At 60.0% G+C, this 56,567-nt stretch carries 49 protein-coding genes and 1 tRNA gene (1 of these 50 cut by a window edge); 27 read left to right on the top strand and 23 right to left on the bottom strand.

What is annotated here, in order from left to right; all coding sequences use genetic code 11:
- The first annotated feature begins 141 nt into the window (after positions 1–141).
- Complete coding sequence (locus AC07S6_RS05750) at positions 142–564, top strand: PaaI family thioesterase (protein WP_014717969.1); 423 nt, start codon at positions 142–144, stop codon at positions 562–564.
- Positions 565–808: 244 nt separating this feature from the next.
- Here AC07S6_RS05750 and AC07S6_RS05745 read toward each other — a convergent pair whose 3' ends face one another.
- The 3 genes from AC07S6_RS05745 to AC07S6_RS05735 are packed head-to-tail and all read right to left on the bottom strand — an operon-like array spanning position 809 to position 3,391.
- Positions 809–1,990 carry an acetyl-CoA C-acetyltransferase gene (locus AC07S6_RS05745; protein ID WP_019821410.1) on the bottom strand — a complete coding sequence of 394 codons (1,182 nt, stop codon included), beginning with the start codon at positions 1,988–1,990 and terminating at the stop codon, positions 809–811.
- Between the two features lie 11 nt (positions 1,991–2,001).
- Positions 2,002–2,661, bottom strand: a complete 660-nt coding sequence (locus tag AC07S6_RS05740) for a CoA transferase subunit B (RefSeq protein ID WP_060764284.1) — start codon at positions 2,659–2,661, stop codon at positions 2,002–2,004.
- Positions 2,662–2,692: 31 nt separating this feature from the next.
- On the bottom strand, positions 2,693–3,391 hold the full coding sequence (locus tag AC07S6_RS05735) for a CoA transferase subunit A (protein WP_003190329.1): 699 nt from the start codon (positions 3,389–3,391) through the stop codon (positions 2,693–2,695).
- A gap of 133 nt (positions 3,392–3,524) precedes the next feature.
- Here AC07S6_RS05735 and AC07S6_RS05730 point away from each other — a divergent pair, with 133 nt between their 5' ends.
- Positions 3,525–4,427 (top strand): LysR family transcriptional regulator, encoded by a 903-nt coding sequence (locus tag AC07S6_RS05730; RefSeq protein WP_014717971.1) that lies wholly within the window; start codon positions 3,525–3,527, stop codon positions 4,425–4,427.
- A gap of 58 nt (positions 4,428–4,485) precedes the next feature.
- Here the strand turns inward: AC07S6_RS05730 and AC07S6_RS05725 are convergent, their stop codons facing one another.
- The 6 genes from AC07S6_RS05725 to AC07S6_RS05700 all read right to left on the bottom strand — a co-directional run bounded on the left by AC07S6_RS05725 (position 4,486) and on the right by AC07S6_RS05700 (position 12,391).
- Positions 4,486–4,815, bottom strand: a complete 330-nt coding sequence (locus AC07S6_RS05725; RefSeq protein ID WP_003190335.1) for a hypothetical protein — start codon at positions 4,813–4,815, stop codon at positions 4,486–4,488.
- Between the two features lie 598 nt (positions 4,816–5,413).
- The gene (locus AC07S6_RS05720; RefSeq protein ID WP_495111901.1) at positions 5,414–6,259 is read right to left on the bottom strand and encodes an NAD-dependent protein deacetylase; all 846 of its coding nucleotides are present in this window, start codon (positions 6,257–6,259) and stop codon (positions 5,414–5,416) included.
- 9 nt (positions 6,260–6,268) lie between these two features.
- Positions 6,269–6,709, bottom strand: a complete 441-nt coding sequence (locus AC07S6_RS05715; protein ID WP_034127063.1) for a CBS domain-containing protein — start codon at positions 6,707–6,709, stop codon at positions 6,269–6,271.
- A gap of 129 nt (positions 6,710–6,838) precedes the next feature.
- The gene (locus tag AC07S6_RS05710) at positions 6,839–8,788 is read right to left on the bottom strand and encodes a DNA topoisomerase III (RefSeq protein WP_495111907.1); all 1,950 of its coding nucleotides are present in this window, start codon (positions 8,786–8,788) and stop codon (positions 6,839–6,841) included.
- Positions 8,789–9,009: 221 nt separating this feature from the next.
- Positions 9,010–10,632, bottom strand: coding sequence for an MFS transporter (locus AC07S6_RS05705; RefSeq protein WP_197884019.1), 1,623 nt, complete (start codon positions 10,630–10,632; stop codon positions 9,010–9,012).
- Between the two features lie 91 nt (positions 10,633–10,723).
- Entirely contained in the window at positions 10,724–12,391 is a 1,668-nt protein-coding gene (locus tag AC07S6_RS05700) for a GMC family oxidoreductase (protein WP_495111900.1), read from the bottom strand.
- A 128-nt stretch (positions 12,392–12,519) separates the two neighbouring features.
- On the opposite strand from AC07S6_RS05700, the gene AC07S6_RS05695 reads away from it, so the two are divergent.
- A complete protein-coding gene (locus AC07S6_RS05695) occupies positions 12,520–13,413 on the top strand; it encodes a LysR family transcriptional regulator (protein ID WP_197884015.1) in 894 nt (297 codons plus the stop codon).
- A gap of 134 nt (positions 13,414–13,547) precedes the next feature.
- On the opposite strand, the gene AC07S6_RS05690 is transcribed toward AC07S6_RS05695, so the two are convergent.
- From AC07S6_RS05690 to AC07S6_RS05680, 3 genes are all read right to left on the bottom strand, one after another.
- Complete coding sequence (locus tag AC07S6_RS05690; RefSeq protein ID WP_495111899.1) at positions 13,548–15,407, bottom strand: DUF3857 domain-containing transglutaminase family protein; 1,860 nt, start codon at positions 15,405–15,407, stop codon at positions 13,548–13,550.
- A gap of 179 nt (positions 15,408–15,586) precedes the next feature.
- A complete protein-coding gene (locus AC07S6_RS05685; protein ID WP_495111898.1) occupies positions 15,587–16,933 on the bottom strand; it encodes a glutamine synthetase family protein in 1,347 nt (448 codons plus the stop codon).
- 11 nt (positions 16,934–16,944) lie between these two features.
- Complete coding sequence (locus AC07S6_RS05680) at positions 16,945–17,502, bottom strand: helix-turn-helix domain-containing protein (RefSeq protein ID WP_495111897.1); 558 nt, start codon at positions 17,500–17,502, stop codon at positions 16,945–16,947.
- A 269-nt stretch (positions 17,503–17,771) separates the two neighbouring features.
- On the opposite strand from AC07S6_RS05680, the gene AC07S6_RS05675 reads away from it, so the two are divergent.
- The 3 genes from AC07S6_RS05675 (at position 17,772) to AC07S6_RS05665 (ending at position 20,069) form a co-directional block, all read left to right on the top strand.
- A complete protein-coding gene (locus AC07S6_RS05675; RefSeq protein ID WP_495111896.1) occupies positions 17,772–18,263 on the top strand; it encodes an REP-associated tyrosine transposase in 492 nt (163 codons plus the stop codon).
- A 216-nt stretch (positions 18,264–18,479) separates the two neighbouring features.
- A complete protein-coding gene (locus AC07S6_RS05670) occupies positions 18,480–18,788 on the top strand; it encodes an RcnB family protein (protein WP_197882354.1) in 309 nt (102 codons plus the stop codon).
- 87 nt (positions 18,789–18,875) lie between these two features.
- The gene (locus AC07S6_RS05665) at positions 18,876–20,069 is read left to right on the top strand and encodes an MFS transporter (protein ID WP_495111895.1); all 1,194 of its coding nucleotides are present in this window, start codon (positions 18,876–18,878) and stop codon (positions 20,067–20,069) included.
- Here the strand turns inward: AC07S6_RS05665 and AC07S6_RS05660 are convergent.
- Together AC07S6_RS05660 and AC07S6_RS05655 are read right to left on the bottom strand one after the other, a co-directional pair.
- Complete coding sequence (locus AC07S6_RS05660; protein WP_003190355.1) at positions 20,032–20,304, bottom strand: DUF1652 domain-containing protein; 273 nt, start codon at positions 20,302–20,304, stop codon at positions 20,032–20,034. The genes AC07S6_RS05665 and AC07S6_RS05660 overlap by 38 nt on opposite strands.
- Positions 20,305–20,406: 102 nt before the next feature.
- Positions 20,407–21,903, bottom strand: coding sequence for a PAS domain S-box protein (locus AC07S6_RS05655; protein ID WP_014717983.1), 1,497 nt, complete (start codon positions 21,901–21,903; stop codon positions 20,407–20,409).
- A 203-nt stretch (positions 21,904–22,106) separates the two neighbouring features.
- Between AC07S6_RS05655 and AC07S6_RS05650 the strand changes: the two genes are divergently transcribed.
- From AC07S6_RS05650 to AC07S6_RS05610, 9 genes are all read left to right on the top strand, one after another.
- Positions 22,107–23,075, top strand: coding sequence for a hypothetical protein (locus tag AC07S6_RS05650; protein ID WP_019821429.1), 969 nt, complete (start codon positions 22,107–22,109; stop codon positions 23,073–23,075).
- Between the two features lie 78 nt (positions 23,076–23,153).
- Positions 23,154–23,774 carry a transglycosylase SLT domain-containing protein gene (locus AC07S6_RS05645; protein WP_003190361.1) on the top strand — a complete coding sequence of 207 codons (621 nt, stop codon included), beginning with the start codon at positions 23,154–23,156 and terminating at the stop codon, positions 23,772–23,774.
- A gap of 221 nt (positions 23,775–23,995) precedes the next feature.
- On the top strand, positions 23,996–24,340 hold the full coding sequence (locus AC07S6_RS05640) for an FKBP-type peptidyl-prolyl cis-trans isomerase (RefSeq protein WP_034127076.1): 345 nt from the start codon (positions 23,996–23,998) through the stop codon (positions 24,338–24,340).
- An 11-nt stretch (positions 24,341–24,351) separates the two neighbouring features.
- A complete protein-coding gene (locus AC07S6_RS05635; protein WP_495111894.1) occupies positions 24,352–24,951 on the top strand; it encodes a GNAT family N-acetyltransferase in 600 nt (199 codons plus the stop codon).
- A gap of 810 nt (positions 24,952–25,761) precedes the next feature.
- The gene (gene mgtA / locus AC07S6_RS05630; RefSeq protein WP_495111893.1) at positions 25,762–28,467 is read left to right on the top strand and encodes a magnesium-translocating P-type ATPase; all 2,706 of its coding nucleotides are present in this window, start codon (positions 25,762–25,764) and stop codon (positions 28,465–28,467) included.
- A gap of 163 nt (positions 28,468–28,630) precedes the next feature.
- Entirely contained in the window at positions 28,631–29,347 is a 717-nt protein-coding gene (locus tag AC07S6_RS05625) for an MgtC/SapB family protein (RefSeq protein ID WP_003190369.1), read from the top strand.
- 288 nt (positions 29,348–29,635) lie between these two features.
- A complete protein-coding gene (locus tag AC07S6_RS05620) occupies positions 29,636–30,262 on the top strand; it encodes a response regulator transcription factor (protein WP_034127079.1) in 627 nt (208 codons plus the stop codon).
- 6 nt (positions 30,263–30,268) lie between these two features.
- Complete coding sequence (locus AC07S6_RS05615) at positions 30,269–33,883, top strand: transporter substrate-binding domain-containing protein (RefSeq protein ID WP_495111892.1); 3,615 nt, start codon at positions 30,269–30,271, stop codon at positions 33,881–33,883.
- A gap of 134 nt (positions 33,884–34,017) precedes the next feature.
- Positions 34,018–34,440, top strand: a complete 423-nt coding sequence (locus AC07S6_RS05610; protein WP_490614402.1) for a chemotaxis protein CheY — start codon at positions 34,018–34,020, stop codon at positions 34,438–34,440.
- A gap of 124 nt (positions 34,441–34,564) precedes the next feature.
- Here AC07S6_RS05610 and AC07S6_RS05605 read toward each other — a convergent pair whose 3' ends face one another.
- Complete coding sequence (locus AC07S6_RS05605) at positions 34,565–35,644, bottom strand: 3-deoxy-7-phosphoheptulonate synthase (protein ID WP_495111891.1); 1,080 nt, start codon at positions 35,642–35,644, stop codon at positions 34,565–34,567.
- Positions 35,645–36,472: 828 nt separating this feature from the next.
- Here AC07S6_RS05605 and AC07S6_RS05600 point away from each other — a divergent pair.
- Positions 36,473–37,222, top strand: a complete 750-nt coding sequence (locus AC07S6_RS05600) for a carbon-nitrogen hydrolase family protein (protein WP_495111890.1) — start codon at positions 36,473–36,475, stop codon at positions 37,220–37,222.
- Positions 37,223–37,669 carry a GNAT family N-acetyltransferase gene (locus tag AC07S6_RS05595; RefSeq protein ID WP_495111889.1) on the top strand — a complete coding sequence of 149 codons (447 nt, stop codon included), beginning with the start codon at positions 37,223–37,225 and terminating at the stop codon, positions 37,667–37,669. It begins immediately after the preceding gene.
- Positions 37,670–37,704: 35 nt separating this feature from the next.
- On the opposite strand, the gene AC07S6_RS05590 is transcribed toward AC07S6_RS05595, so the two are convergent.
- A complete protein-coding gene (locus AC07S6_RS05590) occupies positions 37,705–37,944 on the bottom strand; it encodes a DNA-binding protein (protein WP_072435648.1) in 240 nt (79 codons plus the stop codon).
- Positions 37,945–38,026: 82 nt separating this feature from the next.
- On the opposite strand from AC07S6_RS05590, the gene AC07S6_RS05585 reads away from it, so the two are divergent.
- The 5 genes from AC07S6_RS05585 (at position 38,027) to AC07S6_RS05565 (ending at position 41,739) form a co-directional block, all read left to right on the top strand.
- On the top strand, positions 38,027–38,392 hold the full coding sequence (locus AC07S6_RS05585; RefSeq protein WP_003190384.1) for a helix-turn-helix domain-containing protein: 366 nt from the start codon (positions 38,027–38,029) through the stop codon (positions 38,390–38,392).
- A gap of 151 nt (positions 38,393–38,543) precedes the next feature.
- A complete protein-coding gene (gene gacA / locus AC07S6_RS05580) occupies positions 38,544–39,185 on the top strand; it encodes a response regulator transcription factor GacA (RefSeq protein WP_003190387.1) in 642 nt (213 codons plus the stop codon).
- A 1-nt stretch (position 39,186) separates the two neighbouring features.
- Positions 39,187–41,010 (top strand): excinuclease ABC subunit UvrC, encoded by a 1,824-nt coding sequence (gene uvrC, locus AC07S6_RS05575; RefSeq protein ID WP_019821446.1) that lies wholly within the window; start codon positions 39,187–39,189, stop codon positions 41,008–41,010.
- Positions 41,011–41,042: 32 nt separating this feature from the next.
- Positions 41,043–41,603 (top strand): CDP-diacylglycerol--glycerol-3-phosphate 3-phosphatidyltransferase, encoded by a 561-nt coding sequence (gene pgsA / locus AC07S6_RS05570; RefSeq protein WP_044273195.1) that lies wholly within the window; start codon positions 41,043–41,045, stop codon positions 41,601–41,603.
- A gap of 60 nt (positions 41,604–41,663) precedes the next feature.
- Positions 41,664–41,739, top strand: a tRNA-Gly gene (locus AC07S6_RS05565).
- A 210-nt stretch (positions 41,740–41,949) separates the two neighbouring features.
- On the opposite strand, the gene yecR is transcribed toward AC07S6_RS05565, so the two are convergent.
- From yecR to AC07S6_RS05540, 5 genes are all read right to left on the bottom strand, one after another.
- A complete protein-coding gene (gene yecR, locus AC07S6_RS05560; protein ID WP_495111888.1) occupies positions 41,950–42,252 on the bottom strand; it encodes a YecR family lipoprotein in 303 nt (100 codons plus the stop codon).
- Positions 42,253–42,324: 72 nt separating this feature from the next.
- Positions 42,325–42,741, bottom strand: coding sequence for a hypothetical protein (locus tag AC07S6_RS05555; protein ID WP_020303194.1), 417 nt, complete (start codon positions 42,739–42,741; stop codon positions 42,325–42,327).
- 42 nt (positions 42,742–42,783) lie between these two features.
- Positions 42,784–43,392, bottom strand: a complete 609-nt coding sequence (locus AC07S6_RS05550; protein ID WP_495111887.1) for a hypothetical protein — start codon at positions 43,390–43,392, stop codon at positions 42,784–42,786.
- Between the two features lie 432 nt (positions 43,393–43,824).
- Positions 43,825–44,124 carry a hypothetical protein gene (locus AC07S6_RS05545; RefSeq protein ID WP_495111886.1) on the bottom strand — a complete coding sequence of 100 codons (300 nt, stop codon included), beginning with the start codon at positions 44,122–44,124 and terminating at the stop codon, positions 43,825–43,827.
- A gap of 909 nt (positions 44,125–45,033) precedes the next feature.
- On the bottom strand, positions 45,034–46,002 hold the full coding sequence (locus tag AC07S6_RS05540; RefSeq protein WP_495111885.1) for an AraC family transcriptional regulator: 969 nt from the start codon (positions 46,000–46,002) through the stop codon (positions 45,034–45,036).
- A gap of 102 nt (positions 46,003–46,104) precedes the next feature.
- Between AC07S6_RS05540 and AC07S6_RS05535 the strand changes: the two genes are divergently transcribed.
- Together AC07S6_RS05535 and AC07S6_RS05530 are read left to right on the top strand one after the other, a co-directional pair.
- Positions 46,105–47,352: an MFS transporter gene (locus AC07S6_RS05535; protein ID WP_495111884.1), complete on the top strand. Its 1,248-nt coding sequence runs from the start codon at positions 46,105–46,107 to the stop codon at positions 47,350–47,352.
- Positions 47,353–47,470: 118 nt separating this feature from the next.
- Positions 47,471–49,180, top strand: a complete 1,710-nt coding sequence (locus AC07S6_RS05530) for a polyurethane esterase (protein WP_495111883.1) — start codon at positions 47,471–47,473, stop codon at positions 49,178–49,180.
- Positions 49,181–49,387: 207 nt separating this feature from the next.
- Here AC07S6_RS05530 and AC07S6_RS05525 read toward each other — a convergent pair whose 3' ends face one another.
- Positions 49,388–50,662, bottom strand: coding sequence for a glycoside hydrolase family 68 protein (locus AC07S6_RS05525; protein ID WP_057978089.1), 1,275 nt, complete (start codon positions 50,660–50,662; stop codon positions 49,388–49,390).
- Positions 50,663–50,950: 288 nt separating this feature from the next.
- Here AC07S6_RS05525 and AC07S6_RS05520 point away from each other — a divergent pair, with 288 nt between their 5' ends.
- Both AC07S6_RS05520 and AC07S6_RS05515 read left to right on the top strand, forming a co-directional pair.
- Entirely contained in the window at positions 50,951–51,172 is a 222-nt protein-coding gene (locus AC07S6_RS05520) for a PLDc N-terminal domain-containing protein (protein ID WP_003190416.1), read from the top strand.
- A 14-nt stretch (positions 51,173–51,186) separates the two neighbouring features.
- Positions 51,187–51,702 carry a hypothetical protein gene (locus AC07S6_RS05515; RefSeq protein WP_495111882.1) on the top strand — a complete coding sequence of 172 codons (516 nt, stop codon included), beginning with the start codon at positions 51,187–51,189 and terminating at the stop codon, positions 51,700–51,702.
- A gap of 15 nt (positions 51,703–51,717) precedes the next feature.
- Here the strand turns inward: AC07S6_RS05515 and AC07S6_RS05510 are convergent, their stop codons facing one another.
- Entirely contained in the window at positions 51,718–55,863 is a 4,146-nt protein-coding gene (locus tag AC07S6_RS05510; protein WP_495111881.1) for a CheR family methyltransferase, read from the bottom strand.
- A gap of 308 nt (positions 55,864–56,171) precedes the next feature.
- Between AC07S6_RS05510 and AC07S6_RS05505 the strand changes: the two genes are divergently transcribed.
- Positions 56,172–56,567: the 5' portion of an SDR family oxidoreductase gene (locus AC07S6_RS05505; RefSeq protein WP_495111880.1), read on the top strand. Its footprint extends 462 nt past the window's final position; only the first 396 of its 858 coding nucleotides appear in the window; its start codon is at positions 56,172–56,174; its stop codon lies beyond the right edge, outside the window.

The following is a 56,567-nucleotide window of genomic DNA, read 5'->3' as shown; positions in this document are numbered from 1 at the left end:
GTGCAGGAGAAATTGGCCGAGATTAAAGCGGGTCTGGCCCATTAGCGCAAAGCATTGCGCGGGATTTGCCCGGCTGATGGTGGTGGCTGCCGGGGCGAGGCTGGCGTACACCTCAAGCCTCACACCAGGGAAGCATCCGCCATGAACGCTCAGACTGTCCCCCAAGGCTTTGTCCCGTTGCCGCGCAGCAGCCCGTTGCTGGAACTGCTCGGCCCGGCGTATTGCCGTGGCGAAGGTTTGCAATTGGAAGTCGGCCTGCGCGCCGATCATCGCCACGCCAATGGGCGCGGTACGGTACACGGCGGGGTGCTGGCGACGCTGGCCGATATCGGCATGGGGTACGCCATGGCGTTTTCCAGTGAACCGCCGTTGCCGTTGATTACCGCCAGCATGACCGTGGATTACCTGGGCGCCGTGCAGGTAGGGGAGTGGATGGTGGTGCGTCTGGAAAGCCATAAGCGCGGACGGCAGATGGCGTTCGCCACGCTGAGTTTGCAAGTGGAGGAGCGCGTGGTGCTGCGGGCGAGCGCGGTGTTTGCGGTGCCGCAAGCTGACAGGCAGTGAGATCAAATGTGGGAGCTGGCTTGCCTGCGATAGGGGTGTGTCAGTTAGCAATGATCTGACTGATAGACCGCTATCGCAGGCAAGCCAGCTCCCACATTTTTATCGAGTTCATTCAGGGGACATCGATAAAAGAAAAGGCCTGGCTTTTCGTGGAGCCGGGCCTTTTCTGTGTTGCTCTTATTGGCATGGGGGCCGCTACGCAGCCCAACGGAAGCAAGCTCCCTCGCCACAACCTCGATCCGGTTCAGTTGCGTTCGAGCGCCAGGGCCACGCCTTGGCCGCCGCCGATGCACAGCGTTGCCAAACCTTTCTTTGCATCGCGCTTGATCATTTCGTGCAGCAGGGTCACCAGTACGCGGCAGCCTGAAGCACCGATCGGGTGGCCGATGGCGATGGCGCCGCCGTTGACGTTGACCTTCTGCGCGTCCCATTCCAGCTCTTTGCCCACCGCCAGGGATTGCGCGGCGAAGGCTTCGTTGGCTTCGATCAGGTCTAGATCAGCCAACTGCCAGCCGGCCTTGTCCAGGCAGCGGCGGGTGGCCGAGACCGGGCCGATGCCCATGATCGCCGGGTCGACGCCCGCGTTGGCGTAGCTGGCGATACGCGCCAGTACGGGCAGGCCGAGAGCCTTGGCTTTGTCGGCGCTCATCAGCAGCACGGCCGCAGCGCCGTCGTTCAGGCTGGAGGCGTTGCCGGCGGTGACGCTGCCGTCTTTCTTGAACGCAGGCTTGAGCTTGGCCAGGGATTCGGCGGTGGTGCCGGCGCGGGGTTGTTCGTCCACCGCGAAGGCCACCGGGTCGCCTTTGCGCTGGGGAATCAGGATTGGCGTGATCTCATCGGCAAAGCGCCCGGCTTCGATAGCAGCGGCGGCTTTTTGCTGGGAGGCGGCGGCAAAGGCGTCCTGGGCTTCGCGGCTGATGCCGTACTTGTCCACCAGGTTCTCGGCGGTGATGCCCATGTGGTAATCGTTGAACGCATCCCACAGGCCGTCGGTGATCATGCTGTCGATCATCTTCGCGTGGCCCATGCGCAACCCAGTGCGTGCGGCAGGTAATACGTACGGGGCCAGGCTCATGTTCTCCATGCCACCGGCAATGATCACCTCGGCGTCGCCGCAACGAATGGCCTGTGCGCCCAGGTGCAAAGCCTTGAGGCCCGAACCGCAGACCTTGTTCAGGGTCAGGCTCGGCACGGCGTGGGGCAGGCCGGCGAGGATTGAAGCCTGGCGCGCCGGGTTCTGGCCGCTGCCTGCGGTGAGCACCTGGCCGAGGATCACTTCATCCACTTGCGCCGGGTCCAGGCCGGTCTGCTGCAGCAGGCGACGGATTACGGCGGCACCCAGTTCCGGGGCCGGAATGTTCGCCAGCGAACCTTGGAAGCTGCCCACGGCGGTGCGGGTGGCAGCAACAATCACGACGTCTTGCATGGAATCTGTCCTCACTGGAAGTGCATTTCTGGAACGTGGTCCGGGACGATCAGTTTACCGGCGGTCTTGCTCACAATCTCTTCAACGCTGACGCCAGGTGCGCGTTCCTTGAGGACAAAAGCGCCATTTTCGATTTCCAGGTACGCCAGATCCGTGAGCACACGCTTGATGCAGTTGGCACCGGTCAGCGGCAGGCTGCATTCGCTGAGCAACTTGGACTCACCGTCTTTGGATGCGTGAGTCATGATCACAATGATGTTTTCTGCGCCGGCCACCAGGTCCATGGCACCGCCCATGCCCTTGACCAGTTTGCCGGGGATCATCCACGAAGCGATGTTGCCCTGTACGTCCACTTCGAATGCGCCCAGTACGGTGAGGTCGACATGCCCACCGCGAATCATCGCGAACGACTCGGCGGAGGAGAAGATCGAAGCGCCGATGCGCGCGGTGACGGTTTGCTTGCCGGCGTTGATCATGTCGGCGTCGATGGTTTCTTCGGTCGGGAACGGGCCCATGCCAAGCAGGCCGTTTTCCGATTGCAGCATCACTTCCATGCCGTCGGGGATGTAGTTGGCCACCAGGGTCGGAATGCCGATACCGAGGTTCACGTAGTAACCGTCCTGCATCTCGCGGGCAACGCGTTGAGCCATTTGTTCGCGGGTAAGCGCCATGATTGTTTCCTCTTATTGTTCTGGACGGGGATTATTTGCGGACGGTGCGCTGTTCAATGCGCTTTTCGAAGGTGCCGCAGATGATCCGGTCGACGTAGATGCCAGGGGTGTGGATCTGCGCCGGGTCCAGCTCGCCCGGTTCGACGATTTCCTCGACTTCGACCACGGTGATCTTGCCGGCGGTGGCGGCCAGCGGGTTGAAGTTCTGGGCGGTATGACGGTAGATAACGTTACCGAAGTGGTCGGCTTTCCAGCCTTTGACGATGGCAAAGTCGCCGGTGATGGACTCTTCCATCAGATACGGGCGGCCCTTGAATTCGCGGGTTTCCTTGCCCTCGGCAACGGGGGTGCCGACGCCAGTGGCGGTAAAGAAGGCCGGAATGCCGGCACCGCCTGCGCGCATTTTTTCTGCCAGGGTGCCTTGAGGGGTAAGCACCACCTCAATCTCGCCGCTGAGCAGTTGTTTCTCGAAGAGGGCGTTTTCACCCACGTAGGAAGCGATCACTTTGCTGATCTGCTTCTGTTCCAGCAGCACACCCAGGCCGAAGCCATCGACGCCACAGTTGTTGGAGACCACCGTCAGGTCGCGGGTACCTTTGCGCTTGATTTCGGCAATGAGGTTTTCCGGAATGCCACACAGGCCAAAACCACCGGAGAGCACGGTCATGCCGTCTTCCAGGCCTGCCAGCGCTTCTTCATAGGACGCCACGCGTTTATCGAAACCTGCCATATGCACCTCTTTTATTTTTTGTGGTCCAGCCAGTGAGTTGAGTGTTGCGCCAGCGGATTGATTTGTTAAGTTGTTTTTTAAGGTTGATTGATTTAGAAAACAGCATAGTCCAATCGTCGTCCGGAGCTGCGTCATGACCGTTAAACAGATGCGTGCCTTTCTCGCTGTTGCTCAGAGTCTGAGTTTTGCCGCGGCCTGCGAGCGTTTGCACCTCTCCCAGTCGGCGTTGAGCTTGACCATCAAGGGCCTGGAAGAAGGCTTGGGCGGGCGCCTGTTCAGCCGTAATACGCGTAACGTCGCGTTGACCCCTGAAGGCGAGTCCCTGCTGCCCCTGGCCCGCCGGCTGATTGCCGATTGGGACAACGCCGAAGACGAGCTGCGCCAGCGTTTTACCTTGCAACGCGGGCGCGTCACGGTGGCCGCTATGCCGTCGTTCGCCGGCAACCTGTTGCCGCCGATCCTGAAGATATTCCGCGCCCGTTACCCTCAGGTGAACGTGACGGTGCATGACCTGATCAATGAGCAGGTGCTGGAGATGGTGCGCGACCGTCAGGTGGAGCTGGGGGTGGCGTTCGAGCCGTCCGATGGTTCGTCATTGGCGTTCACGCCGTTGTACCTGGATCGCTTTGTCGCCGTGGTCCCAGGCGATTCAGCCTTGGCACAGCGTGCTGAAATCGACTGGAAAGCCTTGTTGGAGCAGCCGTTCATCACCCTGCAGCGGCCTTCCACTGTGCGGGTGATGCTGGAAGAACACCTTGGCGCCTTGCAGATGAAATTGCCCGTTGCCTTGGAAAGCCATCAACTGGCGACGGTGGGCAAGATGGTTGCCAGCGGTTTGGGGGTTAGTGCAGTGCCAGCGTTATGCGCCAGGCAGATGGAGGAGGCGGGAGCCCATTGCATTACCTTGACTGGCCCGGTGATCGAGCGGCCGATTGGGGTGCTGACCAAGCCGGGGCATGAACTGTCGGCGGCGGCGCAGGTGTTGTTTGATATCTTTCGGGATGAGGCGGGGAAGGGCAGGTTTCCAACTTTTTAAATCAGTAAATACACATGTGGGAGCTGGCAAGCCAACTCCCACATTGATTGAGCACTACTTAGTAGTAACGGTCGATCACTTTAACTTGCGAGCTGTCTTTGAAAGACGCCCAGGCATTGTTAAGTGTGTCGAACACTTGCTCGATAAAGTTGCGATCAGCGGCGGCCTTCTTGCCGACATAACCCTGGCCACGGCGGTACATCTTCAGGCGTGCCGCCAGCTCACGGTTGTTACGGTCAAACTCGGCTTCTTCGGTATGGGGCGCCAGGCAGTCAATTTGCACTTCGCCCGATTTGCCAATCCACAGGATATGGTCGTCGAGTGTGTCTTTCTGCGCTGCGAACATCTCAGCCAATTCATCGATAGTTGGTTGGTTGTTCAGATTCATGTGTAAGCCCCTTGACCAGTTGGCGATCTATCAGTTGATTCGTTAATACCAGTAAGTTGTCTCCGGTCACTAAAACCGGGCGTCAGCGACGGGCTGCCGAATACGGGCAGGGTCTTGAAGCTGATGCATGTAGTCTTGCTGATGGGCTGCTACGCAATGCTCTGATTGCGAAGACAAGCCGCGTTTGAGCGCCTTGTACCTGCCCCTTCCGGGGCCGGTCAGCTTCATCGATCTGCCTTGTGGGCAGTGCACATCCGGAAAAACAGCTCGGCGGTCAGACGAGCCTGTTCGAAACGCTTGTTACCAACGCTCCCGATCCGAGAGACGTCTAGATCATGCAAGGACAAAAAGGTTACGTCAACGGTTATGTAGTGATTATTTTTGCTCACTACATAAATTGCCGTGGGGACGGGGGAATGCGCGAAAACGTGACTTGGGCGTCATTTTTTTGTGCGGTGGGTCGCAGGGTTTTGGTGGCGAGTTTACGCAGATCCCCTGTGGGAGCTGGCTTGCCTGCGATGGCGATGTGTCAGTGAGTACATGTTCGCCTGACACACTGCTATCGCAGGCAAGCCAGCTCCCAGATGTTGATGCGTCGCTATCTCAATCTCTCGGACAGTAAGGGTAATAGCCGCTCGCACGAGGCCTGGATCTTCACCTGCAACAGCTCATCCCCCCGAGTTTTGCCCAAGTTGATGGCAATCACCGGCTTACCCTGTTCAACCATCGCCTTGCACAGGCGAAACGCCGAATAGGCCATCAGCGACGACCCCACCACCAACAGCCCTTCGGCATGCTCTACCGCCGTCATTGCCTTGAGCGCCGTCGCTGGTGCGACGTTCTCGCCAAAGAACACCACATCCGGTTTCAGCCGTTCGCCATTGCAGTGCGGGCAGCGGGGTACCTGGAAGCGCTGTTCAAACGCCGGATCGAGCAAGGTGTCGCCATCCGGCGCTTGCACCGCATGAACCTGTGCCATGTGCGGGTTATCGACCTCCATCTGCCGCTGGATCACGTCGCGCTCGCTACGCAATTGGCAATCCAGGCACAGCACCCGATGCAAGCTGCCATGCAGCTCGATCACACCCTGGCTGCCGGCCTGGTCATGCAGGGTGTCGACGTTCTGCGTAATCAGCCCGCTGATGTGGCCACGGTGCTGCAGCGTCGCGAGCGCCAGGTGGGCCTTGTTCGGCTGGGCAATGCGCACCCGTGGCCACCCCAGCATCGCCCGCGCCCAGTAGCGGCGCCGCGCCTCAGGAGTGGCGAGGAACTCCTGGTACATCATCGGTGGCTTGCCCCGGCGTACACCTTCCCCGTCCCGGTAATCCGGGATACCCGAAGATGTACTTATCCCTGCGCCGGTCAGCACCAGGAAACGCCGGCCGGACATGGCCCGGTGCAGAGTATCGAGGTGGTCTTCCTGATGGTCCAGCGTGTCGAGCATGGGTTCCCCCTATTCGCCGCGGATGTACTGTTCCAGTTGCTGGATCAAGGCCGCTTGTTCGGCAATTGCTTCCTTGACCAGGTCACCGATAGACAGCAGGCCCAGCAGTTTGCCGTCTTCGACCACCGGCAGGTGGCGCAGGTGACTGTCGGTCATGATGTTCATGCATTCCTCGACACTCTTGTGAGTATCCACAGTGATCACCGGCGAGCTCATCACCTCATGGACCTTGGTGGTAACTGACGAGAGGCCCTTGAGCATGATTTTACGTGCGTAATCCCGTTCACTGATGATGCCGACCACCACGTCATCCCTGACCACTGGCAAGGCACCGACGTTTTTCTCGGACATCCGCACCAGCGCTTCAAACACGGTGTGGTCCCATTTGATCGTGTGGACGTCCTGGTTTTTCTGGTCCTTGGCTTTCAGCAGTTGTGCAACGGTCTTCATGGCGGCCACTCCGGTGTTGTTGTTGGTAGTCCAGATCCCCTACAGAATCCTAGACCGAACCCGCCGGAGCAAGGGCCAATGCGGCGTTAAACCTGTCGAAAAACGTCATGTGCCAGTCTTTTTTGGTATTTATCCCGCATTTGCCGGCTTTTTTCCGCGCTTGGGGTTGGTGCCAGCTTTACGTGGGGCGGCCTTGCGCTTCTTTTTCCACGGCGTCGCACCTCGGCCAACCGCGCTGGCGGGGCCAGTGATAGTCATGCGCATGCCGTTACAGCGTGCCACCTGCTTGCTCATCCACGCCGCTTGCTTGGCGACGAATTCCTCCAGGCTCATTTCGCCGCTTTGCACCATGTCCAGTGCCTGTTCCCAGATGGCGGTGGTGCCGGGGTCGGCGATGGCGCGGGGCACCGCGTCGATCAGGCTGAACGCGGCCGGGGTTGCCGACAGGGCCTTGCCGTTTTTCACCAGATAACCGCGATCCAGCAAGCCCTGGATGATCCCGGCGCGGGTGGCCTCGGTGCCGATGCCAGTGGTGTCCTTGAGTTTTTGCTTGAGCAACGGGTCCTCCACCAGCTTGGCGACGTTTTTCATGGCCTTGATCAGGTCGCCTTCGGTAAAGGGCTTGGGCGGCTGGGTCCACAGGTCCTTGAGGTTGACCTTGGCCACGGCGTAGTCGTGGCCCTGCACCAGCGTCGGCAAAGCTTGGGGCGCAGGCGCTTCGCGACCTTTGGCGGGTGCCAGCGCTTCGGGCAAGGCGCGTTTCCAGCCCGGTTCAATAATGACTTTGCCCACCGCGCGCAACGCCTGGCCGGCACAGTCGAAATCGGCCTGGGTGCGGTCGTATTCATGGTTGGGCAGGAACTGCGCCAGGTAGCGCGCACGAATCAGCGTATAGACCGCACGGTGCTTGCCGGTCAGTTGGCTGACCTCCTTGCCGGCTCCGGTGGGGATGATGCCGTGGTGGGCGCTGACTTTCGCGTCGTTCCAGGCACGCGAACGGCGCTGGGGGTCGATGTGCGACATCAGTTCGTTCACCGCCGTGTCCGCACGGCCCAGGGCCGCCAGAATCTTCGGCGCTTCAGTGTGCTGGCTCAGCGGCAGGTAACCGCAATCGCTACGCGGGTAGGTGATGGCCTTGTGGGTTTCGTACAGGGATTGGGCGATGTCCAAGGTTTCCTGGGCGCCCAGGCCGAGCTTCTTCGAACAGATCTCCTGCAAGGTGCCGAGATCGAAGGGCAGGGGCGCCACCTCGCGCATGCGCTCGGTACGCAGCTTCACCAGCCGCGCCGTAGCGGCGTTGAGCATGGCGTCGGCGGTGTCCCGCGCCAGTTGCGGGTTGAGGCAACGGCCCTGGTCGTCACAGGCATCCTCAGGGGCGCGCCATTGGGCGGTGAAGGTCATGTACTCGTGGCGCAGGTCGACATCAATGGCCCAGTAGGCCACCGGCACGAAGTCGGCAATGCTGCGATCACGGTCCACCACCAGGCGCAGGGTCGGGGTTTGCACCCGGCCTACCGGCAGCACGCCCTGGTAACCGGATTGGCGCCCCAGCAGGGTAAACAGGCGACTCATGTTCATGCCGATCAGCCAGTCGGCGCGCGAGCGCCCCAGGGCCGAGTGATACAGGCTGAAGGTTTCTGCACCGGGTTTGAGCGCCGCCAGGGCCTTGCGAATGGAGGCGTCGTCGAGTGCCGACAGCCACAGCCGCTGGATCGGCCCGCGGTAGCGGCAGTGTTCTACCAGTTCACGGGCGATCATCTCGCCTTCACGGTCGGCGTCGGTGGCGATCACCAGTTCCTGGGCTTCGCCCAGCAAGCGCTTGACGGCCTTGTATTGGCTGGCGGTCTTGGGCTTGACCAGCATCTTCCATTTTTCCGGGACGATCGGCAGGTCGGCCAGCACCCAGCGTTTGTATTTGGCGTCGTAGGCGTCGGGCGGGGCGGTTTCCAGCAGGTGGCCGATGCACCAGGTGACCGTGACTCCATTACCCAGCCAGCACCCATCGCCACGGCGGCTGGCGCCAAGCACAGCCGCGATATCCTTGGCCTGGGAGGGTTTTTCACAGAGGTACAGCCGCATGGTCATCACATCAGATCGGGTTGATGCCTTGCAGGATGCTTATTTGAAGGGGTTTGAGCAACCATTATCTGTATGGATGTACAGCAATTTGTGTGGGTGCCATACGTCGCTGTAGGAGCGAGCTTGCTCGCGAAGGTCGTTAACGATGACGCGGGGCGCCTGGTGCCCCGCATTGCTCTCAGGTTCTTAGCGAGCGAGCTCGCTCCTACAGGGCAGAGGTATCAGTTGTTTTCGATATCCACATGCCGGGTTTCCTTGAGGCAGAACAACCCGACGATCAGGCTCACGCCCGTCACCACCACCGGGTACCACAACCCATAGAAGATATCGCCGGTATACACCACCAAGGCAAACGAGACCGTCGGCAGGAACCCGCCAAACCAGCCGTTACCGATGTGGTAGGGCAGGGACATCGAGGTGTAGCGGATGCGCGTTGGAAACAGCTCCACCATCAGCGCCGCCAAGGGCCCGTAGCACATGGCGGCGATGAAGATCAGCACCACGATCAGCACCACCACCATCAGCTTGTTGACCTGGGCCACATCCGCCGATGACGGGTAACCGGCCAGGGCCACGGCGCCACGCAGGGCCGCTTCATCAAAACCGTCGATACGCACATCGCCGACGCTCACTTGCACCGGGCTGCCCGCAGGGGCGGCGGCGCTGCTGTAGGGCAGTCCCTGTTTGACCAGGAAGGTCTTGACCTTGTCGCAGGGGCTGTCAAAACGTGCCTTGCCCACCGGGTCGAACTGGAAGGTGCAGGTGGCTGGGTCGGCCAGTACGGTGATCGGCGCCTGTTGGCTGGCCTGGTCCATTGCGGGGTTGGTGTAGTGCGCCAGGCCCTTGAAGATCGGGAAGTACAGCGCGGTCGCCAACAGCAGGCCGAGCATCAGCACAGGCTTGCGCCCGATCTTGTCCGATAGCCAGCCAAACAGGATAAAGAACGGTGCGCCGATCACCACGCTGATGATCAACAGCATATTGGCCAGGGCCGGGTCCATGCGCAGGAACTGGGTGAGGAAGAACAGCACATAAAACTGCGCTGCGTAGAAGGTCACCGCCTGCCCGCCGTTGATGCTGAACAGCGCGATCAGCACCACCTTGAGGTTTTCCCACTTGCCGAAGGACTCGCGAATCGGCGCCTTGCAGGCCTTGCCTTCCTCTTTCATCTTCAAGAAGGCGGGCGATTCGTGCAGGCTCATGCGGATCCAGGTCGAGATGCCCAGCAGCACGATGGAAAACAGGAACGGAATGCGCCAGCCCCACACTTCGAACTGATCGCCGGTGAAGTAACGGCAGGCCAGCACCACCAGCAGCGACAGTAGCAGGCCGAGGGTGGCGGTGGATTGAATCCAGCTGGTGTGCAGGCCGCGCTTGCCCGGTGGCGCATGCTCGGCCACGTAGGTAGCGGCGCCGCCGTACTCACCGCCCAGCGCCAGGCCCTGCAGCATGCGCAGCACAATGAGGATGATCGGCGCGGCAATGCCGATGCTGGCGTAGGTCGGCAGCAACCCGACGCAGAAGGTTGCCACGCCCATCAGGATGATGGTCACGAGGAAGGTGTACTTGCGCCCGATCATATCGCCCAGCCGGCCGAACACCAGCGCACCGAATGGCCGCACTACAAAGCCTGCGGCGAAAGCCATCAAGGCAAAGATAAACGCCGTGGTGTCGTTGACCCCGGCAAAGAACTGCTTGCTGATCACCGCCGCCAGGGCGCCGTAGAGGAAAAAGTCATACCACTCGAACACCGTCCCCAAAGAGGAGGCGAAGATGACCTTTCTTGATTCGTTGGCGGTACTTGCACTGGCCGCCGAGCCCAGGGGTTGAGCATGTTCTGACATCGGGTGTCCCTCACAGTGATTATTTATTGTTGTTCCACTGTCGGCGCTGACCTCGGCGCCGGTGTTTTTCAACTTCATATAGCGTTAATGGTTACGCGGGGTGCCCTGTAGTGCGCGGTGCTGGTGGGTTTTTCGCGAGCAAGCTCGCTCCTGCAGTGTTGGGTGACAGGATCAGCTGCGCGGCCTTCTCCGCGATCATCAGCGTGGGTGAGCAGGTATTGCCGGAGGTGATGCGCGGCATGATCGACGCATCGGCAATGCGCAGGCCGGGAATGCCGTGTACGCGCAGTTGGCTGTCGACCACGGCGTCTCTGTCATCGCCCATGCGGCAGGTGCCCACCGGATGGAAAATCGTGGTACCGATCCGTGCAGCGGCCTCGTGGAGTTGTTCTTCAGTTTGCAGGGCTTCGCCGGGCAGGTATTCCACCGGTTTGAACTGGCTCAGGGCCGGAGCGGCGACGATGCGCCGGGTCAGGCGAATAGCGTCGGCGGCCACGCGCAAGTCTTCGGGGTGGCTGAGGTAATTAGGTTGTATCAGCGGCGCATCCGCCGGGTTGGTCGAACGGATATCCACCCGGCCGCGACTTTGCGGGCGCAGGTCGCAGACCGACGCGGTAAATGCCGGGAAGCCGTGCAACGGTTCGCCAAAGCGTTCCAGGGACAGTGGCTGCACATGGTATTGCAGGTTGGCCGAGGTCTGCTCCGGGCCGGAGCGGGCAAACGCGCCAAGCTGGCTGGGCGCCATCGACAGCGGGCCGCTGCGGTCGTACAGGTAGCGCAGGCCCATGCCCATCTTGCCCCACAAGGTACCGGCGATCTGGTTCAGGGTGCGGGCATTTTCCAGCTTGTAGATCAGGCGCAGTTGCAGGTGATCTTGCAGGTTGCCGCCAACGCCTGGCAGCTCGTGCACCACGTTGATACCCAGCGGCTTGAGCACATGGGAGGGGCCGATCCCTGAGCGTTGCAGAATGCCCGGCGAACCCACCGAGCCGGCGCACAGTACGATCTCTTTGCGCGCCTTCCAGCTCAGTGCCTGGCCGTGTTGGCGTCCCAGTACCTGCGAGGCACGACCGTTTTCCAGTAGCACACGCTCAACCTCTACATCAGTCAGCACGGCGAGGTTAGGGCGCTGGCGGATCGGCTTGAGAAACGCCTTGGCCGCATTCCAGCGCACACCGGCTTTCTGGTTGACCTGGAAATAGCCACAGCCCTCGTTGTCGCCCTGGTTGAAGTCATTGATATTGGCGATGCCGCTTTGAGCCGCCGCCTCACGAAACGCATCGAGGATCGGCCACGACAGGCGCTGTTGCTCGACGCGCCACTCGCCGCCCTCGCTGTGGAATTCAGAGCCGCCGGCAAAATGGTTTTCGCTCTGTTTGAACAGCGGCAGTACGTCTTTCCAAGCCCAGCCCGCGTTGCCCGCCGCCGCCCAGCCATCGTAGTCCTGGGCCTGGCCGCGCATGTAGATCATGCCGTTGATGGACGAGCAGCCGCCCAGCACTTTGCCCCGAGGGTAACTCAAGGCGCGTCCCTGCAGGCCGGCTTGGGGTTGGGTCTTGAAGCACCAATCGGTGCGTGGGTTGCCGATGCAGAACAGGTAGCCGACGGGGATATGGATCCAGGGGTAGTTGTCGCGGCCACCGGCTTCCAGCAGCAGGACACGGTGAGCCGGGTTGGCGGACAGACGATTGGCCAGCAGGCATCCGGCAGGGCCGGCGCCGACGACGATGTAATCGTATTCAGCAGTTGCATTGGGCATCTGGGGTCTCGCTTGTTTTTCTTATTGGGCCCATCCTAGTTGTTAGTTTTCGTCTTAAAAATGTTAGTTTTTACCCACCCGCTGTGCGTTTTTAAACAGCGCCGGCTGGCCCAGGCTCTGGAGGCGATATGTTCGACTGGAATGACCTGCGGTTTTTTCTCGAGTTGCAGCGCAGTGGCCGCCTGCTCACCGCCGCCCAACGCCTGAAAACCACGCATGCCACCGTGGCGCGGCACATCGACGCCATCGAGAAAAGCCTCGGCACGGCGCTGTTCGTACAGCACGCCCAGGGCTATGAACTGACGCCTGCCGGCGAAGCATTGCTCAAACATGCCGAGGCTATGGAAAACGTGGCACTGCTGGCCGAAGACGAGCTCACCCACTCTGCGGCGCCCCTGGGCAAGATTCGCCTTGGTGTAGCCGAAGGGCTGGGCGTGATGTTTCTGGCCGCACGCATGGGCGGGTTGTTTGAACGCTATCCAGGATTGGAGGTGGAGCTGGTCGCGGTGCCGCGTTTCGTCAGCATCCTCAATCGCGAAGCGGAGATCAGCATTCACCTGGAACGCCCCAGCGCCGATCAACTGGTGACGCGCAAACTCACCGATTATCGTCTGGCGCTGTACGCCAGCCGTGCCTACCTGGCGCGCAACACGCCCATCGAAAAACGTGAAGACCTCGCTGGCCATGCCTGGATCGATTATGTCGATGACCTGCTGTTCAGCCAGGAATTGAAGTTCCTCAACAGCTTCTGCCGTAGCCCCCGGGTGGTGTTCCACAGCACCAGCGTGATCGCCCAGCACCAGGCGGCGCGTTCGGGGTTGGGCATTGCGGTGTTGCCATGTTTCATGGCGGCTGGGGATGGAGAGTTGGTGCCGTTGCTGCCGGCGGAGGGTATCCAGCGCAGCTATTGGATCAGTTCGCGCCGGGAGCTGCACAAGTCGGTGCGGTTGCGGGTGTTGTGGGATTATGTGGTGGAGCTGTGTGCACGGGAGCAGGGCTTGTTGCTCGGCGAATCCCGCTGACACACACACGAATTAAAATGTGGGGGCTGGCTTGCCTGCGATGGCGGTGTGTCAGTCACTGATGTGCAAGCTGACCGGCCGTCATCGCAGGCAAGCCAGCTCCCACATTTGGATCGTGGTGTGTCAGGGACAGTCTAGAGCTTTACTACCTGATGCACCTGCTCGGCACAGGCCCGGGCCTCTTCAATCATCTTTCCGAACGCATCGCTGGTGACTTCGGCATGGGTCAGCCAGCGCTTTTTCTGGCTCAGGCGATAGTGGTAGCGCAGCGAGCCGTCCTCCAGTTTGCCGTCCAGGTCGAGGTCGTACCAGGGCGAGCGCACCTTGCAGCCGGGGATGGCTTTTTCCATCTTCCCGCCAGCCAGGGTGTAGGTGTAGTCGTAGGTCTCTGGGTTGCCCAGGTAGAGGTCAGCCTGTTGCCCCTGGCGGCGATAGTTGATGTAGCCCTCCCAGCGGCCTTTCAAAGATGGGTCGGTGTAGACATAGTCATTGGCCAGTTTTTCCAGGGCACGCTGATCGTTCATGCGGGCAGTGACGCTGTAGCCGTCATGTACCACAAAGCGGGTGGGTTCGCGGGTGATCTGGCAGTCGCTGATGTCGTTGCCGAAGTTGGCGCAGATATTTTGGTCGGTGGCGGTGGTACCTTGCTGGCGGTCAGCGACGCTCAGTTGCATCAACGGCAAGCGGCTGAAAGTAATAGTCGCCTTGACCGCGCCATCTCCCTCTTTGCCGTACTGTACCTGTTTGTCCAGGCGTATCGAGACTTCGGGGCGCTCCAGTGGGATGTGTTCTTCGCGCACCTGGCCCTGCGCATCGTTGACCAATACCCAGCGGTCCTGAATGTCGGGCATGGTTTGGCCAGGGGCGAAGACCGGGTTGGTCGGGTCAAGCCACCACACCTGTCCATTCACTTCGGCACGCACGATGGCATGGTTCGGCGCCTGGGTGCCGGGGATCAGCAAGGCATCGACCACGTCGCCACGGCTGACCCACGCGGTCTCAGCCTTGATGCCGCTGGCCTTGAGCATGGCTGTCAGCAGGGTCGCCAGGTCCTTGCAATCGCCGTAGCCGTGCTGCTCGATTTCCGCCAGGCTGAACGGCACATAACCACGCTCGCTGGCGCGCCAGTCGCCCAGGTAGCGGTAGTGATCATTGATGTGCTGCATCATTGCCGCGACTTGCTCAGCTGGCGCCAGGCTGCGTGCGGCGGCCACGGCGACGGCGGCTTGCGTCGGCAGGGTGGCGCCAAGGATCTGGTTGTAACGCTGGGCGAAATCACCGAAGTACGCCTGGCGGTCCACGGCGCTGCCCACTTCAAGGCGTGGAACGCGCAGCAGTGCGGCGGCGGAGGATTCATTGATGTAGTTGAGGTAGGTCGGGGCTTTTTGCACCACGTCCAGAGTCTTGCCGTTGCTCGAAGGCGTTACCTTGAAACCGTCGAACAATTCACTTCGCCACTGGATCGGCCGTTCGGCGGTAAAGCGCGCCTTGAAGCGATCGCGGCGGGCTGAGCTGGGCCCGAATTTGAGCACATAGTGGAACTGAGTCATCAGCGGTTTGGCCGGATAATGCTGGCGTACCGTGTAGCGGATCTGCGTGCCCACGCGCAGGTTGGGGAAGGCCAGGGAGGTTTGCTTGTCGCGGCTGAAGCCTTGGTCCGGGTTGGGTGCGCTGCGGGTATCGATTTGCGTGGCAGCCAGGGCGACCGGCTTGGCGCCAGGCTGAGTGGACTGTGCACTGACCACTTCAAAGGTGTCGGCTTCGGAGTAGTCGAAGTCGATGCGCGAGAGCATTTCGCGGCCGTTGGCCTTGAGAATTGTGTAGCGGTAGGTGGTGGTGCAGTCAGTGCTGGCGTCGTGGTTGAAGTGGCAGTGCAGCTCGGTGTCACTGGCCAGCGGGGCTTCGGCTATGGGTTGCAGGGCCGCGCTGACGGAATGGGAAACCAGCCCCAGACTGATGGCAATCAAAGGGCGGTGAAACGGAAAACGGTACATGGGCGCCTCGGGTGACACATTGAAACAGCTACCCGGCGGGTAGCGAGAAGGCGCCGGATGATAATGGATCTCAACGGCAAAGGCCAGGATTGTTCGACAATTTATCGGGCTGAAAGGCCCGTGCTAGAGCCTTTCTTTGATTTGGGTCAAGGTTTTTATACCGCGAGCGCGTCACGCGCTTAGAGGAACCAGCGATATTCCCGCGCCTGGATCTCCTGCTGGAAAGCCAGGTGGTCCTGGCGTTTGTTCTCGCAATACACCTCGACAAATTCCGCGCCCAGCTTGTCGCGCAGTACTGGTTGCTGCTGCATGGCACGCACGGCGTCGAGCATCTCCACCGGGAAATCGGCGCCGCTGTTGCGGTCCTCGTTCAGTGGCGCGATGGGTTCGTGCTTGGCCTCAAGCCCGTGCTCCAGGCCCACCAGGATCGCCGCCAGCACCAGGTAAGGGTTGGCATCGGCGCTGGCCAGGCGGTGCTCGATCCGCAGGTTGCGCGGGTCGGACTCGGGGATGCGCACACAGGCATCGCGGTCTTCAAAGCCCCAGCTCGCCCGCGTCGCAGCGTTAACCGTGCCGCCCAGGCGGCGGAAGGCATTGTGGTTGGGCGAGAAAATCGGCATGCAGTGGGGCAGTAATTCCAGGCAACCGGCTACGGCGTGGCGCAATGGCTGCTGCTGATGGGCCGCTAGCAAGTTATTGCCCGCTGCGTCGTAAAGGCTGACATGCACGTGCATGCCGCTGCCGGGAAATTGCAGGTAGGGTTTGGCCATGAAGCTGGCGCGGTAACCATGCTTGAGCGCGACGCCACGGGTGCTACGGCAGAACAGGGCGGCCCAGTCGGCGGCGCGCAGGCCGTCATCGCAGTGGCCGAAGTTGATCTCGAACTGGCCGGGGCCGATCTCGGCGGTGATCACCGTGATGTCGATGCCTTGGTCCTTGGCGGTTTGCGCCATGTCGTCGAGCACGTCGCTGAAACGCGACAGCCGTTCGATATGCAGGTTGGGCTGGTCGTCGGCATCCCCACTGAGCGGGTCGCGGGCAAATTGCGGCAGGCCGTTTTCCAGCTGTTTATCAAACAGGTAGAACTCCAGCTCAAACGCCACCACGGGATGAATGCCCTGATGCTGCAAGCGTTCCAGCACCTTGGCCAGGACTTCGCGGGGTTCGAACTCGATGGGCGCTTCGGTGCCGTCCGAGGTGATGAGCATTTGCCCCAATGGCTGCGACTCCCAGTTCACCGGTTTGAGCGTGCCGGGCACCAATCGGCGATTGGCGTCCGGGTCGCCATCGTTGAAGCAGTAGTCGCCAATCTTGAACAGCCCACCCTGGGCCCCCAGCAGCACCGCATTCTGCGGCAGCTTCAGCGGGCTGCCGGCGGCGTCTTTCTCAAGCATCTCCACTGGGTAGCGCTTGCCGTAGAAATGCCCGGGAATGTCCAGGGCGATCAGGTCGACATAACGCACGTCGGGGTGGTTCTGGCGAAAGGTCCGTACTTCGGCCAGCAACGTTGCAGATGGGCTTTTCACGGGTGCAGCTCCTAGTTGTAAACCCACAAGACGCGGGCGGGCAGGTCGGTCAGGTTGGCGTAGCGGCAGTGGGCGAAACTGGCGAGGTGGAAACTGTCGCCGGGGCCGAGGGTGACTGGCGCGGCTTCGTCATCCACCCACAGGGTCAACTCGCCTTCGAGCACAAATCCGGCCTGTTCGGCGCGGTCGCTCATAGTCTGTTCGCCGCTGTTGGCACCGGGGGCCAACAGGCTGTCGAGCATCGAGAACGCGCCGTTCATGCTCGGCGACACCAGGATGTCGGTGATGCCATTGGCGTAATACACCGTGCGCCGCTCGTTGGGGCGTGTGACCCAATCCACCGCCTTGGGTTTGGGCAGGCTGTAGAAATAGGTGGTGGGCACATCGAGGGCGTGACTGATGGCGGTTAAATCGGCCACGGTCGGGCGCGACAGGCCACGTTCGACCTGCGACAGAAACCCCACCGACCGTTCGATTTTTTGCGCAAGTTGGGCCAGGGTGAGCTTCTTGTGCTTGCGCAAGTCGTGGATCAGCGCCGCGAGGGTGGCGAGTTCTTCTTGAGGGGTCATGAAATTTAATTCGAATAATTTCATGAAAAATTACACGATTATTTTCACGCTCGCAAACCCTATGCACAAACCCTTGTGGCGAGGGAGCTTGCTCCCGCTGGGCAGCGAAGCGGCCCCAACCCATTCACCGCATGCGTTCAGTGGATGCGCGGTGTGGCTTTTTGGGGCTGCTGCGCAGCCCAGCGGGAGCAAGCTCCCTCGCCACAAAGGATTGGGAAATATGGGGAAACTGTATTGGGCAGGGACATCTCAGGTGCCTGCTAGGTTGAATGGACCATTCAACCATTCAGGGGAGCAAAGGATTGCTTCACAAGCCCAACTCTCATTTGTTGCGACGTGGCCGTTATTCAGAACCTGGTCGAGCTTATTTGGTGACCGCCGTGGTTTATCAACGTCGCCCGGTATTTGCCGATCTTTATCTGGGGCGGCTATTGGTTGCCGAGCTCAAACGAGCCCATGACCTTGGACTGGTCAACTCGCTGGCTTGGGTCATTATGCCGGACCACCTTCACTGGTTATTTGAATTGCGAGGCGCGACGCTGCCTGAAGTGATGAAACGGGTGAAGTCGCGCAGCACACTGACCATCAACCGAGCCCGTCGCACGCCCGGTGCTTTTTGGCAGTACGGCTATCATGATCGTGCGGTGCGGGCCGATGAAGACCTTATCAAGGCTGCTCGCTACATCATCGCCAACCCACTGCGAGCCGGACTGGTCGAGCATGTTGGCGACTACTCGCTCTGGGACGCCGCCTGGCTATAACGGAGTACCCCCCTGTGGCGAGGGAGCTTGCTCCCGCTGAGCCGCGAAGCGGCCCCAAAAAGCCCGACCGCGTGCCCACTGAAAACATGCGGTGAATGGGTTGGGGCCGCTGCGCAGCCCAGCGGGAGCAATCTCCGGCCACAGGAAATACGGCTGAATGATTACGCGCCGCCGCGGTCGGAACCTGGGTACGCACCATTAATTGAAGGAGCACCCATGAAGTCGAAAACCTTAGCCGCTTGCCTGCTGGTCGCTGCCAGCTTTTCCACCGTCAGTGCTGTAGTGCAGGCCGGCGATACCCCTCAGGAAACCGTGCAACCTTCAAACATCAACGCCCGTGACTTGAAAGAGGGTGATCGCGCCCCGGACATCTTGATGCGCGAGGAATCAGCGATTAAAGACTGGAAAAAACGTGGGCTCAAACAGCCCGAAGAAGAAAGCCAATGGGCGCGTGTAGGTGACAAGTACGTCCTGCTCAAGACCACCAACGGCACCATCCTGGAGATTACGCCAGTCAAGAAATAATCCCGCCGGGCACCTGCTCGTTTCATGTTTCTTGCGTTAAGGTAACCGACCGCAATGGTCGCGTTACCTTTGAAGAACGAGAGCAGGATGCTTGCCACCATCAGAAACTACCCCCGCACCGTGAACCTGTTGCTGTGCGCCACGTTGCTGCTGACGCTGGCCAAGGCCATCACCTTTCCTTATCTCGTGATCTACCTCACCAGCCATTTCGCCTTGGACATTACCCAGGTCGGCCTGGTAATCGGCAGTTCGCTGATCGTCGGTTCGCTACTCAGTGTGTACGGTGGTTTCCTGGTCGACCGTATCAACAGCTATCGGCTGTTGCTCGCGTTGAGCCTGGCGTTCGTGCTGGGGTTTATCGGCACGGTGCTGGCGCTGAATATCTGGGCGTTCTATGGCTGCCTGATCCTGATCAACCTGGCCTACGCCGTCATTGATATTGCGGTAAAAGCCGGCTTCGCCAGCCTGCTGCCCGAAGACGCGCGCAGCGAAGTGTTTTCCATCAAGTACACGCTTACCAATATCGGCTATGCCGTAGGGCCGTTCTTTGGCGCGATGGTGGCCAAGCTGGATATCAGCCTGCCGTTTATTCTGTCGGCGCTGTTGGGGTTGGGTTTTTTTCTGCTGTACGGGCGCTGGGGTGACCGTAACTTGGCCACGGTGGACGCCACGCAAAAGCCGCTGCCGTTCCTTGCCGTCGCCCGCGTTTTGCTGCAGGACCGTCGCCTGGTGTGCTTCACCCTCGGCGGTTTACTCAGCGCGGTGGTGTTCGGCCAGTTCACGGCCTACCTGTCGCAATACCTGGTGACCACCACGACCGCCGAATACACCTACACCGTGATCAGCGCGGTACTGACCACCAACGCCGTGCTAGTGATCGCCTTGCAGTACTTGATCGGCCGGCGCATCTCGCACCGTTACCTGAGCCAGTGGCTGATCGCTGGCTTGAGCATGTTCATGCTGGGGTTGATTGGCTTCGGGCTGTCCACCAGCGTGGTGGGCTGGGTGCTGGCGATGGCGATGTTCACCGTCGGGGAGATCATCGTGTTTCCGGCCGAATACATGTTTATCGACCGAATTGCCCCGGACCACCTGCGGGGCATGTATTACGGGGCGCAAAACCTGTCCAACTTCGGTGCCGCGCTGGGGCCGGTGCTGTGTGGGCTGGTGTTGGCCAGCCTGCCGGCCCATTACATGTTCTACATGCTGGGGGCGTTTATCGTTGCCGGCGGGGTGTTTTATTTCATGGGAGCGGCGATAAAGGCAAATCATCCAGCGTGAGCTTGCCGACGTTGTTGCTTTGCAGCTCGTAGCGCAACTCATCCACCATTTTTGCCACTTCCTGCGGGGTCTGCAGGCGGTTGGTGCTGATGCCGGTAACTACCAGGTCGACACGGCCGGTCTCGGCGTCGTAGACCTTGAGGGTCAAGGACGCGTCCCGGCACAGGGTGAATTCGCACGTCAGCGGTGACAGGCCTTCTTCGATGCAGTTGCGCAGCTGAGAGAGGGTAAACATGCGGGTTCCTTCTAGGCATAAATACGATCCCTTGAAGGTTATTGCTTGCACCGCCGCTCAATAAGGCGAATTCGCACTAGTCGCACTAGTGCATTTGCAGGGTCAGGGCTTGTTTTTTAGGCGCAAATCGCCGGCAAACAGCCCGCGTTCACGGGCCCAGACGATCGCTGCACTACGGCTGTGCACCCCCAGCTTGGAATACACCGTGGCCACATGGTTACGCACGGTGTTGGGCGCCAGTTTCAGGCGCGAGGCGATTTCTTTGTCCGCCAGGCCCTCACAGATCAGGCCCAATACATCGCGCTCGCGGGCGGTTAGGTCGGTGAAGGAAACATTCGGCAGGTTGGGGCTGTTGACGCTCTTGGCGTTGGCCAGCTTCTCGATCAGGGTCTGGCTGAACCAGGACGCGTCCTGCATGACTTCCTCAATGGCCGCCACCAGTTCCAGCTCCGAGCGTTTGCGCTCGGTGATGTTCATCAGCACCATCAGGTAGCAGGGCACGTCCTGGATAATCACGGTGTCGGCGGATACCACGCAGTCGATCACCTCGTTGCCTTTCTTGCGCACCTTGAGGTCCTGGCCTTCAAGGTTGCCGGCTTTTTCCAGGGTGGCGAACAACTGCGCGCCGGCCTGGGGGCTGTCGATGAAGTTGATGTCTTCGATGGATTTGCCGATCAATTCCTCGCTGATGTAGCCGGTGATGCTCATGAAGGCTTCGTTGATGTCTACCACCTGGCGATTGTCGGCACTGCATACCAGGGTCGGCACGGGCGTCAGCCGGAAGGATTTGGCGAAGCGTTCTTCGCTCTGGCGCAGGGCGATCTCGGCTTTGCGCCGAGGCTCCAGGTCGGTGAAGGAAAACAGCATGCAGTCTTCCTCGTTCATGTCCAGCGGTTGGCCGGCGACAATCACCAGTTTGCTGCCACCTTCGGGCAGTCTCAGTTCGGCCTGCATCTGCGGGATGGTCGCGCCTTCGCCCAGGCGCTGGATCGCCAGGTCCTTGCGCTCGGCCTGTTCCAGCACATCCAGTTCATACACGGATTTGCCGATGACCTGGTCGCGGTTGTAGCCGGTCATCTCCAAAAAACCCTGGTTGACCTTGATGTAGCGCAGGTCGCTTAGACGACAGATCACCGCGGGCGCCGGGTTGGCGTTGAAGGTTTTCTCAAAGCGTTGCTCGGCGCTGGCCCATTCGGTGGCGTCGCTGAGGATCAGTACCAGCAACTCAGGTTCACCCTGGGCATCGGTCAGCACCAGGCTGCGCAGGCGATGCACCCAACTGCGGTGTTCGTCGTCGGCGGGTGTGACTTCCACCACCACATCGCTGAACTCTTCGCCGGCAGCCACGCGGCTGAGGGGGTAGCTGTCCAGTGGCAAGGGATGGTTGTTGCGATAGCGCAGGGCAAAGCGTTTGGCGTACGCCTCGGTATTGGCGCCCAGTTCCTTGACCTCGCTGACCCCATGCATGGTCAACGCCGCTTCATTGGCCCACAGAATGGTCTGGTCGACCTCGGCCAGAATCACACCGTCGGACAGTCCCGAGATGATGGTCTGCAGTTGGCGGCGGTTGGTTTCTTTGGCGAGAACATCCTGGGTCATAACGTCTCCGATTAGGGCAGGGCAAGGCACATTGGGTTACGACATCATGGCTTCAGGATAGTGCAGAGTAATTGCCCACGGGGCAGTGCGAATGCACCAGACCATCTGGTGCATATGGGCCAGGACTGAACGTATGTCGTTTCGCCACACTCACACCCATCAAGGCACATTGCCTTGCTCCTCAATTTGAAAAGGACCTTTGTATGACCACTGTCTATGAAACCAATCGATCGCTGTTTCGAGTGTCGTGGAGCTCGGTATTGGCCGGTAGTGCAATCGCACTGGTCACCTACCTGGTCTTGAGTGTGTTGGGCACCGCCATTGGCGCCAGTGCCGTTGACCCGATGGAAGCAGGCAACCCGTTGAGCGGTTTTGGCACGGGTGCGGGTATCTGGCTGTTTGTATCGACACTGGTCGCCATCGCGTTGGGCGCGTTCGTGGCCGGCCGCACCGCGCCGGATCGTGGCGGCCTGCATGGGGTGCTGACCTGGACCTTGACCACCTTGCTCACCACTTGGCTGTTGGCGGGCCTGGCTTCCAGCGTAGTCGGTACGGCCGGCAACGTGGTGGGTAAAGGTCTGTCTGCTGCGGGCAGTGGCATTGCTGCCGCCGCGCCGGGGATTGGCAATAGCATCAAGCAACAGTTGAATGAGCAGGGCATCGAGCTGGACTGGAACAGCCTGCAAGGCCAACTGGATACCTTGCTCAAGCAGAGCGGCAAGGCTGAACTGGACCCTGCCAATGTCGAGCAGAAAGCCGATCAGGCAGCTGCCGATGGCAAGCAGTCGGCTACCGATGCAGCGACCAATCCTGCCCAGGCCGGTGATGAGCTCAAGCAATGGTTCGAACGTGTGAAAGCGTCCGGCGAGCCAGCATTGAATGCAGCGGATAAAGAGGCGCTGGTCAACATCGTCGCGGCCCGCACTGGCAAGAGCAAAGAAGAAGCCACGCAGATCGTCGACAACTATGCCCAGGCTTATCAGCAAGCCATGCAAAAGGTCGATGAGCTGAAAAAGCAGGCTGAACAGAAAGCCCGTGAAGCCGGTGAAGTCGCTGCCAAGCAACTGTCCCGCGCGGCCTGGAGCACCTTGGCCATGCTGCTGTTGGGTGCGGCGTTGAGCTTCTTTATTGGTCGTATCGCGCTGACTACCCGTCGCGTGCCTTTGGCTTAAAGATGTCTGCGGCAAGGACGCCGCCTGTGTGAAGGGGTAAAATGCTGGCATTTTACCCTTATCCCACAAAGGTGACCCTTGAGCGCAGGCAAAGCCGTCGGACTGTTATTACTCACTTCCCTGTTGGCGGCGTGCGGCACCTCGCCGCCACGCACGCCCAACGACCTCTGCGGTATCTTGCGCGAAAAAGACGACTGGTACGACGCCGCCAAGGTCACGCAAAAGCGCTGGGGCGTACCGATCCAGGTGCCGTTCGCCATCATGTATCAGGAGTCGGGCTTTCGCCACGACGCCAAGACCCCGCGTAAATACCTGCTGTGGATCATCCCTTGGGGCCGCGTCTCCACCGCTTCCGGCTATGCCCAGGCCAAGGATGAAGTATGGAACGACTACCGCAAAGCCACCGGCCGCAGCGGCGCTGATCGCGAAGACTTCGACGACGCGATCGACTTTATCGGCTGGTACATGGACAAGACCTACACCATCAATGGCGTCTACAAGTACGATGCCTACGGCCAGTACCTGAACTACCACGAAGGCTGGGGCGGCTACCGCCAGCGCACCTATGCCAGCAAAGCCTGGCTGCCGCCGGTAGCGAGCAAGGTACAGGCGCGTTCGCAGATGTATGCGCGCCAATATGCCGGGTGCAAGGATGAGTTGGGGCGTGGGTTCTGGAGCCGGTTCTGGCATTGGTTGTAAAGGGTCGACACGGCGACCTCTGAATGCATGCAGATTTAATGTGGGAGCTGGCTTGCCTGCGAAAGCGGTCGTGCAGTCACAGGGGCATTGACTGACACACCGCCTTCGCAGGCAAGCCAGCTCCCACATTGGATTGCGTTCACGCTGGCCATTCCCCTGCACTTGCCAAACCCCTCCGATTCTGGGAAAACCCCAGCCTTTGACCCTTCAATGAGAACCCCATGAGCAACGACGAACTACAGGTCACCGACATCCGCCTGGGCGACGGCAAAGCCGTGGTCAAGGGCGCGCTGATCACCACCCAATACACCGGCACCCTGGAAGATGGCACGGTGTTCGATTCCTCCTGGGAGCGGGGCAAACCGTTCCAGTGCGTGATCGGCACCGGCCGCGTGATCAAGGGGTGGGACCAGGGCTTGATGGGCATGCAGGTTGGCGGTGTACGCTCGTTGTATGTGCCGGCGCACCTGGCCTATGGCGAGCGCTCGATGGGTGCGCATATCAAACCCAACAGTAATCTGCGCTTCGAAATTGAATTGCTGGAAGTGCTGACACGGGATGATTGAAGAGGTTGAACATGGACGTTGATCCACAGGTGTTGCCTGGCAGTTTCCTCGAAGGCATTCGGGTGGTTGAGCTGCTTGGCTGCGATGAAGCTGAGCTGCAGCAGTTTTTTGAACAGGCGCCGGCTTACTTCATCGCGGTGAATGGCGAACCGGCTACCCCGACCGAAGCACGGGAAGAATTACGCGGCCAATTACCCGCCGGCTGGCATTGCAGCCGCCTGTACTGGCTGGGTTACCGAGATGCGCAGGGCCACCTGGTCGCCGTGGTGAATATCGCTGCGGATTTGCTCGCCACCGGGGTGTGGCACATCGGGTTGCTGCTGGTGCATGCGCGCTGGCACGGCAGCGGGCTGGCGCAGCGCTTGCACGCGGACCTTGAGGCCTGGGCGGTGGCGAAGGGCGCCCAGTGGCTGCGGCTGACGGTAGCGGTGGGCAATACCAGGGCCGAGCGTTTTTGGCCCAGACTTGGCTATGTACAGGTGCGTACCCGCGAGGGCATCACGATGGGTCGGCAGGTGAATAAGGTGTCTATCCAGGTAAAGGGTGTTGCCAGCGCGAGCATTGAAGACTACGTGGCGTTAGTTGAAAGGGATCGACCTGATACGCCATAGCCAGGGATGTACATCAATCCCATGTAGACGCTGATTAGGCGTGCCGCCGTATCGTTGCGTATGCAGAGTGCCAGGCAGTGAATTTGTAGCTGACACACCGCTATCGCAGCATAGGTATCTACACAACTTCGGCGCGACGCTGGACCTGTGGCGAGGGAGCTTGCTCCCGTGACGGCCTGGCAGCCGACGCTGATCGAGCTGATGCACCGCGATCCAAATGTGGGAGCTGGCTTGCCTGCGAAGACGGCCTGACAGTCAACACAGTTGGACCGTGTACATATCCATTCCTGCGGTAACGGCTACTCAGGGTTCCGCTTTTACAGCGGCTCACTTTTGAAAAGCCGGAATGCCGGCCCAGACAAAAGTAAGCAAAACGCTCTTTCCTGAACCCATCCTGAAGAATCTTCTTAATTCACCAGGCTGCCACTTTCCTACGGTTTACTCCGCCAACATCGGGGCGTAAGCTTCGCGCGTTTTCATCAATAGCGGAGACCCTCAGTGGGTACTTGTTCGAGTGACAGTCGTCGGCCGGTTTCGGTAACCGGCCTCTACTTGGCAAGGTAACGCGCATTTTCCAGATGCCGTTGTCTCGCCTCATAAAGCGAGAAGCGGCATCCCGGCGGTGGCCAGTCCTGGCACCTGCCTGATTCCCTCTCATCGACGCTGACCAGCACCTGGGTAACGCCTGGATGCTACGGACGCGCCTGCCTGTTACGGCGGGCGGGCCAGGTTCGGCTGTGCCTGTGTGACGGGCGCGGTGTGGACGGGCAGTACCTGCACGACGGCTTTTCCTCGCGCAGGAGTTACACCATGAACCTCACTTTGCTCAAAGAGTTCTTCGCCGGTTTCCTGCGGACCCGGCATATCGCCCGGCATTTTCGCCGCCTGGCGATGCTGGAGACCGTGACCGATGCCAGCGTCAGCCGCGAAGTACCGCCCAGCCTGGCGCAGACATTGGTGGCCTCTGCCAACCGCAGCACTGTGCAATTGCTGGGCGCGCTGGGCAGCCAGGCCGAGGGCTTGAGCACTCAGGAAGCCGACGCCTTGCGCGTGCAATACGGCCTTAACGAAGTCGAGCACGAACAGCCGCTGCCGTGGTGGGTGCACCTGTGGCATTGCTACAAGAATCCGTTCAACCTGCTGCTGACCCTGTTGGCGGTGATCTCTTGGCTGACCGAAGACATGAAGGCCGCCACGGTGATTTTCTCCATGGTGGTGCTCTCGACCCTGTTGCGCTTCTGGCAGGAGGCCAAGTCGAACAAGGCCGCCGACGCCTTGAAGGCCATGGTGAGCAATACCGCGACGGTGCTGCGCCGCGATGCTGCCAAGCGCATTGAACTGCCGATCAAACAACTGGTGCCAGGCGATCTGATTATATTGTCGGCCGGCGACATGATCCCCGCGGACTGCCGTGTGCTCAGCGCCAAGGACTTGTTCGTCAGCCAGGCGGCGATGACCGGTGAATCCATGCCGGTGGAAAAGTTCGCCCACCAGCAGGACGCCCACACGCGCAACCCACTGGAGCTGGAGAACATTCTGTTCATGGGCACCAACGTCGTGTCCGGCGCCGCCACGGCGGTCATCCTCGCCACCGGCAACAGCACGTATTTTGGTGCCTTGGCGCAACGCGTCACGGCGACGGACCGTGCGACCACCTCGTTCCAGCAGGGGGTCAACAAGGTCAGTTGGTTGCTGATTCGCTTTATGTTCGTGATGGCGCCGCTGGTGCTGTTCATCAACGGCTTCACCAAGGGCGACTGGACCGAGGCGTTGCTGTTCGCGCTGTCGATTGCGGTAGGCTTGACCCCGGAAATGCTGCCCATGATCGTCACCTCGACCTTGGCCAAGGGCGCGGTGTTTCTGTCGCGCAAGAAGGTCATCGTCAAGCGCCTGGACGCGATCCAGAACTTCGGCGCCATGGACGTGCTGTGCACCGACAAGACCGGCACGCTCACCCAGGACAAGATTTTCCTGGCGCGCCATGTGGACGTGTGGGGCCAGGAGTCGGACGACGTGCTGGAAATGGCCTACCTCAACAGCTACTACCAGACCGGCTTGAAAAACCTGTTGGATGTGGCCGTGCTCGAGCATGTGGACATCCATCGTGAGCTGAAAGTCGGTACCGCATTCCACAAGGTCGACGAGATCCCATTCGATTTCAACCGCCGCCGCATGTCGGTGGTGGTGGCTGAGGAGCACCAACCGCACCTGTTGATCTGCAAAGGGGCGGTGGAGGAAATTTTGTCGGTGTGCAATCGCGTGCGTCATGGTGACGTCGATGAGGCACTGACCGAAGAACTGTTGGCGCGCATTCGCCAGGTGACGGCGGCCTTTAACGAAGAAGGGCTGCGGGTGGTGGCGGTAGCGGCGCAGCCGATGCCGGCAGGACCTGACACCTACACCCTGGCCGATGAAAACAACCTGACGCTGATCGGCTACGTGGCGTTTCTCGACCCGCCCAAGGAAAGTACCGCCCCCGCCCTCAAGGCCCTGAAGGCCCACGGCGTGGCGGTGAAAGTGTTGACCGGCGACAACGAACTGGTCACGGCGAAGATCTGCCGCGAAGTGGGCCTGGAGCAACAAGGCTTGCTGATGGGCAACGACATCGAGGCGATGAGCGACACCGAACTGGCCCTGGCCGTGGAAACCACCAATGTGTTTGCCAAGCTCACGCCCAGCCACAAGGAACGCATCGTGCGGCTGCTCAAGGCCAACGGACATGTGGTGGGCTTTATGGGCGATGGCATCAACGATGCTCCGGCGCTGCGCACGGCGGATATCGGGATTTCGGTGGACAGTGCGGTGGACATCGCCAAGGAAGCGGCCGACATCATCCTGCTGGAGAAGAGCCTGATGATCCTGGAGGAGGGCGTGCTGGAAGGCCGGCGCACCTTCGCCAACATGCTCAAATACATCAAGATGACCGCCAGTTCCAACTTCGGCAACGTGTTCTCGGTGTTGGTGGCCAGTGCCTTTATCCCGTTTTTGCCGATGCTGCCGATGCACCTGCTGGTGCAAAACCTGCTGTATGACATCTCGCAGATTGCGATTCCGTTCGACAACGTCGATGACGAGATGCTTGCCACGCCGCAACGCTGGCAGCCCGGGGAAGTGGGACGTTTCATGTTGTTCTTCGGGCCGATCAGTTCGATCTTCGACATCACCACGTTCGCACTCATGTGGTATGTGTTTGATGCCAGCACCCCAGACCACCAAACGCTATTTCAATCCGGCTGGTTCGTGGTGGGGCTGCTGACCCAGACCCTGATCGTGCACATGATCCGCACGCCGAAAATCCCGTTTCTGCAAAGCCGCGCAGCGCTGCCGTTGATGTTGATGACCGGCGTGATCATGGCCGTGGGGATATTCCTGCCGATGGGGCCATTGGCGCACTACTTCAAATTGCAGGCGCTGCCGTCGCTGTACTTCGTGTTCCTGCCGGTGATTTTGCTGGCGTACATGGGGCTGACCCAGGCGGTGAAGGGCTACTACATTCGCAGGTTTGGCTGGCAGTAACAGGTCTCGTGCAACATCGCAAAACCTGTGGGAGCCGGGCTTGCCCGCGATGACGGTGTATCAGTCGCCAGATTCATTGGTGGTGTACCGCTATCGCAGGCAAGCCAGCTCCCACAGGGGCCTGCGAGTTACCAATGTGCCGCTGCATTCATGGAGATTTCTTATGCAGGCAATCAACAACATCAACCTCAACTCCCTGGTCGACACTGTGGTCAGCCTCAGCGCTGCGTTTATTCTCGGTGGCCTGATCGGGTTCGAGCGCCAGTACCGCCAGCGCACCGCCGGCTTACGTACCAATGTGCTGGTGGCGGTGGGCGCGGCGATCTTTGTCGACATGGCCAACCGACTGGGCGGTGCGGAAGGCGCGGTGCGCGTGGTCGCTTATGTGGTGTCGGGCATCGGCTTCCTGGGGGCGGGTGTGATCATGCGGGAGGAGGGCAATGTGCGCGGGCTCAATACGGCCGCCACCCTCTGGGCTTCGGCCGCGGTGGGTGCCTGCGCCGGCGCCGACCTGATCCTCGAGGCGTTGCTGGGCACGCTGTTTGTGCTGGCGGCCAACACCTTGCTGCGGCCGATCGTCAACAACATCAATCGTCAGCCCTTGGACGTGGTGTCGGCAGAGGTCACCAATATCCTCTATGTCATTGCGCGCCGCAGTCAGCAACAGGCCGTGATGGTGTTACTGGAAGCCGAGCTGGCACGCTGCAACTACCCTGCCAGCGACGTCGACGTGCGACCGTTCGGCAGTGACGAAGTGGAAATCGAGGCCATCCTGGCCGCCACGTCGGTGGATGGCGACGAACTGGACGCGCTGGTGGCGCGCCTCTCAACGTCAACCCTGGTGGTGCAGGCCTTCTGGAGTCCTAGCACCACCGACTGATCCTTATGGGCTGGCCAGGATTGGCTAAGTTTGCATGTGGAAAAATCCTACATGTTGTCCGGATTATCCCTTCGGTTGAAACATCATTGCATTGCTAAAGTTGGGTACTTGCGGCTGTTGCGCCGTTGAGGCCCGGCGTCCGTCGCTCTGTTGAGTTGATTGAAGAGGCCAGACACTGCTTGGTTACCGCTCCAAGGAAGCAGTGCCGCTTGTCGGAACTGTCATTTCTCACAGGTACCCAGGTCCGGCGTGATGTGTAAGGGTATTTTGTCCACATAAGGAAGTTTTATGAGCAAAGCATTAATTGTGGATGACCATCCGTTTATCCGGGCAACGGTCAAACACCTCCTGCAATTGGAGGGGTTTGATGAGATTTTTCAGGCGGGGGATGGCGCTGACGCCATGCAGTTGGCGAGGGAGCAACGTCCCGAGCTGATTATCCTCGACCTGGCGATGCCTAAATTAGGCGGGTTGGAGGTTATCAGCCGCATCAAGGCGTTGGGCTTGCCATGCAAGATTCTGGTGCTGACCTCCTACCTGGCGGTATTTTTTTCTACCCGTTGCATGCGTTCCGGTGCGATGGGGTTCGTCGCCAAGACCGGTGAGCTGGATGAGCTGCAAAAGGCCATCAAAGCGATCATGTCGGGCTACAGCTGCTTCCCCAGTTTGCCGACCAGTTCGGTGCGCCGCGATGATCTGCAAGAAACGGAACGGCAGATGATCGAGTGCTTATCGGACCGTGAGTTAACCGTGTTGCAAATGTTGGCCCTGGGGCTGGGCAACAAGGAAATTGCCGAACAAATGCTGCTCAGCCACAAGACCATCAGCACTTACAAGACTCGACTCAAGGAGAAGTTACGCATGTCTTCGGTAGTGCACTTATCCAAGTTTGCCCAGCGCAACCATCTGATCTGAATTGAGATGATCACCACCGCGTTTATAAGGTTCACCACGATCTTCTGGATGAGCCTGTTACCTCAGATCGCGGTGGCCCTGGATGAGCCCCATGCTTTGCGGCTGTTGGGGCACTCACGTATTGACACCCCGCAAGTAGCACTGGACGAGTCTGATTGGCGCTGGCTGCGCGAGCGGCGCACATTACGGATGGGGGTTTCTGCTCCCGATTACGCGCCTTTTGACTTGACCAATAACAACGACGAGCTCGAAGGTATCACCGCCGATTTTGCCGCACTGGTGGGTCAGGCCCTGCATATCTCCATAGAGGTACGGCGTTACGATACCCGCGATGAAGTGATCGAAGCCTTGAAGCAGGGGGGCGTGGATTTTCTCGGTTCCGCCAATGGCTACGAAGCGGCCGACCCGCAACTGCTTTTGTCTCGCTCCTATGCCAACGATCAACCGACCCTGGTGACCCGCAGCGGTGACAGCCAGGTATTGAAAGACGACTTGGCGGGCAAGCGCGTAGCGATGCTGTATCACTATATGCAGCCCGACGCCGTTCGGGCGTTTTATCCCCAGGCCCAATTGGAGTTGTTTGCCTCGACTTTCGAAGCCATTGGTGCCGTAGCGTTTGGTCGCGCCGACGTCTATCTGGGGGATGCTATCAGCAGCAACTACCTGATCAATCGCAATCACCTCAACAATGTACGTATGGCGGATTTTTCCGGCTTGGAAGTCAACCCGTTTGCGTTTGCCGTCGCCCGCGAAAATACACGTTTACTGCCCATTCTCAATGCCGCGCTGGAGGCGATTCCCGCCAGCGAGCAGATGGAAATCCTGCGCCGCTGGAGCGGAGGTAACCTGGGGATAATCGGCGTTGACCGGTTGCATTTGAGTGCCAGCGAACAACGCTGGGTGCAAAAGAATCCAAGGGTCAGAGTCGCGGTACTCAACGACTTTCTACCGTTATCTTTTATTGGTGATCAAGGCCAGTTCGAAGGGTTGAGTGCCGAGGTACTATCGCGTATCAGCTTGCGTACCGGCTTGAAGTTCGATGTGGTCCCGGGCGGCTCATTGCCGCGCCAGATCAATATCGTAAGTGCGGGTACGGCGGACATGCTGGCGGTCGTCACGCCTAGCGCGGAGCGTGCTGAAAAAGTGCGTTTTACCCGTCCCTACCTGACCAATCCCTTTGTGCTGGTAACCCGTAACGGTCCCCACAGCCCGCTCACGCTGGAGGACATGGTCGGCAAACGCCTGGCCATGGTGGTTGGCAATGGGCTACACGATGAGATAGCGCAGAATTTTCCAGGCGTGATGTTTGTCGACGTGGAGAACCCCCAGCAAGCCATGGCGCTGGTGGCCAAGGGTGACGCCGATGGCGCGGTCAACTCATTGATCAGCGCCCGCTATCTGATCAACCGGTATTACCGCGACCGCTTGCGTGTCACCAGTACGGTCGGCACTGAGCCTGCACGCGTGACCTTTGGGGTCAACCGCAGTCAATTGGAGTTGTATTCGATCCTCGACAAGGCACTGCTGAGCATCGCCCCGCAGGAAATGGACGAGTTGATTGGCCAGTGGCGCAGCGAGGTCATCATCGAGGACAGTTACTGGTTGCGCTATCGCAACGTGATTCTTCAGGGCTTTGGGTTGGCGGCGCTGTTGTTGGCCGTCACGCTGGGCTGGGCCATTTACCTGCGCAGCCTGATTCGCAAGCGCCTGCAGGCCGAGCGGGCGCTGAGCGATCAGATGCGGTTCATGAGCGTATTGATTGACGGCACGCCGCACCCGATTTACGTGCGTGATCGCCAAGGGAGGTTGATGGCCTGCAATAACGCCTACCTCGACGTGTTTGGCTACAAGCTTGAAGACGTGATCGGCAGGACCGTGGTGGAAACCGACGTCGAAAACCCGCCACAGGCCCAGTCGTTTCATGAGGATTACCTGCGCTTGATGGCTGGGGGCGAGCCGCAGATTCATGATCGAATCCTCAAGGTGCCCAATGGCGATGTGCTGACCATTTACCAGTGGATGCTGCCGTACCGCGACGGCGACGACAAGGTGGTGGGCATGATTGCCGGTTGGGTCGACGTGAGCGAGCGGCACCGCCTGCTCGGCCAGCTACAGGAAGCCAAGGACGATGCCGACGCCGCCAATCGCGCCAAGACGACCTTTCTGGCGACCATGAGCCACGAGATCCGCACGCCGATGAACGCCGTGATCGGCATGATCGAACTGGCCTTGAAAAATGCCGAACAGGGGCGGGTCGACCGCGATGCTCTGGAGGTGGCCTCGGTGGCTTCGCGGGGTATGCTGGAGCTGATCGGCGATATTCTCGATATCGCGCGGATCGAGTCCGGGCACTTGTCGCTGACCCTGGAGCCCGCCAACCTGCATGAGCTGTTGGCGTCGGTCGCACGCGTGTTCGAGGGGCTGGCCCGAGCCAAGGGGTTGGCGCTGCAGGTTGAATTGGACCCGCTGATTGACCAGGCGGTGCTGGTCGACCCGCTGCGATTCAAGCAGGTGGTCTCCAATCTGCTGAGCAATGCCATCAAGTTCACTTCCCATGGGCAGGTCAGTTTGGTCGCGCAGGCGGTGGTCGAGGACGATCGCTTGGCCGTGCAGTTATGGGTGCAAGACACCGGTATCGGAATCAGCGTCGCCGACCAGCAGCGGTTGTTCAGTGTGTTCATCCAGGGCAGCAATAACCAGCAATCGGCACGCAGCGGGTCTGGGCTGGGGTTGGTGATCAGTCGCAGCCTGTGCGAAATGATGGGCGGCCAATTGCACTTGAGTAGTGTGTTGGGGCACGGCACTCGGGTGGACGTGACGTTGACCCTGGCCATGACCGCCACGCTGCCGGCCCCGATTGAGCCTGTGCAAGAAGCGGCGCCTGAGGGGCGCACGCTGAGCATTCTGGTGGTGGACGACTACCCGGCCAACCGCTTGCTGCTGGCCCGACAGTTGAGCTTTCTGGGCCACCGTATCATCACGGCCGAAGACGGTGTCCAAGGGCTTGAACAGTGGCGAACGGGGCAGTTCGACGGCGTCATTACCGATTGCAACATGCCGTTCAAGAACGGCTATCAGCTGGCCCAGGAGATTCGCGCACAGGAGCGTGAGCGGGGTCTGGAGCCCTGCCTGTTACTCGGTTTCACCGCCAACGCCCAGCCGGAGGAAGCCGAGCGCTGTCGGCAGGCTGGCATGGATGGCTGCCTGTTCAAGCCCACCGGGCTGGACGACTTGCGGGCGGCATTGGTGTCGCGTTCAGTTGGCACGAGCCCGCGACCCTTGGCTACCTTCAACTTGAGCACCCTGGTTGCGCTGACCGGGGATGATCATGCCGCGCTTGTCGAATTGCTGGCGCCGTTACTCGAAAGCCTGGAGGCGGATCGTGCCTTGCTGCCACGGCTGGCAAGCCAGGCAGACTTTGCCAAGTTGCACGACCTGGCTCATCGTGCCAAGGGAGGCGCGCGGATGGTCAAGGCCAACCCGTTGATCAGTTTATGTGAGGCACTGGAGGCGGCGTGTGAACAGCGGGACCGTCAGGCATTGGGGCCAGCGGTTGCAAGCGTGGGTGAAGCGATCGATGTTCTGCATCATGGCTTAAGCGCTTATTGCAATCAGCTCTGACTGTGGTTGATCGCCTTTCGGAGGATTTGGGAAAGTTCTTACATGAAGGGGGAATATGCCTGATTTTTTCGTCGGCATATGTCTGGAAAATGGGCGACGCTCACTGTCGAGCACTGCCTGCCCAGGGGTTTGCCATGCCGAACAAAGCATTGACCATCCTGATTGCCGATGAACAGCATCTGCAACGCCTGTACATCGAGAAAATGCTCAACCAGTTGGGCTATTACCGGATCGTGCCGGTGCAAACGTTCGAGGAGTTACGGATTCTCACCTCTATTCCTGCCGACCCCTTCGATGTGCTGATTATCAATGCGGCGCTGATGGCCCAGGCTTACGAAGCTCAGCCTCAGGTGCGTCATGTGCTGGTCTACGATCACCTGGATCTGGGTGCGCCTTGCGGTGTAACGCCGGTAATACGGGTGCGCCTGCCGGGCGTGCCGGACAACGTCAATCTTGAACATTTCATGGGCATCGTCGACCCCTCGGAGGTCTTCCACGGCCTGCGAGTGTTGCCGTGGCTGCGGGAGTTATCCCGCATGCCGGTGGCCAGGGCCTAGCCGCGTCCCTTAGGGAGCTTGCCCCCGCTGGGGCGCGAAGCGGACCCGCTTTTTGTCTAAAATGACGGGGCCTGCACCCCGTCCAGCGAGAGCAAGCTCCTTCCCGGATTTTAGTTTTCACCGATCAGTCGGCTTTGCGGTGTTCCCGCAACCGCTCGGCGGCACTGCGTAACAACTGCTCGGTCCCGTTCCAACCCAGGCAACCATCGGTCACCGAAACGCCGTATTTCATCGACGCGCTCAGCGGCTGGCAGCCTTCGAACAGGTGACTTTCAAGCATCATGCCGACCAGCGAGGTATCACCTTGCAAACGCTGCTCCAGCACGTCATTGAATACCGCCGGTTGGCGCAGCGGGTTCTTGCCGCTGTTGGCATGGCTGCAATCGACCATGATTCGTGGCGCTACTTTGGACTTGGCTAGGTCATGCTTTACGTCGGCCACGCTTTGCGCATCGTAGTTGGGCCCACGATGGCCGCCGCGCAGCACCAAATGAGTGTCGGGGTTGCCGGGCGTCTGGATGATCGCCGGGTGGCCCTGGCTGTCGACGCCGAAATGACGATGCGGGTGAGAGGCTGAGCGCATTGCATCGCAGGCAATGGCGACGCCACCGTCGGTGCCGTTCTTGAAGCCCACGGGCATGCCCAGGCCGCTGGCCATTTCGCGGTGAATCTGCGATTCGGTAGTGCGTGCGCCAATGGCGACCCACGTGAGCAGGTCATCGAAGTAGCCGGCGGCCATGGGTTGCAGCAACTCGGTGGCCACCGGCAGGCCCAGGCGCAGCATTTCACGCATCAGTTCGCGGGACAGGGTCAGGCCGGCGGCCATGTCATCGCTGCCGTCCAAGTGCGGATCGTAGGCCAAGCCTTTCCAACCCACAGTGGTGCGCGGTTTCTCGACGTAGGCACGGATCACCAGCAGCATCTGATCGCTGACTTCAAGCGCGAGCTTCTTCAGGTTGCGCGCGTATTCCATGGCCGATTCCGGGTCGTGGATCGAGCACGGGCCGGCAATCACCAGCAAGCGTGAATCTTCGCCATTGAGGATGGCGCGCACGGCTTGGCGATGGGCGTGGACTTGTTCGTTGAGGAACGGGCTGAGCGGGAGTTGGTGCTTGAGCTCAAGAGCGCTGGGCAAACGCTGGGTCAGGGCTTCATTGGCGCTGTTGAGGGCAGAGACGGGCAAAGCGGCGACGGAGGAGTTCATATTCAAGGCTTCCTGGGCAAGCGGCGGGCGATTCCCGCACGCTTGGCCTACTGGGGTGTTCGACAATTGGCCGTATCGGCTACGTGTGTTGGCTTGCCACCACGGGGTGACCGGTCGGAGGCGGCAGGCTGTCCCGAACGGAGCTGGCTAAATCGCCATGCAGTGCAAGTGTCGTAGCGGTAATAGGTGGCGTAGTTCATGGTGTGATTCCTTTAAGTGAGCGTGATAAACAAATTGTCAGGCGCTGAAAAAACAAAACCCCCGGTCGGGGAGCCGACCGGGGGTTTAGATTTCTCTGGTAGGCGACCCCTTGAGTAGTGGGCGCCGATTTCAGGTATCAGGCGCGCCAGTGGCTAAACCAATACCCAAAATAAAAGCCGGCCATTGCGCTCGAACCGTTCACACGGGTAGCCGACACCGAGCGCAAGGCGCTGGAAGCAGGGCAAACCTGAGTGTGGGTGAGTGGCAACATGGGGCTCTCCAAATGATGGGGGGAGCTTACTAGAGGCGTGCGGGTGGGTTCAATCAGTAATTTCTATTGCGTGGCAGTACTTACCGCTATGGGCATAGGTATCTACACAACTTTGCTGCGACGCTGGACCTGTGGCGAGGGAGCTTGCTCCCGTGACGGCCTGACAGCCGGCGCTGACCTGGCTGAGGCACCGCGATCCAAATGTGGGAGCTGGCTTGCCTGCGAAGACGGCCTGACAGTCAACACAGTTGGACCGTGTACATATCCATTCCTGCGGTAACGGCGATACCTATGCCGCTATGGGGTAAGTGTGGATATGCTGACGGCTCTCAAACAATGATTGCCAGGACGCGACCATGACTGCCTTGACCCTTGCTGCGGCGCAAACCGTTTCCATCCCGGGCGATGTCGCTGCCAATATCCAGCGGCACCTGGCGTTGATGCGGGCCGCGGCTGAACAGGGTGTGCAATGCCTGGTGTTTCCAGAACTGTCACTGACAGGCTACGAGCCGTTCCTGGCGGCCGACTTGGCCATCGACCCGCAAGACGCCGTGTTGACGCAGTTGCGTGAGTTGGCGCGGGAGCTGCGGTTGACGGCTGTGGTGGGCATGCCGGTGCGTCTGGCGCCACAAACAGGTGTGCTGATCGGCGCGCTGGTGCTTGGGGCGGACGGTTCAGTAGGCGTCTACACCAAGCAGCATCTGCACCCCGGCGAAGAGCTGGCATTTGCCGCGGGGCAGGGCGGTGAAGCCCTGGAATTGGCCGAGGAGCGTATCGCATTGGCGGTGTGTGCGGACTTTTCCCAGGCCAGCCATCCACGTCAAGCGGCGGCAGCGAGCGCCACGGTGTATGCCGCCGGCGTACTGATCAGCGAGGGAGGCTACGCGGCGGACAGTGCTTTGCTTGAAGGCTATGCGGCCGAGCATGGCCTGTTGGTACTGATGGCTAACCACGGTGGCCCATCTGGAGGCTGGGCTTGTGCCGGTCGCAGTGCGATCTGGACCGCCGATGGCAACTTGCTTGTTGCCGCCCCCGGTGTCGGCGACGCGTTGGTGATCGCCCGTCGCGACGGCGGGCAGTGGACCGGCCAAGTGGTCGCCCTCTGAATGAGGTTTCATTTGCGCCGGGCCATCGAGCAGGACCTGCCGTTTGCCCGCACCCTGACCCAGCAGGCCATGAGCCATTACTACCGTCAGAACGGCTTGTTGTGGTCCAACGACGGCTTCGACGTGGCCTGGGCGCGCCGCGAGAACTGGCTGATCTGCAACGATGACGTCGTCATGGGCTTTATCAGCCTGAGCCGCGATGGCAAGGCCTTGTATATCCGCGAGCTGCACCTGCTGGAATGCTGGCGCAAGCAGGGCGCGGGCACATGGGTGCTGGAGCAAATGGCGCTCAAGGCACGCGTCGAAGGCCTGGGCTTTCTACGTTTGACGGTGTTCAAGACCAACCCGGCAAGAAGGCTGTATCAGCGCTTGGGGTTGAGCATTGTCGGTGAAGAGGATGGCTTCTGGCGGATGGAGCGTGAGTGTCGCGCACTCACATCGGACTAAAACATGCACGTCCTACAAATAGGCGCATACTGCTGTCAGTTAGTGCTTTGTTCGTCGTGGGATTGAGCGCTTGGCTCATCCACGATAACGCCCTCTTTCATGCCCAGAAGTACCGCCACTTTATGGGCTTCTCCACGCCGTCCCTTTTTGCGCCCGGAGAGCACTTGATACGTGGTTGCCGGGTCTACGCCATGCTCCCGGGCGAACGCTTGAACTGACTTTCCTTGATGTTCCAGCCAGGCCTTGGCTTGTGCAGCAGTACGGATTCCGGGCATAGTTCAAAACCGTTCAAGTTTGTTTAACGAAGTGATGGTGTGACACCTCTTGGGGTGTGCCAATTTAGGATCATACATCCAAATGAGTGGAATCGGTTCGCGCTTAAGGCAAGAAAGAGAGCGACTTGGCCTGTCGCAGAAAGTTTTTGGAGAAATTGGAGGCGTTGAAGCGAACGCCCAAGGCAAATATGAAAGCGGTGGTCGTGCACCCAAGGCCGACTATTTGTCTCGCGTCGCCGAAAAAGGTGTGGATATCCTGTACGTGTTGACCGGCAGCCCAACGCCGATCCAGCTGGATAACCTGAGCAAGATCGAAGAGAAAGTGCTGGGCAATTACCGAGCGATGTTCAAGGAAGACCAGGACGCAATCCGTCGCTTGACCAGTACCTTGGCTGAGCATTCATCCGTGGTGAACGGAAAAGCCAAGTCGCCCCCCCAGGAATCCTGACCTTTAGCCCAGGAAACAGGGCTGTTCGCCAGCCGGCGAACAGCCGCAGCACGTTTAATCTCTATATATATGACACTTGCAACTAGGTCTGCGCCTTGGTTTTTTGCTAAGGTGTTCAGCAACCTATAAGACCATATCGCGAGGTGTCTGCTTGATTAGGGTGCTAGTAGTCGATGACCATGATCTCGTTCGTACAGGCATTACACGAATGCTGGCTGACATCGACGGCCTGCAAGTAGTCGGCCAGGCGGAGTCGGGGGAGGAATCCCTGATCAAGGCCCGGGAGTTGAAGCCCGATGTGGTACTGATGGACGTCAAGATGCCTGGGATTGGCGGTCTTGGTGCCACGACCAAGTTATTGCGCAGCCATCCGGACATCAAGGTCGTGGTGGTCACGGTGTGCGAGGAAGACCCGTTTCCCACCCGTTTGCTGCAAGCCGGTGCCGCCGGCTACCTCACCAAGGGCGCGGGCCTGGCCGAGATGGTGCAAGCCATTCGCCTGGTATTTGCCGGCCAGCGTTACATCAGCCCGCAGATTGCCCAGCAATTGGCGATCAAGTCGTTCCAGCCCACCAGCGATTCGCCATTTGATGCGCTGTCGGAGCGGGAAATCCAGATCGCCCTGATGATCGTCGGTTGCCAGAAGGTGCAGACCATCTCTGACAAGCTGTGCCTGTCGCCCAAGACCGTCAATACCTACCGTTATCGTATCTTCGAGAAGCTTGCCATCAGCAGTGATGTTGAATTGACCCTGCTCGCAGTGCGCCACGGCATGGTGGATGCCAGCGCCTGACATGACCACACCGTTTGATCCGAGTGCCTTTCTCTCCACCTGCAGTGGCCGCCCCGGCGTGTACCGCATGTTCGACAGCGAGGCGCGCCTGCTTTACGTGGGCAAAGCCAAGAACCTGAAGAACCGTCTGGCGAGCTACTTTCGCAAGACCGGCCTTGCGCCGAAAACCGCCGCCCTGGTGGCGCGTATCGCCCAGGTCGAAACCACCATCACCGCCAATGAAACCGAGGCGCTGCTGCTTGAGCAGACGCTGATCAAGGAATGGCGGCCGCCTTACAACATCCTGCTGCGTGATGATAAATCCTACCCTTACGTGTTTTTATCGGATGGCAACTTTCCGCGCCTGAGCATTCACCGCGGGGCAAAAAAGCAGAAGGGCAAGTACTTCGGGCCTTACCCTAGCGCCGGGGCGATTCGTGAAAGCCTGAGCCTGCTGCAAAAAACCTTTTTTGTGCGACAGTGCGAAGACAGCTTCTACAAGAACCGCACACGGCCGTGCCTGCAATACCAGATCAAGCGCTGCAAGGCGCCCTGCGTGGGCCTGGTGGAACCTTCGGAGTACGCCGAGGATGTGCGCCATTCGGTGATGTTCCTCGAAGGGCGCAGCAACGCCCTCACCGATGAGCTGTCCGGAGCCATGGAGCAGGCCGCCAGCACCCTCGATTTCGAAAAGGCTGCCGAACTGCGCGACCAGATCTCCCTGCTGCGCCGTGTCCAGGACCAGCAAAGCATGGAAGGCGGCACCGGTGACGTCGACGTGATCGCCGCGTTCGTCAACCCGGGCGGCGCCTGTGTGCACCTGATCAGCGTACGAGGCGGGCGGGTATTAGGCAGCAAGAACTTCTTCCCGCAGACCGGTATCGACGAAGACGTGGCAGAGGTCATGGCCGCATTCCTTGGCCAATACTACGTCAGCAGCCCTGAGCGCGACCTGCCGTCTGAACTGATCGTCAACGTCGTGCATGAAGACTTTCCCACCTTGATCGAGGCCATCCACGAGCTGCGCGGCCGCGAGCTGGACATCAGCCACCGCGTACGCGGCACCCGTGCTCGCTGGCAGCAACTGGCCGTCACCAACGCTGAACAGGCCCTGGGTGCACGCCTGGCCAATCGACAGCACGTTGCCGCACGCTTCGACGCCCTGGCCGAGGTCCTCAACCTGGACGAGCCGCCCCAGCGCCTGGAGTGCTACGACATCAGCCACTCCAGCGGTGAGGCCACCGTGGCCTCCTGCGTGGTATTCGGGCCGGAAGGGCCGATCAAGGCCGACTACCGGCGCTACAACATCGAAGGCGTTACCGCAGGCGATGACTACGCCGCCATGCACCAGGCGCTCACGCGGCGATTCAGCAAGTTGAAGGACGGGGAGGGCAAGTTGCCCGATATCCTGCTGGTAGACGGGGGCAAGGGCCAGTTATCCATGGCCCGTGACGTGCTCAACGAACTGGCGGTGCCCGACCTGATCCTGCTCGGTGTGGCCAAGGGCACCACGCGCAAGGCCGGTTTCGAGACGTTGTACTTAAATGATGCCGCCCATGAATTCACCTTGAAGGGCGACTCACCCGCACTGCACCTGATTCAACAAATCCGCGACGAAGCCCACCGTTTCGCCATTACCGGCCACCGCGCCCGCCGTGGCAAAACCCGGCGAACTTCAACCCTGGAAGGGGTGGCAGGGGTTGGCCCGACGCGGCGTCGCGACTTGCTTAAACATTTTGGTGGCTTGCAGGAGCTCTCCCGTGCCAGCATTGACGAGATAGCCAAAGCACCCGGTATCAGTAAAAAGCTCGCTGAATTGATTTATGCCAATCTGCACAGCGAATAGAATGCCTTCTCACCTCGTAGCCAGTTGTGCCGATGAATATCCCTAATCTGATCACCGTACTACGCGTCCTGCTTATCCCGATTTTCATTCTGTTGTTCTATTTGCCATATGAATGGAGCTACGTCGCGTCCAGTTCGGTATTTGCCTTCGCAGCCGCCACCGACTGGCTCGACGGCTACCTGGCCCGCCGCCTGGAGCAGAGCACGCCCTTCGGCGCGTTCCTCGACCCCGTGGCCGACAAACTCATGGTGGCCGTCGCCCTGGTGCTGCTGGTGCAGGAACACGGCAACCTGTGGCTGACCCTGCCGGCCGCCGTCATCATCGGCCGCGAGATCGTCGTGTCGGCCCTGCGCGAATGGATGGCCGAAATCGGCGCCCGCGCCCACGTGGCCGTCTCCAACATGGGCAAATGGAAAACCGCCGCGCAAATGCTCGCGCTGGTGATCCTGCTGGCCAACCCGTCGGACTTCACCTTCTGGGTGCTCACCGGTTACGCCTTGCTGCTCATCGCTGCCGGCCTGACCCTGTGGTCCATGCTGCAATACCTGCGTGCTGCCTGGCCCCATCTGCGAACCACCGTTGAAAAGAAATAAAACTTTTTTGAATCAAGGGGTTGACGGGGGCTGAGGATTCTATAGAATGCGCATCACCAAGCGGGAATAGCTCAGTTGGTAGAGCACGACCTTGCCAAGGTCGGGGTCGCGAGTTCGAGTCTCGTTTCCCGCTCCAAGCATTAATGAAAAAGCCACTCTAACGAGTGGCTTTTTTTTGCCTGTGATTTACGGAATAGACGCTCAGGCGTCTTTTTTGTTTGTGCGCACAACCGTAGGGGACGCGCTCAAGTTCGTATTGTTACTAGATCCGCTCAGTTCGCCTGGGTCGCCAGGCGAACTACTGTTCGCTCAACTTCCCGACGCGCCGCGACGCTTGGGGAGGGCGTCACTTCTGGCACCGATAATCCTGAGTCACGGTGATTTCCAGGCAGTGGAATTGCCCCATCGCGCGACACACGGATTTTTGTGCGCCTGCGCGCTCAGCGCGCGCGTAGTTCCAAAATTGGCAGCGCCCCGTGGCAATCGCCAACCCTTGGGACTCCCGGATTTGGCCGTACTCAAACGGCGTATGGACGTAGGAGAGTTGCATAAGCCCGTCGGACGGGTTGCCGCCGGTGGCCTCCCAATATTTCGGCGTTGCGCAGCCTGCAATGAGCGGTAGGGCGATGGCGACGATGACGGATTTCATTGTCGAGGACTATCCTTCATGGAAATGGCATTTGTCAGGCGTCTTTTTTAGCCCGCCTCAGCGTAGGTCGCCTTAAGGCGGCCCAAACTTGACCGACTGGCAGCCACTGGACAGCAGCAATTCGCCTTCATCGGCCTCAAACCCAACGACCTTCCTGTCCTGATCGACGGTGATGGAAAGGATGCAGCGATTCGGGTTGTTGACGGTTGCCCAATAGTTGGTGTGCACCATCACGTTGCCTTGCCTTTCCGCGCTTTGTGCCACCACCTCATTGCTGTTGTAAGACGTGTCGCGGTACCACTGCATCACCACATGCTGGTCGTCCGCGGTGCGATCCATTTTTTGGGGTGGACCAAAGAAATTGATGGCGTCCTGCGCCGGGCGGCCTTTCCATTGGCTGCGCGCGTACATTTCCGGGACGGTGTCAAAACTGACGCAGCCGGTCTGCAGCAGCGCGAGGGCCAAGGCCAATGCACCTGTGTATTTCATGTCGATCACTCATTATTCAAGCGTGCCGGTTGGCGCCGGAGGTCATTTTTTCTCAGGTGCGCCCAAGAGGAAGTTGAGGTCGCGCATCACGTCCTCGGTGCTGCTCTTCTTGGACTCAATGCGGATCGGCTGATTACCCGGCAACTGATTGAAGAGGCCTTGCTGCGTGATCGCTACCAGTTGTGCGTTGTCGATGGAGCCAACGCCCATTGGCATCATGGCGTTGGACTTGCGTTTGCCTGGTGCGCAGGCGAAGTCATAGCCACGCTCCAGCCAGCTCTTGGGCACCGGCACCCAGCGTTTAGGCGCCGGCAGCACCGTGGTGGCCCCGGCGCGCAGGTAGGCGGTGGCAGAGTTCACCCTGAGCTGTCGCTCCGGGCATTGCAGCTCCAGCGCGTAGCTCACGTAGTTCGGGCTGTTGGGGCTTTCAAACACCTGCACGACTGTCAGCATTGTGTTTTGCGGGTGTTGTTGTGCGGCTTTTACCGACTGTGCATCGGCGAAGAACAGGTCTCTGTTGGGCGTGTCGCCGGTGCCAAAGATCATCCACCAGTCGGTGGCCAGCGCGGGGGCTGCGCATAATGAGAAGAGCGCGAAAGTCGAGCCGGCGAGCAGGCGCTTTCGCAAGCCAATGGTGGTTTTGTTATTCATGGTCAATCGACTCCTGTCGTGCACGCGGGGAGGGCTAGAGCTCAACGAAATGAGCGAGCGGGCACATCCTAGGCAGCGTCGCCCGTGCCATTCAATAATGTGGGCGCAATCAGGACGCGTCCTGCGAACCCATACGCTGGGTCTGTAGGAGGTGTCTTTCAATAGCGTTGTGCGTGACTTATCCAAGCATTGAAAACGCCCCAGAAATTGAATGGGTGTCTAAGTGTTGGGGGCGCCCTTCACCCTCGGCAGCCGACTGCGCGCACTCTTATGCCTCAAACGGCCATCTATCGAATGCTGAGCGCTGACGCAGGTTTAGCGTGCTGAGCATGAACACCATCTTTGCCGGCAACGCCGCCATGTGGCGCGCCCGGCACGCCGACGTCCGTTCCCATAGGCCGGTGCGCGCGATACCCGCACCGGCTGTCAGGGTTACTTCGTGCAGGTCAGGCGCGAGTACTTCGGCGGCTCAAGTAGGATGCCTGGAGTCATGACCGTCGAGCAGTTGAACACACGGCCCTTGGCGGTCGTGGCTTTGAAGTTCAGTTCAGCGCCGCCCAGGAAGTCCTCCTTGCTCTTGGTGACCGGGCCCATGGTCAGCTCATCCGTAGAGGCCAAGCCAATCGCCTCTGCGGTGACTTTGTGTATCTGCAGTACGTTGGGGCTGGTGGTGCAGCCCGCCAGCAGGCTGGCCAGTGCAAGCAGGAGGAGGGCGGTTGAGATCTTGGTCATCGTGAGGCTTCTTGCGAGTGGCGGCGGCAGGAAAATTGCGCGCGTGCCGCCTGTGGGAATCATGAGGGAACAGGGATTTGCCCTACGGCGGCGGAGTCTAGGAGCGCGTAAAAGACCCCACAATCACCTGGAGGAAATCGAGACGGAGGCTACGGTGGAGCGTGTTGGAGCTGACGGAAATCGAGCGGGAGAGGGTCAGGCCACCGAGGGAAAATCGAGGCTGAAGGGTGACGAAGGTGGGCATGGGGATATGCAGATCCTCCACGGCGATGGGGCTTCAGCAGGCATGCTCTAGCTGGGTAGAAAAATCCATCGCGAGGGTGTTAGTGACAGGCTGCCGGCTAGATGTCAAACCCGCAGGTACTTCCATCGTTCGCTGACCCATGACGGCATCACTTTTTATGGGGGAGGGTGTTCGCCTCGCTGGTTTCCCTGACCGCAAACATTAGGCAGCGCACCGCTTCACGATCCTGTTCCGACAAGCAACGGTAGTAGTGGACCAGGCGCTCTTCTTCTCGATTGAGTTGTCGGGGCCGCAGGGCTGTACTGACGGCGGTACGCAATGAGGGAAAAAATGAGGTATTTAGCATGATCCAAGTTCTTCATGAGGTGAATGGAGACGTGGGCTTCTTGCCCAGAACAACTGAATACATAACGTTTATTTTAGAAAAGGGCTTGTCGTTTTTCGTGACTGTTGGGTATTTCAGATGGGGCCGTCGGAAGTGTTTGGAGAAGGTGTAGGAGCGATCTTTCAAAGGAGGTGGAAAACACGCGATAGGAGGACGCTACCGCGGATCGGGTCCTATGCGGTGCCTGAGAGGTCCCAGTGCTGGCTTTCGATCAGGTAGTCACGAGCGGTTTTCATTAAATGATTCAGAGGCACAGACCGTCGACTACGTGCGCTCAGCGTCAAGTAACAATGGGCTGCCTCACCTTGCGACTTAACCCCGGTGTCTTGCCCGTAATGCGTTTGAATGCGCGGCTGAAAGCGGCCTGGGATGTATAGCCCAAGCGCTGTGCTACCTCTTCGATCGGCAGCCTTTCGAGGGTCAGCCATTGGCTTGCAAGCCGCATTCGCAGTTCGGTGACATAGCGCAGCGGCGTCATGCCAATCGTCACCTGGAAGCGATCCGCGAAGGCTGAGCGTGAGGTATTGCATTGCTCTGCCAACTGGGCAACGGTCCAGTCGCGGCCCGGTTGTTGATGGAGCGCTAGCAGTGCACCGGCCAAACGTGGATCGCGCAAGGCGGCGACCAGGCCAGAGGCATTACCGCAAGCGCACTCCACCCAGCCGCGAACGACCATGGCGGCCACCACGTCGGCCAACCGTGCGAGGATACCGGCGAAGCCCACACGTGCGGCGCTGACCTCGCGTTCCATGGTGGTCAGGATAGGCACCAGTCCAGGGTAGCGCTGGCCGCCGGCATCAATCAACATCAGGCCCGGCATCAGTTTTCCAAGGCCATGGATACTGCCCAGTTCAAACTCCATGCAACCACTGAACAAAATGGTGCTCGGCGTTGGGCTGGCATCGGTTCCGGTGTCAACCGCGCATACGGTGTCACCGAGGGGCACGCTGTCTAGACGGTCGATGTCCCGAACGGGTGCGTCCGCATGGGAACACAGTTGATGGGCCGCGCCATGGGAGATGAACACGGCATTGCCGGCAGACAGCGCGTAGGTGGTGCCGTCCGTCATTCGCAGTACCGCATTGCCGACCGCCATGAAATGGAACCAGGCATGCCCAGTTTTTTCAGCGAAGCCCAAACCGAAAGTCGGGCTCGTTTGTATACGCCGGTATTCGACGCCACGCAGGCGCATACCGCGCAACAGTTCGTTGATGAGATCCGAGGAAAGAGCAAACTGTTCTGCAGACATTGTTCAGGTGTTTTAGTCAAAAATGAGAGTTTTTGGATCATAGATCATCCAGATTCCGGCGCCTAGACTGCGGCTCGCAATGAAGATTGGGAGATCCCTGCAATGACTGACTGTATCTGTAATGCTGTATCCAACCGCCATCCCGGCGCCTGCTCGGATGCAGAGCCTGCTGCCCCAGCGTGGATGGCCGTCTTCTCGTTGGCAATGGGTGTGTTCGGATTACTGACCGCGGAGTACCTTCCGGCCAGTTTGTTAACACTGATGGCGACTGATCTGGGCGTGTCCGAAGCGATGGCTGGCCAGGCGGTAACGGTGACAGCAGTGGTAGCGTTGTTCGCCGGTTTGTTGGTGCCAGGCCTGACCCGCGGCATCGACCGACGTTGGGTGTTGCTGGGGTTTTCCACGTTGATGGTTGCCTCCAATCTGTTGGTCGCCGTTTCTTCCAGCTTCGCGGTGCTGCTGTTGATGCGCATCTTGCTGGGGATTGCCCTGGGCGGGTTCTGGAGCATGGCTGCGGCGGTGGCGATGCGCTTGGTGCCGAGTGCTTTGTTGCCTCGGGCGCTGTCGATCATTTTCAGTGGGATTGCCATCGGGACGGTCGTTGCCGTGCCACTGGGCAGTTATCTGGGCGGGCTATACGGCTGGCGCAGCGCGTTCTTTGCAGCGGCGGCGGTAGGCATGGTGACCCTGACGTTTCAGTCATTGACTTTGCCGCGCCTTGCGCCGCGCCGGCCGGCACGTCTGCGCACGGTTTTCGACGTGTTGCAGCGCCCAGGCATCGCCATGGGGATGTTCGGTTGTGTGCTGGTGCATAGCGGTCACTTCGCGATGTTCACCTACGTTCGGCCATTTCTTGAAGGTACTACCGGCATCGGCTCGCAAGGGCTGTCGCTGATGTTGTTGGGGTTCGGTGTGGCGAACTTCTTCGGCACGCTGTTGGCTGGCAGGCTGCTGGAGCACCGCCCGCTGGCGACTCTGGTGTTAATGCCTGCGCTGGTCGGGGTTGCAGCACTGGCGTTGGTGCTGTTGCCACCCTCGTTGCCGGGGCAGGCGGTACTGCTGGCAATCTGGGGCTTGGCCTTTGGCGGTGTGCCGGTGGCGTGGTCGAACTGGGTCGCCAGCGCGGTACCTGACCAGGCGGAAAGCGCCGGGGGTATGGTGGTGGCCTCTGTGCAGTCCGCCATCGCCATGGGCGCCGCCGCTGGCGGTGCAGTGTTCAGCCTCGGTGGCAGCGCGGGCGTCTTTATAGCGGCGGCGGTGCTGATGTTGCTGGCTGCGTTGCTGATTGCGCTGCGTGTACGGGTGCCTTCTGTCCATGTCGTCAATGCTGGGAGGGCTAGCGCTCAATAAAATGAGCACTATTGAATTTCTAGGTAACCCTTGACAGGCCCCCGTGACCCGCACTCAATCGACCCCGGCCATCCGAATCGAGGCCATCTGGCACGTCATCTGAAAAGGGACCAAGGGCATGGGCGTTTTCGATTACAAGGGCATGAAGGGCGACCCCGCCAAGGCGCTGCTGAGCAACGCCTTGGCTTTATCCGAGTACGCGTATGACTCCACCGGCCAACCCCTGGCAACCGGTGGCTGGGCGCCTATCGGTGCGCAGGCCCTGGGCGTGACGCAGCATGTGGACAAGCAAGGCACCTTCTGGGGCGAGACAGCCTTGGCCCCTTCGGCCAACGTCGAGATTCTGGGGCAGTACGATGGGCTTGGCAGGCTGATCGCCCTGGGGATTGCCTTTCGTGGCACGTCCTTTGGCTTGACCTGGGATGGCGCGGGCGACGTGGCCAGCGACCTGGCGGCCGCAGCACTGCCTGGATACGCCGCCAATTACGCCAAGTTCGCCTTCAGCGCCTTGCTCGAAAACGTCGCTCGCTACGCCGCGAGCCAGGGCTTGAGCGGCAAGGATATCCTGGTCACCGGCCATAGCCTCGGCGCACTGGGCGCCAACAGCCTGGCGACCTTGAGCCACGATCACTGGGGCGGCTTTTATCAGGATGCCAACTACGTAACCTTTGCCTCACCCGCTCAACGCTCGGGTGATACCCCGGTGTTGAATATTGGCTATGAAAATGACCCGGTGTTCAAAGCCATTGATGGCAAAGGCATCAATACCTCGGCACTCTTCTGGGGCAACGACCGGGGCTGGGATGCGGCCGCCAACAACCTCGTCAGTTTTACCGATAATTACGCGTCGTTCTCGGCACATTTACCTAATAGTCTGAATTGGGGCGTGGCCAAGGCTCACTCCCTGGACGGTTACATCCAAGGTTTGGGGCGTATCGCGTCCTCCGAGTTCTACGACCTGACCAGCAAGGATTCGACCATCGTGGTCTCCAGCCTGACAGAGGCTGCGCGTGAAACCACCTGGGTACAAGCCCTGAACCGTTACGCTGAAAAACACACTGGCAATACCTTCATCCTCGGCACCGAGGGCAACGACCTGCTCAAGGGCGGTGTCGGCAACGACTTCCTGGACGGCGGCGCCGGTCATGATCGTTTTCGCGATGATGGCGGCTACAACATCCTGCTGGGCGGGCAGGGCGATAACGTCTTCGAACTGCACAAGCCACTGGCCAGCTTCGGCTTTGCCAACGATGGCGATGGCACGCTCTACATCAACGACGCCTATGGCGGCATCAGTATGACCCGCGATATCGGTGCATTGGTGAGCCAAGAGCAGTCCTACATCATGTGGAATTCAATCCCCTGGGGCACCCACGACGTCACCTATAACGTAACCGGCCAAGGCCTGCTGGCCGGCACAGCCTTGACGCCCTACACGGCCTCTGCCAACGGCGATGCGCAGGACAATGTCCTCACCGCTCATGCTGCGGGGGAATGGTTGTTCGGTCTGGGCGGCGACGATCATTTGATCGGTGGGCAGGGTAGTAATGTTTTCGTCGGCGGGGCAGGCAATGACCTGATGGTGTCGGGCGGGGGCAGCAACACTTTCCTGTTCAACGGCCTCTTTGGCAATGATCGGGTCGAGGGCTACCAGGCCAGCGATAAGCTGGTGTTCATGGGGATTCCTGACCTGGGTCAGCAATACGATTACCGTTCCCATGTCTCGATGTTCGAGGACAATGCGCTGTTGTCCTTTGGCGACAACTCGGTGACGTTGGTTGGCGTGAACATGACTCAACTCAATGGTGCAGGCATTTATATTTCCTGAATACCCACACAATGGGCTGTTGAACCTGTGGCGAGTGAGCTTGCTCCCGTGACGGCCCCTCAGCCGACACATACCTACCTGACGCCCCACGGACCAAAATGTGGGAGCTGGCTTGCCTGCGATGGCGGCTGTCAGACCGCTACGGGAGCAGCGGATATCTACCGCGGGTTTGTCATCGAGCTCAAACCCGCTACCTCATAGCCTCCGTTACTTGAGCGTAACGTCGAGCATCGGCGGGATGTAACCGTAGTCATACTCGGCGACCACGAACGTTTGCTGCCCTTTGATCTTGATGCCCACCGTCGGTGCTTCGGTGCCGCCGATACGGATCTGCGTGCCGGTGTCGTCGGTCGGTACGCTGTCGATGAAGGAGGTCACCAGGCCGTTGGGCATGACGCAGTGCGAGTAGGTCTGAAACGGTTGGGAGGACGGGTTGCCCAGTACCAGGCCAGAGCCGTTCAACGGCACATACGGGCCGAACAGCGAATCGGCGACGAAGCCGTATACCCCGTCCGGGCCGGTTACACCGTCGGCGTAGGTGAAGGTGTGGCTGATGGTGAACAGGTAGTACTTGCCGTCCTGGAACACAAAGTGCGGGCGTTCGGTCTGGTCGTTGACGCCGACCGCGGTCAGCAGCGGTGGCAGCATTTCCCAGTCGTCACCGTCTTCGTCGCGGGCCACGGCGATCCCGACGCAGGCGGTCTGGAAGCGCGAGTTGCCGACCTCTTCATAGCCGGGTGGCACGTCGCCGATTTCGGCTTTACCGACCTTGTGCGAGCCGCGTTCGCCGGCCACGTTGCCTTCGAACAGCATGTACAGCTTGCCGTCTTTCGGGTCGCGGAATGGCCATGGATCGCGAAAGCCCCAGAAGGCGTTTTGCGCTTCGGTCTGGTACATCTTGCCGTCCGCCTCGAACAGCGGCTTGACCTTTTCGAAGCCCACCAGGCTGACGCCATGCTCGGTGGTCACCACGCGGCCACGCACCTTGACGATGGTCGCGCCGGGCGTGACGGCGGTGTAGTACAGGTCCACTTCGCCTTGTTCGTTCAGCAGGATCGGTGTGCCAGCCCATTCGCGCACGGTGGGTGAAACCCCTTCAGCCATTACCCGGCCGCCGAGCTTCCAGTCTTTGCCAGTGCGAGAGAACCAGTAGTACATCTTTGCCCGGCCATGGCGATCGTTCCAGTCGCGGATGACGTCGTAGTTGCCATTCTGATCGAGGTATTGCGGGTCGTTCGGGTGGCGATCCGCAGTGAGGGTGAAGATCACCGACCAGCCGTCAACGGAGGTGATGTTGCCGTCGATATCACGCAGCGGCATGGTGTCCCAGATAAAAACCTCGTCACTCAATACCGGGAAGTTCGCACTGACCAGCGGCTGGGTGGTGGTGGGGTCGTCCGCATGGACTTTGAGCGCATCGGCGCGGGTCCACAGGCTGGGTTGATGGGGTGTTTTGCCAAATTTCGAAGGGGTGCTTTTCATAGTAAGCCTCGTCCATGAAGGGATTCAAAATACTGTATTTATATACAGTTATTTGAATTTAGAGGACTCGCCGCTATGGGTCAAGGTTAAAAATGCACTTGTGCATAATTCGTGATTTTTCCACGGCTGATACGTTTCAGCTTGTCTTGTTTAAAGAGGTTAGTTCCTGAATGGATCGGCGAAGTTGTCCGCATGATGGCGGCAAACCAAGCGCCAGGCAGAAAGCCCAAAAATAATGAACCCTGCCTGCGCCTGCGCACCAAAAGTTACATAACCTGGAGGTGCATCATGCAAACCACTTACTTCTGGATAGGCCTGGCAGTGATCCTCGTACTGCTCGACGCGTGGATCATCAACAGCATCTGGCGCAGCGATAACGCATCGGCCAGCAAGGCAGGCTGGAGTGCGGTAGTCGTGGTCCTGCCGTTCCTGGGCGCCGCGATATGGGCGATTGCCGGCCCAAGGGGTGTCACCAAGGGGCCGTCTTCTCCCGAGCACAGCAAGGGCTGAGTCCGGGCCGCGCTATGAACAACCCAGACCCCGACGACTTACAGAGCCGCAACTACCCGGTACCGGAAGATATGGCCTTGCAGCGCAAGGTCTGGCGCTTTGAAAGGGTGGGTTGGTACGCGCTGCTGGTGCTGATGGGGCTGAGCCTGGCGGGCCTGTTTTCCAGCGGGCCGCTGAGCACCCGCCAAGTGCGCAGTGCCGATGGGCAGTTGCGCGTGGAGTACCAACGCTTTTTGCGCAATGGCGCTTCCGATGGGCTGGTGATTCATGTGCAAGGCAAGGCCCAAGAACCCCTGGAGGTCGAGTTGAGCGGTGAACTGCTGCGCGGCTTCAATATCGAGACGCTGCAGCCTCAGCCGCTCAAGGCCAGGGCGGCCGGGGAGGGTGTAAGCGCCTGGATGCTGAGTGACAGCGCTGGCCAGGCCGTGCTGTACCTGACCTTGCGCAGCGACACGGTGGGGAGCGTGGATACCCAGGTGTCGCGACCCACAGGGGCGTCCGTGCGCTTCTCTCAGTTCATCTACCCTTGACCGTCAGCCCAAACCCTAACGGCGTGAGCGGCACAGTTTTTCGATCAAGGAGATCAACGAGTCATGGCCCACGGGTTTGCTGACATGCGCATTAAAGCCCGATTCAGTCGCCTTTTTCTGGTCATTGCCTGCGCCGTAGCCGGTCAATGCAATGGCGGGAGCCTGTCGAAGGTGGCCTACTTTACGCAGCTTCTGCATCAGCTCATGGCCATTCATTTTCGGCATGCCGATGTCCGAAATAATCATGTCGTACTGGGCATCCCGGGCTGTTTCAAGCGCGCTCAAAGGGTCGCTGAAGGCGCTCACTTCGGCGCCTTCCATTTCCAGCAGCATGTTCAGCACCTCAAGCACTTCGGCTGAGTCATCGACCAGTAACACCTTGAGGCCATTGAGGCGCTGATCTTCGTTGTGGGTAGCGCCGCTATCCAGCAGATGATCCTGCTGTTCGCACAGCGGCAGCCAGATCGAAAAGGTGCAACCGAAGCCCAACCCTCGCGAGTGCACACTCACCGAACCACCATGGGCCTCCACCAACTGCCGTACCAGCGACAAGCCAATGCCCAGGCCTTCACGCTGGTGGGTCTGGTGCTGGTTTTCCGCTTGCCCGAACAGGTCGAAGATTTTCTCCAGGCTGTCTGCGGCCAGGCCTGCGCCGCTGTCGATGACGTCCAGTTGCGCGCGCCCGTCCGAGCGGCTGACCACCAACTGCACCTGGCCGCCCTCGGGGGTGAATTTCAGGGCGTTGTTGACCAGGTTCCAGATCACTTGCTCGATGCGCGTCGGGTCTACGTCAACGATCAACGGGCCCGGCACCGAAGGTGTCTGAAGGCTGACCTGGCGACGATGGCCGTCGGCGAGCACCACGCTATGAATGTCCTTGAGGGTGCGAATCAGGTCGATCGGTTGCTTTTTCAGCTTCAGCTTGCCCGTGCGAACCCGGGCGACATCCAGCAGGTCGTCAATGATCCGCGCCTGGCTGGACACCGCTTCGCAGATGGTATTGACCGCCTTGATGGCCGGGCCCGCGACCTTGGTGGCGGGCAAGCGCCGCAACAGTTCGGCGTTCAGCTGGATCAGGTTCAACGGATGCTTGAGTTCGTGGGACATCACCGCGAAGAACTCATCCTTGAGATGGCTGTTGGTCTGGGTTTCCTTCAAGCGCTGATTCTGTTCATCCTGGGTGCGCTTGTGGCCGGTAAGGTCGCGGGCAATCTTGACGTAGCCGCGCAAGCTGTCGCTCTTGAGCTGCGTCACCTCGCCACTGCAATAGAAACGGCTGCCGTCCTTGCGCACATGCCAGCGTTCATCTTCGCCCCGCCCATGTTCGCGGGCGGTGCGCAGTTCGCTCTCCGGCACGCCAGCGGAGCGGTCTTCCGGGGAGAAAATCAGGTCGTAGTAAGCGCCCAGCACCTCGTCCTTGGTGTAGCCAAAGATCAGTTCGGCACCGGTGTTCCAGTCGGTGATGGCGCCATGGTCATCGAGGATGATGATGGCAAAGTCATGGGTGCTCTCGGCGACCAGGCGCATGCGCTCCTCGCCCAGGCGCAGTTCCTCTTCGGCCTGACGCCGCTTGGTGATATCAATGAAGGTCAGCACGGTGCCATCAATGTGATCTTCGCTGGAGCGGTACGGCAGTAACCGCGCAATGTACCAGCGGTCGTCGTTGCTGCTGATCTCCCGCTCGATCATGCTCAGGGACTCAAACACGGTGGTGGCGTCTTCGGTCATTTGCGGGTAATCGAGGCGATGGGTGATGTCCAGCAACGAGCGCCCGGTGTCTACCGGCAGCATGCTGAAAATATCCGTGGCCCGTGGCGTGAACCAGCGGATACGCATGTTGCGGTCGACGAAGACCGTGGCGATGTCGGTGGACGCGATCAGGTTGGTCAGGTAATCGTTGACCTTGTCCGTCTCTTCCACCTTGGTCTTGAGCTCGAAATTGACGGTCAGCAGTTCTTCATTGATCGACTGCAACTCTTCCTTGCTGGTTTCCAACTCCTCGGTGGCCGAGCGCAGTTCTTCGTTGACGGCCTGCATTTCTTCGTTGGAGGCCTTGAGTTCCTCGCTGGAGACTTCCGCCTGTTCGATGGTGTCCTGCAAGTGCAACTTGGTGCGTTGCAGCTCGCGCTCCAGGTTGCTCATGATCGCGTTTTCGGCCTGGGTGACCGTGTCGATGTCGGGCAGCAACGGGTCGACGGCGGTTTCCTGGAAGATCACCAGCACGTAGTCGTTTTCGGTCGCTTCATCGCGGTAGGGGCGGGCGCTGATGTCCACCAGGAAGGGGCCTTGCTCGCGTTGGATGCGGATCTTGCGCGAAGACACCGGGCTATTCGATTGCTGGACCTGAAACAAGGTGGTGCGGATATCGAGGCGTAAATCGGGATGCACCAACGTCAGCAGGTTGTGCGTCACCTCGCCGGCCACGTAGCGCAGGAATCGACCTGCGCCTTCGCTCATGTGCAGGATATCGGCCTGCATATTCACGATGACGCTGGGCGGCGCGGCTTTTTCCAGGGCGCGCAGATGGATGTCTGCGAACGAGACCTTGCTGGGCGCCTTGGTTTCAATCGCCAGCGTCGTGGCGCTCGGGCGCAGATAGCCGCCTCGCGGCATGGTCGGGGCGCGACGCACGGCGGACGAGCCGGCACGCACTCTGAAAATGCGGTTGCGCTTGTCCACCGGTACAAACAGGTCCAGGCAGCCGTCGGCCGACTCCGAGGAGCCGAGAAACAGGTAACCTCCGGGGCGCAACGCGAAGTGGAACATTTGCAGGATGTCGCGTTGCACTTCGCGATCCAGGTAGATCAACAGGTTGCGGCACACGATCAGGTCGATCTGCGAGAACGGTGGGTCGGCCAACAGGCTGTGTTTGGCGAACAGCACCTTTTCGCGAATTTCCTTGCGCACCCGGTAGTGCTGGTTCTTCTCCTTGGCAAAGTACTGGCGCAACCGTTGAGGCGGTACGTCGGTGATGATTGCTTCGGGGTACACGCCGTTGCGGCCATGGGTAATGGCCCGCTCATCAATATCAGTGGCAAACACCTGCATCTTTGCACCGCTGGCATCCAGCGCCAGTTGCTCGGCCACCAGCATCGCCAGGCTGTAGGCCTCTTCGCCGGTGGAGCATCCTGCCGACCAGATACGCACTTCCTCACGGTGCGGCACGCTGTCTTCCAGTGACTTCACCAGGTTGGGGATCACGTCTCGCTCAAGCGCTTCGAAGGCCTCGCGGTCGCGAAAGAAGTTGGTCACGCCAATCAGCATGTCGCCCAGCAACGCCTTGGTTTCGTCCGGGTTGGCCTGGAGGAAGTTGTAATAGGTGGCGAGGTCGGGTTGGGCCGTGACCTGCAAGCGCCGCTCGATACGACGTAACACCGTGGCGCGCTTGTAATGCTTGAAGTCATGCCCGGTACTGGCGCGCAACTGGATCAGAATATCCAGCAACAGCTGCTCGGCCACGGCGGCATCGCGTTCGGTGCTGGGTGGGGTGGTCTTGATCTCAGGGTCGTTGGCGGTGGGCAGCACAATCGACTGGGCATTGCGCCACAGTTCCAGCAGCTTCTGCGGCATTTCCACCACCGGCAGCACCAGGTCGACCATCTGGGTTTCGATGGCCGCCAGCGGCATGCCATCGTACTCGGCGTCTTCCGGTGCTTGTACCAGGGTGATGCCGCCTTGTTCTTTGATGCGCGACAGCCCTACCGCGCCATCTGAGCCGGTACCAGACAGGATCAGACAAAACGCGCGTTCTTTATGGGTGTCTGCCAGGTCGCGAAAAAACAGGTCGATGGCAATGTGCGATCCACCTTCGCGCACGGCAGGCGAGACCGCCAGGTAACCATCGTTCATCTTCAAGAGCTGCGCCGGGGAGATGACGTACACGTGATTCTTTTCGATGGGCGTGGCGTCATTGACCTGCGACACCGGCATGCGAGTCGTTTCCTGGACGATCTTGTCTGCCACGCTTTGATGGTCGGGCGAAAGATGCAGGATCACCACAAAGGCCATGCCGCAGTCTCTGGGCATGTGCTCGAAGAACGCTTTCACGGCTTGCAGCCCGCCCGCCGAGGCACCGATACCCACCACCGGGAAATTCAAGTTACTGGGGGTCAGATCTTTACGTTGCGGAACGTTGGGGGACCGCGGGGGGGCAGACTTCATAAATACCAACCTTGGATAACGGCGCACAGGAAGACGGGTGTAGAGGGAAGAACTTGAACAACGAGGGCGAGGGCTGAACCGACAGTGAAATATAGCTGAAAACCTGCTGCCAACAAAAAAAGCCTTGAAGCCACCCGGTCATTCGACGGACCACTTACTGCCGGTTGAGGCACGCAACCTGCGGAAGGTTTAATCAAACTGACGAGTGGCCATCGCGGTTGCACGGTTATCCGATTTTCTGAAAATCCGTCTGAACTTCGCTTCCTGGCGAACCCTCGCAAAGAGAAACCCACCCAGGAGACGTTCTGATGAACAGCTATCCAAAACCACCCTTCAACGCCCAGCAACAGCCCGTACCCGGTGAGCAGCGCAAGATGGACCCGATGCCCGATTGCGGTGAGCAGTCATACCAAGGCTCGGGCCGGCTCGCCAATAAAATCGCCTTGGTCACCGGGGCCGACAGCGGCATCGGACGGGCCGTGGCCATTGCCTTCGCACGTGAAGGCGCGGACGTGGCGGTGTCGTATCTGGATGAACATGAAGACGCCAAGGAGACCGCACGCTGGGTCGAGGCGGCGGGTCGTCAATGCCTGTTACTGCCCGGCGACCTGGGCGATGCGGCGCAGTGCACGGCCATCGTCAACGACACCGTGGAGAAGTTCGGCCGCATCGATGTGCTGGTCAACAACGCAGCGTTCCAGATG

Source organism: Pseudomonas sp. GW821-FHT07B01, from assembly GCF_059419065.1.
This window is presented reverse-complemented; position numbering and strand designations above follow the sequence as displayed.

What these genes read in the sequence shown, in the direction of transcription:
- AC07S6_RS05750 (WP_014717969.1), top strand. Translation starts at nt 142, where the DNA reads ATGAACGCTCAGACTGTCCCCCAAGGCTTTGTCCCGTTGCCGCGCAGC.
- AC07S6_RS05745 (WP_019821410.1), bottom strand. Translation starts at nt 1,990, where the DNA reads ATGCAAGACGTCGTGATTGTTGCTGCCACCCGCACCGCCGTGGGCAGC.
- AC07S6_RS05740 (WP_060764284.1), bottom strand. Translation starts at nt 2,661, where the DNA reads ATGGCGCTTACCCGCGAACAAATGGCTCAACGCGTTGCCCGCGAGATG.
- AC07S6_RS05735 (WP_003190329.1), bottom strand. Translation starts at nt 3,391, where the DNA reads ATGGCAGGTTTCGATAAACGCGTGGCGTCCTATGAAGAAGCGCTGGCA.
- AC07S6_RS05730 (WP_014717971.1), top strand. Translation starts at nt 3,525, where the DNA reads ATGACCGTTAAACAGATGCGTGCCTTTCTCGCTGTTGCTCAGAGTCTG.
- AC07S6_RS05725 (WP_003190335.1), bottom strand. Translation starts at nt 4,815, where the DNA reads ATGAATCTGAACAACCAACCAACTATCGATGAATTGGCTGAGATGTTC.
- AC07S6_RS05720 (WP_495111901.1), bottom strand. Translation starts at nt 6,259, where the DNA reads ATGCTCGACACGCTGGACCATCAGGAAGACCACCTCGATACTCTGCAC.
- AC07S6_RS05715 (WP_034127063.1), bottom strand. Translation starts at nt 6,709, where the DNA reads ATGAAGACCGTTGCACAACTGCTGAAAGCCAAGGACCAGAAAAACCAG.
- AC07S6_RS05710 (WP_495111907.1), bottom strand. Translation starts at nt 8,788, where the DNA reads ATGCGGCTGTACCTCTGTGAAAAACCCTCCCAGGCCAAGGATATCGCG.
- AC07S6_RS05705 (WP_197884019.1), bottom strand. Translation starts at nt 10,632, where the DNA reads ATGTCAGAACATGCTCAACCCCTGGGCTCGGCGGCCAGTGCAAGTACC.
- AC07S6_RS05700 (WP_495111900.1), bottom strand. Translation starts at nt 12,391, where the DNA reads ATGCCCAATGCAACTGCTGAATACGATTACATCGTCGTCGGCGCCGGC.
- AC07S6_RS05695 (WP_197884015.1), top strand. Translation starts at nt 12,520, where the DNA reads ATGTTCGACTGGAATGACCTGCGGTTTTTTCTCGAGTTGCAGCGCAGT.
- AC07S6_RS05690 (WP_495111899.1), bottom strand. Translation starts at nt 15,407, where the DNA reads ATGTACCGTTTTCCGTTTCACCGCCCTTTGATTGCCATCAGTCTGGGG.
- AC07S6_RS05680 (WP_495111897.1), bottom strand. Translation starts at nt 17,502, where the DNA reads ATGACCCCTCAAGAAGAACTCGCCACCCTCGCGGCGCTGATCCACGAC.
- AC07S6_RS05675 (WP_495111896.1), top strand. Translation starts at nt 17,772, where the DNA reads ATGGACCATTCAACCATTCAGGGGAGCAAAGGATTGCTTCACAAGCCC.
- AC07S6_RS05670 (WP_197882354.1), top strand. Translation starts at nt 18,480, where the DNA reads ATGAAGTCGAAAACCTTAGCCGCTTGCCTGCTGGTCGCTGCCAGCTTT.
- AC07S6_RS05665 (WP_495111895.1), top strand. Translation starts at nt 18,876, where the DNA reads ATGCTTGCCACCATCAGAAACTACCCCCGCACCGTGAACCTGTTGCTG.
- AC07S6_RS05660 (WP_003190355.1), bottom strand. Translation starts at nt 20,304, where the DNA reads ATGTTTACCCTCTCTCAGCTGCGCAACTGCATCGAAGAAGGCCTGTCA.
- AC07S6_RS05655 (WP_014717983.1), bottom strand. Translation starts at nt 21,903, where the DNA reads ATGACCCAGGATGTTCTCGCCAAAGAAACCAACCGCCGCCAACTGCAG.
- AC07S6_RS05650 (WP_019821429.1), top strand. Translation starts at nt 22,107, where the DNA reads ATGACCACTGTCTATGAAACCAATCGATCGCTGTTTCGAGTGTCGTGG.
- AC07S6_RS05640 (WP_034127076.1), top strand. Translation starts at nt 23,996, where the DNA reads ATGAGCAACGACGAACTACAGGTCACCGACATCCGCCTGGGCGACGGC.
- AC07S6_RS05635 (WP_495111894.1), top strand. Translation starts at nt 24,352, where the DNA reads ATGGACGTTGATCCACAGGTGTTGCCTGGCAGTTTCCTCGAAGGCATT.
- mgtA (WP_495111893.1), top strand. Translation starts at nt 25,762, where the DNA reads ATGAACCTCACTTTGCTCAAAGAGTTCTTCGCCGGTTTCCTGCGGACC.
- AC07S6_RS05625 (WP_003190369.1), top strand. Translation starts at nt 28,631, where the DNA reads ATGCAGGCAATCAACAACATCAACCTCAACTCCCTGGTCGACACTGTG.
- AC07S6_RS05620 (WP_034127079.1), top strand. Translation starts at nt 29,636, where the DNA reads ATGAGCAAAGCATTAATTGTGGATGACCATCCGTTTATCCGGGCAACG.
- AC07S6_RS05615 (WP_495111892.1), top strand. Translation starts at nt 30,269, where the DNA reads ATGATCACCACCGCGTTTATAAGGTTCACCACGATCTTCTGGATGAGC.
- AC07S6_RS05610 (WP_490614402.1), top strand. Translation starts at nt 34,018, where the DNA reads ATGCCGAACAAAGCATTGACCATCCTGATTGCCGATGAACAGCATCTG.
- AC07S6_RS05605 (WP_495111891.1), bottom strand. Translation starts at nt 35,644, where the DNA reads ATGAACTCCTCCGTCGCCGCTTTGCCCGTCTCTGCCCTCAACAGCGCC.
- AC07S6_RS05600 (WP_495111890.1), top strand. Translation starts at nt 36,473, where the DNA reads ATGACTGCCTTGACCCTTGCTGCGGCGCAAACCGTTTCCATCCCGGGC.
- AC07S6_RS05595 (WP_495111889.1), top strand. Translation starts at nt 37,223, where the DNA reads ATGAGGTTTCATTTGCGCCGGGCCATCGAGCAGGACCTGCCGTTTGCC.
- AC07S6_RS05590 (WP_072435648.1), bottom strand. Translation starts at nt 37,944, where the DNA reads ATGCCCGGAATCCGTACTGCTGCACAAGCCAAGGCCTGGCTGGAACAT.
- AC07S6_RS05585 (WP_003190384.1), top strand. Translation starts at nt 38,027, where the DNA reads ATGAGTGGAATCGGTTCGCGCTTAAGGCAAGAAAGAGAGCGACTTGGC.
- uvrC (WP_019821446.1), top strand. Translation starts at nt 39,187, where the DNA reads ATGACCACACCGTTTGATCCGAGTGCCTTTCTCTCCACCTGCAGTGGC.
- pgsA (WP_044273195.1), top strand. Translation starts at nt 41,043, where the DNA reads ATGAATATCCCTAATCTGATCACCGTACTACGCGTCCTGCTTATCCCG.
- yecR (WP_495111888.1), bottom strand. Translation starts at nt 42,252, where the DNA reads ATGAAATCCGTCATCGTCGCCATCGCCCTACCGCTCATTGCAGGCTGC.
- AC07S6_RS05555 (WP_020303194.1), bottom strand. Translation starts at nt 42,741, where the DNA reads ATGAAATACACAGGTGCATTGGCCTTGGCCCTCGCGCTGCTGCAGACC.
- AC07S6_RS05550 (WP_495111887.1), bottom strand. Translation starts at nt 43,392, where the DNA reads ATGAATAACAAAACCACCATTGGCTTGCGAAAGCGCCTGCTCGCCGGC.
- AC07S6_RS05545 (WP_495111886.1), bottom strand. Translation starts at nt 44,124, where the DNA reads ATGACCAAGATCTCAACCGCCCTCCTCCTGCTTGCACTGGCCAGCCTG.
- AC07S6_RS05540 (WP_495111885.1), bottom strand. Translation starts at nt 46,002, where the DNA reads ATGTCTGCAGAACAGTTTGCTCTTTCCTCGGATCTCATCAACGAACTG.
- AC07S6_RS05535 (WP_495111884.1), top strand. Translation starts at nt 46,105, where the DNA reads ATGACTGACTGTATCTGTAATGCTGTATCCAACCGCCATCCCGGCGCC.
- AC07S6_RS05530 (WP_495111883.1), top strand. Translation starts at nt 47,471, where the DNA reads ATGGGCGTTTTCGATTACAAGGGCATGAAGGGCGACCCCGCCAAGGCG.
- AC07S6_RS05525 (WP_057978089.1), bottom strand. Translation starts at nt 50,662, where the DNA reads ATGAAAAGCACCCCTTCGAAATTTGGCAAAACACCCCATCAACCCAGC.
- AC07S6_RS05520 (WP_003190416.1), top strand. Translation starts at nt 50,951, where the DNA reads ATGCAAACCACTTACTTCTGGATAGGCCTGGCAGTGATCCTCGTACTG.
- AC07S6_RS05515 (WP_495111882.1), top strand. Translation starts at nt 51,187, where the DNA reads ATGAACAACCCAGACCCCGACGACTTACAGAGCCGCAACTACCCGGTA.
- AC07S6_RS05510 (WP_495111881.1), bottom strand. Translation starts at nt 55,863, where the DNA reads ATGAAGTCTGCCCCCCCGCGGTCCCCCAACGTTCCGCAACGTAAAGAT.